The sequence below is a fragment of the Azotobacter beijerinckii genome, from assembly GCF_900110885.1.
In the GTDB taxonomy this organism is placed as follows: Bacteria; Pseudomonadota; Gammaproteobacteria; order Pseudomonadales; family Pseudomonadaceae; genus Azotobacter; species Azotobacter beijerinckii.
Map to the genome: position 1 here is coordinate 1 of NZ_FOFJ01000032.1, position 40,966 is coordinate 40,966.

The following is a 40,966-nucleotide window of genomic DNA, read 5'->3' on the forward strand; positions in this document are numbered from 1 at the left end:
TGCACCGTGCTCTGCGACGGACTGGCTTGCTTCACTGCGGTCACCGCGGCGGGATGCCTGCATCAACGAACCGTGATCGCTGGACGCAAGCCCAGGGACTTGCCCGAGTTCCAGTGGGTCAACACGGTCCTGGGCAATCTCAAGACCAGCCTGGCCGGGAGCTACCACGCCTTCAACTTCCGCAAGTAGGCGGCCCGCTACCTGGGCGCATTCGCCTACCGTTTCAACCGCCGACTCGATCTGCGCACGCTGCCTGCGCGACTCCTCGTGGCAGTCGCGCGTTGCCCGCCACACCCCCTGCGGGTGATTCGGGGTGGCTGAGCATCATTGCTAATCAGGAGCCTCCATGGATGATGCAAGACTCGGCATTGACAGTCTTCCACCTGCCCCCCTAACCTCGAAGAAAACAACAATGGCCACAGGAACATGGACGTGGGCAGCATTTATCTGATTCGACATGGCCAGGCCTCGTTCGGCGCTCTGGATTACGACGTGCTTTCGCCTCTTGGCAAGCGTCAGGCGGAAATACTGGGCACTCATCTGGTCCGCTCGGGTATCGGCTTCGACCGTTGCATCAGCGGCTCGCTCAGACGCCAACAACACACCGCTAGCGCAACACTGGAGCAACTGCACCTTGCCGGCATGAAGGCCCCGCCGATCGAAACCGATCCGGCTTTCGACGAGATCGATATCGATGCCGTGCTCCAGGCTCACCTTCCAGACCTGTTTCCCGCCCGACAGGACATGCAACTGGCCCTGCAGCAGGCGGCCGCTCAGCCAAGCAGTTTCCAGCGACTGTTCAGCCAGGTCATTGAGCAGTGGATTTCGAGCAGGCACGAGAAAGCCACGCTGGAGAGTTGGAACGGCTTCCGCGAACGGGTGCAAGGTGGTCTTGATCGCCTGCTGGCCGACGCTGACCCGCAAGCACGGATTGCCGTATTCACGTCCGGCGGCCCCATCATCACCCTGCTCCACCTGGTCGTCGGTGTGTCCGCCAACAGGGCATTCGAACTCGCCTGGCAGATCGCCAACACCTCGTTCAGCCAGTTAAGATTCCAAGGTAACGCAGTGACCTTGGCTTCCTTCAACAGCCATGCGCATCTGGAAATGATGCAGACACCGGAACTCATCACCTACCTATGAATTTCGGCGCTTTTGCGGCCCGCACACAGCCCCACTCTTGAAAAGGATCAATACATGACCTCTGCTGCCGACATCATCGAAACCATGAAATCCAGGTTCGACTCCAGCGCCGCCTCCGGCCTGGACTTGGTGTTTCAATTCACTATCAAGGATGCCGACAACCATTATCTGGTGGTCAAGGATGGCACTTGCGAGGTCCACCACGGCGATGCCGACGAGCCCAATGTCACCCTGATCATGGACAGCAAGACCTTCAAAGGCATCACCACCGGCGAAATCGGCGGCATGCAGGCCTTCATGTTCGGCAAACTGCGCGCCGAAGGCGACATGAAGCTGGCGATGAAGCTGAGCGAACTGTTCCCATTCTGAGTGTTGCCATTCTGAGTCCAGGTGCAGAGGTCTACTAAGGCCTGATCTTGCCCAGCACTTGTGGACACAGGTTTAAGCACTCGCCCGAGCCTCGAAGGCTTCCAGACTGATGTATCCCAGCGTGTTATGACGCCGCTGGCGGTTGTAGTCGGTCTCGATGTATTCGAACACGGTTCGACGCATCCGGGCACGCGTACCGAAGCATTCTCCGTGGATGCAGCTTTCGGCACAGGCGTTGTCGTAGCAATTGCCCTTCGCGCTCATGCTGCCGTGCAGCCGATGGGCATGGAGCAGTTCCTGATAGGTCGCCGAACAGTACTGACTGCACGATCACGCCCTGGGGCCGCTTGCGCCGCCACAGGGCCATGCGCAAGGCATCGCAGGCCAGCTCGGCCGTCATGCGCTCGCTCATGGCCCAGCCGATTACCCTGCGCGAGTACAAGTCGATGATCACCGCCAGATACAGCCAGCCCTCGAATGTTTGCACCGGCTTGTCGGCGAGATCCGGGGGCACTGCAACCCCATGGAACCGTGAGCCGATATCGATGCCTGCGGCATGATCGTCTATGACCGGCAGCGCTCCGCGCTCCGATGTCCGGTGCTCTTTCATCAGAAGCCCTCCCATCACGTAATGTGCTGGACGGGGACTCGGATCAAATCACATTCCTAAACAGAGTCACGAAACGCGCCACCACTATCGGGTCCGCAGCTTCCCCTGGGTCAGGTTTTTTGACGGGGACTGAGCCTCCAAAAAGCAGACGACCACTGTCCAGCGGGATCAGTGTAGTGGTCGTGTTTCTAATCCAGTGGGCCGCGGAGCGCCGGGGAGGCGGTTTTTTACGATGGCCAACTCCTCGGCCTGTTCGGCGAGCAGTCGCTTGAGCCGGGCATTCTCGTCGGCCAACAACTGTTCGCGCTCGCTGCCGGCTTGGTTCTGCTGTTGCTTGCTCCGCCAGCCATAGAGCTGGGAAGGCTGCAGGCCGAGTTGTTCGGCGGCCTGGCTGACGCCAATTCGCTCGGCCAGGGCCAGTGCTTCGTCCTTGTAGGCTTGGGAATGGCGGGTACGGGTTGGTTTCATCGGGCTTGCTTACCTTGCCATGATTCACCTCGTTGCAGTGTATCGCTTAACGGGGTGTCCACTGAGGCTGGGCAAGATCAGTCGCTGAACAGCCAGGTCTTGCGTCCGATGACGTCTCACAACCGGACAGCCGGCCTGTTCGTCGACATCCTTGCGCGTCTGTGGGATGGTAACCACCGCGCCAAGGATGCCCCCATGCTCAGCGCCTCCACCCGCAGCGGCTAGCGGGAATTGCTTCACACGCTTCCCCCCGCCTGACGGCGGGCGACCGCGGAACAGCTGACCCAGAAGCTCGCCGATGCTGATTTCAAGATCAGCAAGCGTACCGTCGGGCGCGACCTGAACGAGCTATCGGAGCATCGACTGATGCGCAATCGTGCAGGACAGCTAGCAGCAGTTGCTGCTGGTAGCTGCTGTCGCAAAGCGGCACCATCGCCGTGCGCGAAACCGGGGAAGCCGCGGAAGGCGTTGCTGGAGCGCCTGGAAACGGGCCTGGCGATGCACGGGGAAGGGGCGAGGCGACCGCCTGAAGAGCCGGACGCCCCGACGGGCTCTCCAGCCGCTGGCGAACCATCGAAAACAGGACGAGTAAGGCGATGCAAGGACACGAGCACACCGACTGGCACACCCAACCGGCCGAGGCCAGCCTGGCCGAGCTGAACAGCGGCCCGGACGGTCTCAGTGCCGACGAGGCTGAACGCCGCCTGCAGCAGCACGGCCCCAACCGCCTGCCGCAGCGTAGAAACGAGGGACCGCTGAAACGCTTCCTGCTGCAGTTCCACAACCTGCTGATCTACGTGCTGCTGGGCTCCTGCGGGGTCACTTTGATCCTCGGCGAGTGGCTGGACAGTGCGGTGATCTTCGGCGTGGTGCTGGTCAACGCGCTGGTCGGCTTCATCCAGGAAGGCAAGGCCGAACAGGCGATGCGCGCCATCCAGAAGATGCTCACCCAGGAAAGCCGGGTGCGCCGCGACGGCAAGGTCAGCGTGATCGCCGCCGAACATCTGGTGCCGGGCGATCTGGTTCTGCTCGAAGCCGGCGACCGCGTGCCGGCTGACCTGCGCTTGCTCGACACCCGCGACCTGCGCATCGAGGAGGCCGCGCTGACCGGCGAATCCCTGCCCAGCGACAAGCAGAGCGAGCCGGTCGGCGCCGCCGCCAGCCTGGGCGACCGCAGTAGCATGGCCTACTCCGGCACCCTGGTCAGCGCCGGCAGCGGCGTCGGCCTGGTAGTCGCCACCGCCGGGCATACCGAACTGGGCCGCATCAGCCACCTGCTCGGCAACGTGCAGCGCCTGCAGACCCCGCTGCTGGCCGACATGGCGCACTTCGCCCGGCAGCTCACCCTGATCATCCTCGCCCTGGCCTTGGCAACTTTCGCCTTCGGCGTGCTGCTGCGCGACTACAGCGTCGGCGACATGCTGATGGCCGCGGTCGGCCTGGCCGTGGCGGCCATCCCCGAAGGACTGCCGGCGGTGCTGACCATCATCCTCGCCCTCGGCGTGCAACGCATGGCCCGCCACCGGGCGATCATCCGCCGCCTGCCGGCAGTGGAAAGCCTGGGTGCAGTGACGGTGATCTGCTCGGACAAGACCGGCACCCTGACCCGCAACGAGATGACCGTACAGCGCGTCTTCACCCGCGAACACAGCTACGAGGTGGAGGGTGTCGGCTACGCGCCGAGCGGTACCATCCACTGCGACGACGGTCGACTCTGCGCTCTGGACAGTGCCGACGACCTGCGCGAACTGGCCCGCGCGGGCCTGCTCGCCAACAGCGCCAGCCTGCACCTGCTGGAGAACGGCTGGAGCATCGTCGGCGATCCCACCGAAGCCGCCCTGCTGACCCTCGCCGGCAAGGCCGGGCTGCATCTCTCGCAGGAAAGCAGGCGCCTGCCGCGGGTCGACGCCATCCCCTTCAGCGCCGACCGGCGCAGCCTGGCCAGCCTGCATCACGACCACGCCGGGCACGGCCTGATCTACCAGTTCGGCGCCCCGGAACGTCTGCTGGAAATCTGCCAGCGGCAATGGCGGGCAGGCAGCGACGAACCCCTCGAGCGCCGCTACTGGCACCAGCGCCTGAACGAGGGCGCCAGCCAGGGCCTGCGGATGATCGGCCTGGCCATGCGGCCCCTCGAGAAGGCCAGTCAGCAGCTCGACGAGGCCGATCTGAACGAAGGCTTCGTCCTCCTCGGTCTGGTCGGCATGATCGACCCGCCACGCGAGGAAGCCATCCGTGCCATCGCCGAATGCCGCAGCGCCGGCATCGCAGTGAAGATGATCACCGGCGACCATGCCGCTACCGCCGGCGTCATCGCCCGGCGCCTAGGGCTGGCGGAAGGCCAGGCGCTGACCGGCGCCGAGCTGGACCGGCTGAGCGACGCCGAACTGGATGCTCGTCTTGGCGAAACCAGCGTGTTCGCCCGTACCAGCCCGAGCCACAAGCTGCGCCTGGTCGAGCGCCTGCAGGCCGGCGGCGCCCGGGTGGCGATGACCGGCGACGGGGTCAACGACGCCCCGGCGCTCAAACGCGCCGACATCGGCATCGCCATGGGCATCAAGGGCACCGAGGCGGCCAAGGAGGCCGCGCAGATGGTGCTGGCCGACGACAACTTCGCCACCCTGGTGGACGCGGTGGCGGAGGGCCGCACAGTCTACGACAACCTCGTCAAGTCGATCCTTTTCATCCTCCCCACCAGCGGCGGCCAGGCGCTGGTGCTGCTGGCGGCCATCGCCCTCGGCCTGGCCCTGCCGATCACCCCGCTGCAGATTCTCTGGGTCAACATGATCACCGCCGTGACCCTCGCCCTGACCCTGGCCTTCGAGCCGGCCGAGCGGCGCCTCATGCAGCAGCCGCCGCGCGATCCGAAGGTTCCCCTGCTGAGCGGCTGGCTGCTCTGGCGGGTGCTCTGCGTGTCGCTGCTACTGACGGTGGCCAGCCTCGGCCTGTTCCTGCTCACCCAGCACCAGGGCTGGACGCTGGAGGAAAGCCGCACCCTGGCGCTCAACGTGCTGGTCGCCGGTGAGGCCGGCTACCTGTTCAGCTGCCGCCGCCTGCGCGAACCGGCCTACTTCGGCTTCCGACAGAACCCCATGGTCTGGGGCATGGTTCTCCTGCTGCTGCTGATGCAGCTCGCCTTCACTTACTGGACGCCGCTGCAGGAGCTGTTCGATACCGCCTCGCTGACCCTGAACGCCTGGGGCTGGTGCCTGCTCGGCGCGGTCGGCGTGTGCCTGGCGGTGGAGCTTGAGAAAACCTTCTACCGCTGGCGCCACCCGGTCCGGGACGAGCGGCAGGCGGACAGCGCCTGAACCGTCCGGGAGTGCCGTTCCCTGCCCGGCAGGCACTCCCGCTTCCCCAACCTCCCCCGAAAGCCCCCAACTCTGGGTGTTGCCCCCTTCGCTACCCCTCCGCCAACCGGCCTGCAGCCAGCATTCTGCGGGCATCCTGCCATCGGTCGGCCAACGGAAATCCTGGAATGAAATTTGCCCGAGGCTGAATTGCAGCCCACCTGTGGTGAAGAGGAAGTCCACACGTGGCACCGCTCACCAAGAGGGAAAGACCCCATGCTCAGAGGTTGTGAAAAAATCGAATAGCGCCGCGAGAACCTCTCCAACCACCTTCAGAACGGCGTGCTACGTGAAATGCAGGAGAGTTTGCGGACCAAATAGTCTCACTTTTCACGTAGCGCAACGTTTTAGCGGGGGTTTTGAAGGGGGCTCAGCAGCAGCTTGAATTTTTCACAGCCTCTCAGGAGATTCTCGAAAACCGCGACCGCGGTCATGCTCGGCCTCACGGCGAGCAACGGCGTCCAGGCCGCCCTTTTCAACGTGGACCCCGGTCCCTACACCCCCGTAAACGCCGGCTTCGCCGCCTGGTACCAGGACACCCACGGCCGCGTGCTCGACCTGTGCCTGTCCAAGGCGCTCAGCTCGCGGGCACCGGTCACCCCCTGGCGCCCCCGCCTACATGTGCTCGCTGCTCCCCGAGCCGGGAGTCTTCGACGACACCCTGGACATCGTCTTTCCCGGCAACTTCCCGAGCGAGGCCTTCTGGTTTACCGCTGACGCCTTCATCCAGCAAGGCGGCGTCAACCTCAGCTACGGCGCAGCCCTGGAAGCGGCCTTCAACGTCGAGCAGCCGGTCGACGGCGACCAGATCAGCTTTGCGCGCATCCGCATCCGCGTCGACCTGACCACTCCCGGCAGCTACACCATCACCCACCCCTATGGAGTCGAGGTGGTCGCCGTCACCACGGCGGACATCGGAACCAACGGCGTGGGGGCGATCAACCTGACCCGCGACATCGGCATCGGCGCGCCGGGCGTCTATACCGGCGCCCTCGGCGGCGACATCGGCCCGTTTCTGCGCAGCCTGAACGGCCCTTATACGGAGACCAACCCAACCACCGGCGCGAGCGAACGCTTCGTCGGCGACCCCAACCTGACGGAAGCCGTCACCGGCAGCCCCTTCGACACCAACTACGTGCGCATCCAAGGCCCCAACGGTATCGACCTGCGTACCGAACTGTTCGCCGTCTCCGGCAAGCTCTCCACCGTCCAGCTGTCGACCCCGCTGATCGTCGAGCGCAGTACCTACTCCCGCAGCACCGACGAGAACGGCGCGCCGGTGCAGAGCCAAGACGTGTTCGTCCAGGCCCCGCCGCCACCCGGCAGCGCTCACTTTGTGGACAGCGCCGCCGGCACCATCGAGATGACCGAAGCCAACCGCACCGGCAACTGGTACGGCCAGTCGGACGCCGGGCCGACGCCACTGGCCAATCTCGCCATCACCGCGGACAACAGCCTGGCCACGCCGCCCAATCCGCCGACCACCCTGAACTCGCCACTGGTAGATCAGGTGACCATCGGCCAGGCCCAATACAGCCTCGCCTCCGGCCAGTTGCTGGTCGTCGCCAGCACCAGCGACCAGACCGCCCCGCCCGGCCTGAGCGCCAGCGTCGCCACCAGCGGCGCAGCGCTCGGCCCGCTCTCCGGCACCGAAGCGCTCAAGACCCTGAATACCGTCGTCGGCCCCATTCCGCCGGCCCGGGTCACGGTGACCTCCGCCAACGGCGGCAGCGACACCGAAGAAGTGCTCATCCTTCCGTGAAAAGACCCAAAACATCCCGCCAGGAGGCACCATGAACAAGTGGTCAGGATTTCTTCTCAGTGCCCTGGGGCTGGCCGTCGCGGCCGGTACGGCCCAGGCCGATCTCGCGGCCGTCGACCCCGGCCCCTATACCCCGGCGACCGGCGGCTTTCCCCAGTGGTACCGGGACGAGAACAATCTGCCCCTGGAGCTGTGCCAGTCCAAGGCCGTCAGTCCGACGGTTGCCGGAGCGCCGGGCGCACCGGCCTACCTGTGCACCCTGCTCCCCGAGCCGGGCGTCTACGACGACACCCAGCCGATGGTCTTCCCGGACAACTGGCCCCCGGAACTCTTCTGGTTCCTCGCCGAAACCAGCATCCCCAACAACGCCAGCGGCTTCGGGCTGGAAGTCTACATCGCCGCCATCGAGGCGGCCTTCGCCCTAGAGCATCCGGTCGACGGCGACCAGCAGAGCTTCGCACGCATCCGCATCCGCATCCGCATCCGCATCCGCATCCGCATCCGCATCCGCGCTTCGGTGCCGGTAGCGGCGAATACACCATCACCCACCCCTACGGCGTGGAAAAGGTCAAGGTCGAAACAACCGGCCGGCGGGCGATCAACCTCGTCCGCGACATCGGTATCGGCGCGCCGGGCGACTTCAGCGGCGCCCTGACCGGCGACGTCGGCCCCTTCCTGACCCGCGCGAACGGCACGCGAGTCACGGCCGTCAACCCAGAAACCGGCCTGAGTGAAACCTTCATCGGCGATCCCAACGAAGCGGTCGCCGTGACCGGCGGCCTCTCCGGCAACAACCTGGTGCGCATCCAGGGTCCCGCCGGTACCATCGAGACCAGCCTGTTCAACCTCTCCGGCAAGGTTCTCGACTCCCGCCCGGCAACCCCGCTGACGATCGACCGCGCCACCTACGGCCGCACGGCCGAGGGCACCCGGATCGACCTGTTCGCCAACTCCAGCACCGATGCCGAGGTCTGCTATCGCGAAACCCTGGCACTGGTCGACAGCACGCCGCCCTCGCCCTGCCAGAGCGGACTGACCGGCGACAACAACGGCGCCTTCTTCGCCAGCGAGCCGGCCAGCCAAGGCCTGCCGCCCCTGGTGGTGCTCACTGCCAGCGACCCGAGCCAGACGCCCCGGCCAAGCTCGCTGTCGGCCCACCTCACGGATGTGGTGAAGATCGGCACCGCCCGCTACTCCTGGGCCGACAACCGCCTGACCATCGAGGCGAGATCCAGCGACGAAACGGCGATTCCCGACCTCGCCGCAGAGGGCTTCGGCCGCCTGGCCAAGTCGGGTACCCTGCAGACCCTCAGCGTGACCGGTCTGAGCCAGCCGCCGGCCAGCGTCACCGTGAAATCCGCTGCCGGCGGCGTGGACACCGAGCCGGTGACGGTGGTGGACCGCGCGCCGGTGGTCGCACCGAACGAGCCGCCGCGGGCCGTGGCCGACAGCGCCGCCACCAGCGAAGGCGTGCCGGTGACCATCGCCGTACTGGCCAACGACAGCGACCCGGACGGCGACACGCCGCTCAGCGTGATCGACCTGGCCATGACCGGCGGCTCCCCGGGCAACGTCGCGGCCAACGGCAGCACCCAGGCGATCTACACTCCGCCGAGCAGCGGGGTTCCCGCCGCAGGGCTGCAAGCCACCTTCACCTACCGGGTCCAGGACGCCCGTGGCGGCCGGTCGGAACCGGCGACCGTCACCGTCAACGTGGCCGCCAACCGGGCCCCGATCGCAGCGAACGACACCGCGAGCGCCATCGGCAACGGCACGCCAGTGACCCTCAACGTGCTGGCCAACGACAACGATCCGGAGGGCAACACGCCGCTGGCCATCGTCAACCTGACCCAACCGGCCGCTGGCCAGGGCAGCGTCTCCAGCAACGGCTCGACCCTCACCTACACGCCGCCGAGCGGCGTCACCGCGAACTTCAACACGACCTTCACCTACCAGGTCCGGGACAGCCTCGGCGCCGTCTCCGCCAGCGCCACCGTGACGGTCACGGTCACCGCGCCGGCCGTCCAGGAAAACCTGGTGGTGCAGAACGCCACCGTGCAAGCCAAGAACAACAACCGCTGGAACTGGGACATCCGGGGCACCACCAACGTGGTGAACGGCAACACGATCCGGGTGCTGGTCAACGGGGTCACCCTGGGGACGGCCACCCCCAACCCGAACGGCCGCTGGCAGATCAAGCTCAGCAACAGCAGCGTGGCGCCGCCGACCAGCAGGACGGTAACAGTGAACACCAGCCTGACCAGCAGGGTGATCGCCATAACCGTCCAGTGACCTCCACCCCATCCCCCCTCCGGGGGGATGGGGCGAAGCCGAACGCGGTCTTGGTGAGAGCGGCCTCGAAGACGGAATGCAGCACTCTGCCGCCAAGCCGTCTCGCGACGGGTCTACCCTGAAACAAGCTCCCAGCCACGGAACGCAGGCAACATGTACAACCCGTATTTCGGCTTTTCCGAGGCCCCCTTTTCCATCTCGCCCGACCCCCGCTACCTGTTCATGAGCGAGCGGCACCGAGAGGCGCTGGCCCACCTGCTCTACGGCCTGCAGATCGACGGCGGTTTCGTGCTGCTCACCGGCGAGGTCGGCACCGGCAAGACCACCCTCTGCCGCTGCCTGCTCGAACAGGTGCCGGAGCACTGCGACATCGCCTTCATCTTCAACCCCAAGCTGACCCGCCAGGAGCTGCTCAAAACCCTCTGCGAAGAACTGCACATCGTCCTGCCCGACGGCATCGGCGGCCTCAAGGCGCTGTTCGACCGGCTCAACGCCCACCTTCTGCAGAGCAACGCCAAAGGGCGCAAGACGGTGCTGATCGTCGACGAGGCGCAGAACCTCTCCGCCGAGGTGCTGGAGCTGCTGCGCCTCCTGACCAACCTGGAAACCCACCGGCACAAGCTGCTGCAGATCATCCTGCTCGGCCAGACCGAGCTGCGCGACATCGTTGCCCGTGAGGACATGCGCCAGCTCGCTCAGCGCATCGTCGCCCGCTACCACCTGGAACCGCTGTCGCGCCCGGAGGTCGGCGCCTACGTCCGGCATCGCCTGGCGGTCGCTGGAACCCGCGCCGTGCTCTTTCCGCCCCCCTTGCTGGAACGCCTCTATCGGCTGAGCGGCGGCACACCGCGGCTGATCAACGTGCTCTGCGACCGCGCACTGCTCGGCGCCTATGTGCAGGGCAAGGCCGCGGTGGACCGGCCCACCCTGGAAAGCGCCGCCCGCGAGGTGTTCGGCCCAGGCCACCGGAGCAGAGCGCCCGCCGCCGTGGCCGCGGCCCTCGGCGTCACCCTGCTCGCCGGCCTGGCAACGGTCGGCTGGCAACTGGTCCCCGCCCCGCTGTTCGCCGCGGGCCGCGGCGCCTTGGACAGCCGACTCGCCGCGGCGCCCCTCCCGGCCGACGCCACACCTCCGCCCTCGTCCGCCCCCTTGCCCGTACCGGCAACCGGCGTCCCTGGTCGCGACGAGAAACCTGTGCAGCCACCTCCTTCCACGCCACCGACCACCCCCCCGACGCAGGAGCACGAGCCACCCCCTGAGACGCCGCTGGAGCCGCCCGCCCCGGAACCCCTCGAACCACCGGTGGAGGACGTCGCCGGCCCTGCAACCGAGGATCACTGGCTGCACGAGGCGCAGGCGGTACGCGCCCTGTTCGGCCACTGGCAAGCCGCCATCCGCCAGCCGAGCGATCTCGACGGTGCCTGCCGGCAGGTCGAGGAAATGAGCCTGCGCTGCCTGCGCCAGCAGGTCGATCCGCAGTCCCTGGCCAGCCTGCCGCCCCCGCTGATCCTCGAACTTGCCCCGGCCGACGGCCCGCCCTTCCTCGCCACCCTGCTGGTGCGGGACAAAGGGCAGGCTCGGCTGGTCGTGGCCGGCGAAGTCCGCAAGGTCGCCCTCGCCGCACTGACGCGGCGCTGGAGCGGCCGCTACGTCCTGCTGCAGCAGGCGCCGCTGGCCCGCAGTCGGCGCCTGACCCTGGGCACCCGCGGCGCCGACGTGGCCTGGGTCGATCTGCAGCTCGCCCGCTGGGAAGGACAGCAGCCGCGCGCCGGCGATCCTCTGTTCGGCACGGAACTGGAACAGCGCGTGCGCAACTTCCAGCAAGCCCACGGGCTGCTCGCCGACGGCGTGGTCGGCACACAGACCCAGGAACGACTGGTCCGGCTAGGCACCACGGAGACGGCCGCACTGGCCCGCTAGAACTATTGATATGTCCTACATACTCGAAGCCCTGAAGCAATCGGAACACGCCCGCCAGCAAGGCAAGGCGCCGGACCTCAACAGCCTGCCGCCCCTGCTCGCGCCTCCCCGCCAGAGTGCCCGCCGCCCGCCGGCTTACCTGCTGCTGGCGCTCGGCCTGTCCCTGGCCGGCGCCGGCCTCGGCTGGTGGCGTCCCTGGCAGACTGCGGAGATCGTCGTACTCGCAGCCCAGGCGCCGCGCTCCGAAGCACCAAGCCCGCCGTCTGCTCCAGCCGCCCCCCCCAAGGCGGCAGCGCCTGTCGAACCAGCCGCTACGCCGGTCGCCCTCGCCCGGCCCCCGACCAGAGCCCCGCAAGCGCCGCTGATCCGTCTGGACCCGCAGCCCGCCGCACCAGGCCCCGCCCAGCCGCTCGTCTCCGCGCCACCGGCGGTGCAGCCCGAACCCACCCTGCCAGCTCCGTCCGGGCGGGTGCTCGGCTTCCACGAACTGCCCGACGAACTGCGCCAGAGCCTGCCGACCCTGGCCGTCTCGGGCTTTTCCTACGCCGACGAGCCGCAGCTGCGCATGGCGGTGATCAACGGACGCATCCTCCACCAGCGCGACCAGGTCGCTCCCGGCGTCGTCGTGGAACGGATCGCCAGCGACGGCGTGGTGCTGAACTACCGGGGCTTTCGCTTCCGTCCGCGCTGAGCATCCGTTCACGATCCGCTGCGCGCCGGCCATGCTGCACCGGAGTGCTCGCAGAGCGGACGCGCATCCGCCTTCTCTCAACCGTCACGTACAGACCCGGCTGCCTGCCGACAGAGGAATTGCCGAAAGAGTTTTTTCGGCTTCGGCCAAAGTTCGTCGCCGGGTATCGGTCGAAACATTGCCGACCGGCAGAGTTATCGGCCTGACAACTCTGCAAACCGACTCTTCTTCATCGCCAATCTTTGGCTCGAAAACTCTGCAGCACTTGGTTTGGAATGGACACCCCATGCTTTCCGGAAAGTGAACAACTGAATCCTGCAACCGCTTCGCTGGCTTTTGAAACATCAGCGTCTAGATTTGGCAGTCAACTATCACTGATTACAGGCTTGCAATGGAGTTCAATTGAGTGCATCCACACGATCCCAACCTGGAAACATCACTGCACACGCACGGTAGTTAATTTCCTTCATCAAATCATCGAGTGGATCGCGACATGAAATATTGGCACTTGCATGTTGCTCGCCAACCGATTGCATTCCTAACGCAGGGAGAGTGAGATGGAAAGAATCGACCATAAGAAAATATTCCTTTTGGGCAGGATGTCGTTTCTCATCCTGGTTGGTGGTGCAGGCTGGGTTGCAGGCAGTGCACAGGCGGGTGACGAAATGCCAGTGACCTCGGAGGAGGTCGGAAAGTCGAATGACAACGAACGGAGGAGTCAGCCGACCCAGCCACCCGAAGAACTGTCAACCTTGGTGGAAGAGTATCGCGCACACGACCCGAACGCCTCGTTTTCGTTTTTCAATGGCCACATCGACAGTTTTTCCACGACACCGAAAAACACTATTCCGGAGTACGCCGTCAAGGTTTTGAAAGCTCTCAAATTACCGACGCAAACCGCCGAACCATTGAAGATCCGGGAGCCGATTTTCTCGGGGACAGTGGAAAAGCAGAGCCATGATGTCGAAGCGAAACCCGACGAACAATTGCCTTATGTCGGCGAAGAGTCGCAGGAGCCGGAAAAGTCCAAAGGGAAAGCAAAAGAAGATTCCAGGGAAAGCTCCACCGATGAAGTGACGGAAGAGAACAGGACGGAAGCTACGTCCTCGCCCCACGAAATGCTGAAATGGGAGCGCCCGACAAAAGAGTTACTGGCAAAGGAAAAACAGGCTGCCTCAAAGATCCTGCAAGCCTTTCTCGAGCAGTATGGAAATCTCTTCGAGATCAGCGCGGAAGAACTCAATGAAAGCATGAAATTGATGGACTTCACGCATGGCGCCTACACAAGAAGGGCCATCTACAAACAGTTCTACTCGAAAAATGAGGCCATCCTGTATGGCAAAACCATCGTGCAGTTCGATGTCAACTGGAACGTGGTCGGTATCAGTCGAATGATCGTGACGCCACAGAAATTCCCCCTGGACAAGTTGAAAGCCGGGATACCGAGCGACAAGGCAATCAAGATCGCCTCGAACGCCATGGAGGGTTGCACGAGCGACGACGCAAAACCGCTCGTGGTAGAGCCATCGATCGACCTGATCCGCAAGAGACGGGTCTGGAACGTCGAACTGACTTCCAGGCGGGGAGCATGCCATTGGCGCGTCATCGTGGATCGCGCGGAAGGCACGGTATTGAACGTGAGTGACCTGGTCAGCCAGGCCTACAACGATGCGAAGGTGAATCGCTGGTATTTCTCGGGCGGCGACCTGTTCAGTCCGCAGCAAATCGTCTCGACGAATCAATATACGCGGAACGATCGGCGCCTGGAGCATGACTTCTTCTACATGATGAATGATCATCGTTGCGAAGGCAGTGCGGAAGCCGACTGCCCCCTCACGCCGCAGGTTGGCGATACCTGGTGTGCAAACGCATACGGTACCGATAATGGATCGTCCTATATCCGTGCCACCCGAAGGCTTGATCGGGATTTCGTCTCGTATTTTCCGGGCGGCGAATCGGAAACCTTCGGCGAGACCAATGCCTATTACTGGGGGCGCTGGTTCAGCCAGTGGCTGAAACCCTCTCTCGATGCCCTGGGAGTCCTGCCGAGTTCCGCAAGCGATTATCCGCGCGTGCTCATCATCAGCAACGCCTGCACGGAGGAGAATCGCTCCTGGTACAACGCTGCCTTTGCCGTCACGACCGATGACGACAAGGGTGAAGGAGGCGGCGTGATTCGCCTTGCCCACAAGGATCCTGCAGGCTCATCCGATAGCAATGCGGGCTGTCAAGGCGGCGGCTGCTTCGTCAATCCAAGTGAACTGCACCACGAACTCAATCATTTCTATTTGCGGCGCTACCATGCCGTGGATAGCGATCTGGACTGTGGTGGGTCGAACGAGTTGCAGTTGACGCACGAGGGAATACTGGGCACCGCAGTACCTCATGCCTTTTGGCATGATTACTACAATGTCGGCTATGCCCCGACCGATACGAACAAGCTGTATTTCTCAAACTCGAGCGTCGGCCGAGTTCATACGAATGATACCGATCTGTCGAAGTTGACAGACTTTTCCTGCGCCAATGCTGCCAGCACCAAAGCCCCTTATAGTGCAGGGCGCGTGGTCGGGCAGGCCCTGTGGAAGTTCTATCATGGAAAAAAAGTCGATGGCGCCACCATCACCAACACCTGGTATCCCAGTACCGATACGGACTTCAACACACTGGTGTACTGGGCTGCCGAGTTACAATCCGGTTCCACCCTCAAGGACAGGTATGAATTCGCCAATCGCATAATGGAAATTCTGGACAAGTACAGCAACTGGTCCAGCTCCGGAAAAAGCGATTACTGCGCCATTTTCGCCACTCACGAACTTGAAGACCGCATCAACCCAGAGTACTGCAATTGACCGGCCGTGGTTGGTCGTTCGCCACGCATGTCCGGCCGAAACATGAACAGGCGCATGCAGGTTGATGGTTCGTCGAGCCATCGAACGGGCCGGGCCCTCCTGCGGGGGCCCGGCCCGTCAGCCTCGTAGACGTGCCTCCGCACGCCTATCCAGCCGCGAATTGCGCCCCCCAGCAATGAGCAGGCGAAGCAGGGCCACGCTCAAAGCCGCCACTCCAACCCCGCGTAAACACTACGGCCGTCGCCGGGCAGGAACTGGGCGCTGTCCTGGTCGCGGGCATCGGCGATCACCCCGGTGGTGGCGGCATAGCGGCGGTCGGAGAGGTTGCGCCCCTCGATGAAGAAACCCAGCCCCTGCCCCGGCCGGTAGCCGGCCTTCAGGCCCCAGAGGGCGTAGCGGTCGGCGTACAAGGTTTCCGCATGGTCCACCGCATAGTGGGTCGGCACCCACTCGAAGGTCGGCCCGGCGTACCAGCCGGCGCGCTGCCAGAGCAGTTCGCCCTTGACGAAGTGGCGCGGCATGCCGGCCAGGCGGTTATCGCCGTAAACCTCGTCGTCGTCGAAGCGGAAGTCGTTGAACAGGTACTGCCCACGCAACACGAAGGTGCCGACCGACCAGGCGCCGCCCAGTTCGACGCCCTGGTGCAGGGTGCGGTCGGCGTTGACCGTGCCCAGCGGATCGCCGTTGGCGTCGTTGAGCGCCAGCAGCTCGTCGCGGATCTCGCTGCGGTAGACCGCCAGGTCGAGGTCCACGCCGTCACGGTTGTAGCGCAGGCCGGCCTCCCAGGCCCTGGCCCGCTGCGCGTCGTTCTTGCTCACGATCTGGCCGCCGGTCAGCTCGCTGAAGGTCGGTGGCTCGTAGCTCTGGCTGAAGTTGGCGAATAGCTGCACGCCCTCGGCCAAGTCGTGGCGCACCCCAAGGCGCGCGAGGCGGCCGACGTAGGTCGCCTCGAAGGATTCGTCCTGGAACACGCAACGGCTGGTGACCGAGGCGCTGCATTTGAAGCGGTCGTCGACCTCGCGCTCCTGGTGCAGCCAGGCCAGCCCGCCGATCAGCGCCCAGCGCTCGGCCAGCGGGATCTCCAGCTCGGCGAAGGCATTCAGGTTGCGCGCGGTCTGGCGCAGCTCGTTGAGCTTGCGCCCGGCGTGACCGCCGACGTTCTGGTGACGCACGTCATGGTTGCGCCCGTGGCTGGCCTCGATGCCGCCGGTCCAACGCCAGCCCTGGCGCTCCCACTTGTGAGTGAGGCGCAGACCGTAGTCCTCGCTGTCCACGTCAAGCACCTGATAGATCGGGTGCCAGAGATCCTTCTCGCTGTAGAAGCTCGCCAGTTCCAGGCTATGGCCGCCGTCCAGCTCCCAGACGGTGCGGTTGCCGATCCGGTCGAGGGTGAAGTCGCGGCGCTGGTCGTTGCGCAGGTTGCCCACTGCGGCCTGTTCATCGTCGTCCTGCATCTGCGCCTTGGTGAGGTTGCCCGGCAGTTCGGAGTCGGTTTCCACGTGGGTCAGGTAGAAGCGGGTGGACAGGCGCTCCGTGAGCCGCCCGCCGAGGTTGGCGAAATAGCGCTGGTTGTCCTGCTTGGCATGGTCGCGAAAGCCATCTTGGGAGGAGTCGCTCAGGCTCAGGTAGGCATCCCAATCGCCGAAATCCTCAGCTACCGCCATGAACAGCCGGTGATAGTCGAAGCTGCCGCCCTCGTAGCGCAGGTCCACCGGCGGTGCGCTCTTGCCGGTGGGCGCGACGAAGTTGACCGCCCCGCCGAGGGTCGCCGTCCCGTAGTGCCAGGCGTTGGCGCCGCGCAGTACCTCGATGTGGTCGGTGGCCAGCGGCTCGATGACCTGGAAGTCGAAACTGCCATCGGCCAGGTTGACCGGCGCGCCGTCCTGCATCAACAGCAGGCCGCGGCCGTGGAAGGTGCGCTGCAGGCCGGAGCCGCGGATCGACAGGCGCGACTCCTCGGAACCGAAGCGCGGCTGGACGAACACCCCGGTGGCCATCCCCAGGGCGTCCTGCAGGGTGCTGCTGCGGCCGGTCTTGTAGGTTTCCCCGTCGACCAGCGTGGCGCCGCCGGGAATCCGCGCGAACTCGGCGCGCTTCTCGGCCAGGGTCGGCGCGGTCGGGTCCGACGCACGGCGGCCGTCGATGGTCATGCTGTCCAGCTCGATCTGTTCGGCCAGGACAGGGGTTGCCAGGCCGGCGCTCAGCGCCAGCAGGCTCAGAATGGATGAAGGGCGCATCCCGTTCTCCTGAAGTTCTTCTTCGTTCCATGTCGGGCATGGCCCGGCCGTGGCCGGAACCACACCGAAGTCTCGGGAAAGGTCGGCGCGCATGCTCCCGATTCGGGCTAGCCCGAAGAGGAACGGCGGCGACGTCGCACAGGAATCAGGGGGCGCGGGGGTTGGCCGGCGGCCAGTGCTGGCGGGGCGGCGCCTTGCCACACGGCGCCAGGCGGCGGCACCACTGGCGCGGCGGGCGCAGCCAGGTGCCCAAGACGAACAGCAGGGCCAGGTCGACGAGGGCGAGGACGCTGCAGAGCGGGCAGCTGACGAAAGCCGGGGTACCGTCCGGAGCAGGATCGCCAAGGTCGCCATCCAGCGTCGGTCCGGCATGCCCCATCGCAGAACAGAACAGACCGCCCACCCCGGCCAGCGAGAACCCGGCCGACAGCCCATGGCCGATGCTGCAGTGCAACGAGCCCAACAGGACGCTGAAATACAGCATCCAGGCGATCAGCGAGCGGTGGTTACGCGCAGAGTCCATGGGGACGGGAGACGGGCCGAAGGTTCGAGGGACTGAGAATCTACCCGATGATCGCGCGCCAGACAGCACTTCGCAAGCGACGGAAGAACAGGCAACGCCGCGCAGGAACAGATAAAACCGTTGGAGCGATCCTGACCGCGACGCCGACGCCGCCTCCGGCAGCAACAGCGCTGCCCAACCGTCCGGCGCCGGGCAGTCCGTTCGGACCCATGCCCCGCCCCCGAGGTGATGTCCGAGGAACTCATCGGCGTGATGTATTTCACCCTGGCGCTATCGCGCTTGCTCGGCCTGGCGATCGCCCGACGTTAGACTCGGATCAGACCCGCTCCCTGCCTGCGAGGCCCCATGAACCAGTCACTGGAAATCCGCTCCCCCCTGGCCGCCGAGCTCGACCTGCGCGCCCACTGGATGCCCTTCACTGCCAACCGCAACTTCCAGCGCGATCCCCGGCTGGTCGTCGCGGCGCAGGGCAACTACCTGACCGACGACACCGGGCGGCAGATCTTCGACAGCCTCTCCGGCCTCTGGTGCTGCGGCGCCGGTCACGGCCGCCGGGAGATTGCCGAAGCCGTGACGCGCCAGCTCGGCATCCTCGACTATTCCCCAGGCTTCCAGTTCGGCCACCCGCTGTCCTTCCGTCTGGCGGAAAAGATCGCCAGCCTGACCCCGGCCGGCCTCGACCACGTGTTCTTCACCGACTCCGGCTCGGAATGCGCCGACACCGCGGTGAAGATGGCCCGCGCTTACTGGCGCCTGAAGGGCAAGGCCAGCAAGACCAAACTGATCGGCCGCGCTCGCGGCTACCACGGGGTGAACGTCGCCGGCACCGCCCTCGGCGGCCTCGGCGGCAACCGCAAGGCCTTCGGCCCGCTGATGGACGTCGACCACCTGCCGCACACCCTGCTCGCAGAAAACGCCTTCAGCCGCGGCCAGCCGCAGCACGGGGGCCCAGCGTTGGCCGACGAACTGCTCAAGCTGATCGAGCTGCACGACGCCTCGAACATCGCCGCGGTGATCGTCGAGCCGATGTCCGGCTCGGCCGGCGTCCTGGCCCCCCCCACGGGCTACCTGCAACGGCTGCGCGAGCTCTGCGACCGCCACGAAATCCTGCTGATCTTCGACGAAGTCATCACCGGCTTCGGCCGCACCGGCGCGCTGTTCGGCGCCGAGCGCTTCGGCGTGGTGCCGGACATTCTGAACCTCGCCAAGCAGCTCACCAACGGTGCCATTCCCATGGGCGCAGTGGTGGCGACCGGCGAGATCTACGACACGTTCATGCAGCAGGCGCTGCCCGAGCACGCGGTCGAGTTCGCCCACGGCTACACCTACTCCGCCCACCCGGTCGCCTGCGCCGCCGCCCTCGCCGCGCTGGAGCTGCTGGAGCGAGAAAGCCTGGTGCAGCGGGCAGCGGAACTCGCCCCGCACTTCGAGAACGCCCTGCACGACCTGCGCGGTACGCGACACCTCCTCGACATCCGCAACTGCGGCCTGGCCGGCGCCCTGCAGCTCGCCCCCCGCAACGGCGACACCACGGTGCGCCCCTTCGAAGCGGCCATGCGCCTCTGGCAAAAGGGCTTCTACGTGCGCTTCGGCGGCGACACCCTGCAGTTCGGACCGACCTTCACCAGCTCCAGCGCGGAACTCAACCTCCTGTTCGACGCCGTGGGCGAAGTGCTCGGTGGGATCGACTGAGAACTGGGCCAAGCTTGGCAGCCTCGCATTTCGAGTCGATCAGAGGGGTAACAGTGCGTGCCATAGGGATACGCTTCAAAAGCGAACCGGCGTATCCCTAAACGCCCCTGAAAGCGCGGGTAATCCAGATAAAAGGAAGAGAGTTCAGGGACGAAAAACCGCTACAAGGGCCGGTTTCTCTGGGGTTTCCGTCTCACTCGGGGGAACTCGGTAGTAAGCGGAGGAACGTATATGGTGCTTGGATGGGACTCGAATACACTACGCTAAAGCCGCATAATTACTTGAATTGACAGCTTTCAAATTGCTTTCGTATACCTAAACATATACCTAAAACCGAAAGTACCCCCCTTCCTGCCTGCTGGGATGACGCCATGCTGGCGCTGGTGATCGTCGTCACTCTCCGTCCTCGGGGTGGTGGTCGGCAGGTATTACGCCGATGGGTGGATCAGGCCGGCAGCCTCAACCCCAACTGGCGGGCGACTTCATCTGGCGACAGGCCGTCGCGCAGTCGGCGGTGGGCTGCTCGGGTCATTTCGTCCAGGGCGCGCTCCTCGAACTTCTCCGCCATCGCTGCGGCCTTCCTGACGATCAGCAGCGCCAGCTCAGGCGGGAACGGCACCGGCTGGCGCTGGCGGTCGTAGTCGTCCAGGTAGTTGCGTTGAATGGCGGCCATGGGTCGTGCCCTCTCTGGTGGTCTGGTCGGCATAGTGTGCCTTGCCGGTGGCCGCCTCGCGTGCGCGTGCGTACTGCTGCGAGAAGTCGGGCAAGCAGTCGGCCACCTGCTCGGCAGGAGGCCTCAGATCGGGGTATCCTTCCAGGCGATCATCCATCAGCAGCCGGCGCGGCGAACATCTCCCGCGTTTTAGGGCGATCACCACGCGCACGCGGGGCCTGCCGGGCTTCGTGCGAATTTCGGACGAAGCGGTCAGCTCCTCGCGCGCACTGGTCGGTAGATCAGCCGAGTTTTGGGCCGATGTCCGAAACCGCCACGGCGGCGGTTTGAGCATCCGAGCATGATCCAGTTCTGGATCATCCTCCCCATATGGGGGAATGAGGCGTGCTCAGTGAGACGTTTTGGTCTCAGTGAGACTGATCGATCTGTCTCGGCTCTGCTGGTCCGAATCGGACCTGTTGGTCTGTTTCGGCGCAGAGTGCCATTCCCGGCACAGTGTGTTGATTTCGACACGGTGGCGGCCCGGCCACAGTGTGGCGCTCTCGCCACTCAGGGCAGCACCAGGGCGAGAAATCCCGCTTCGCAGTGCGCGCCTCGGAGTGCGAACCAACCATGCGAACCAATCGTGCGTACCGGGTGCGTACCGGCCTGCGTGAGCGGATCGCCCCTTCCCGATCAGCGTCACGGAAAACGGGCATTTGGCTGTTAACCGCCGCTGGTAACCAGGGCTGCAAACCTGCTTGCCCGTGGATACCTCGATGGATACCAGCGTCTGGATACCGGCGATGGGGCCACCTCCCGAAATACCCCCAAAGCGGGGGATTTTCTCGGTGGTCGGGCAAAGGCCGCAATTCCGGCCTTTCTGCGCGCGTAGGAGTGGTGACTTTCCGGTTACCACTGGTGACTCGTGCGCTCACACCCCTTAAGGTGCGTCCATCGGCGGAAACAATATCCCCCACCCGGTACGCTTTCTGGCTATCTCAACAGGCAGAGAACGGCCAAAAGCAGACAAGCTTTGAGGCTGGCTGCCGGCTTCACCGCAGGCCAGGGAAAGAGCAACCACCAGCATCAGGGACTTCTTCATTTGGCAACATCGCACATGAAGAGACATGAGGAGCCCTGAGTGTTCAGTTATAGCGTTTTCTCGCTCAATCCCTACAGGGAGGCTACCATCGCGCCAGGAACTGTACTGAGGGATCGCGATGAGCGTTGACGGAATACGGCTCGGAGAATTCCAGCTAATCGAGTCGGGGATAGCCGGCGCAGGACATAAGCGCTACATCGGGGAACGATTCATCTGCCGCTTCTGCGGCCGTAGCCGTGAATCCGTGGACTTCAAAAAGAAGGCCCATGCTATTCCTGAGTTTCTCGGAAACCATCAACTCATCCTCAACTCGGAATGCGATAGCTGTAACGAGTACTTTGGCAACACGATCGAACCGCACCTGGAGAAGTACACACACCCCTTCAGGACTCTGACTGGGGTCACGAACAAGGCTAGGAAAACCCCTAAGCACTGTGACGAAAAAATCGATGCCCTTCAGTTTGATCGCCACACAAACCATATGACCGTCGTCCTGAACGACGACGTAGCGTTCAGGCATCACGATAATCACGTTTCCTGGGTTATGCAGAGGAAGCCGTTTGTACCCTACATGGCTTACAAGGCACTCTGTAAAATTGCCGCCTCGGTCGCCAATGACAGGTATCTTCCCCTCTTCAAGCCCACTCTCGAATGGCTGAACCCGCTCTCTACTCGCGAGCTCAGCATTAGCCCGACCGTCGTAATCGAGACTCTGACACCAGGGACAAGATATACCTCGTGCGTCTACAGGCTCTATTTTCGGAACACCAACACGTTCCCACACTGCCTCTTCTGGATTGCCTTTGGAAGCTATGCCCTGATGACCTTCGTGCCTACTTGGCTGGACTTTGGCGCTGGGGTAGCCCTCCAGTCCAAACTGCCTTACGTCCCCGACATCCGGTCGGAAGAAGAAATCGCCAGGTTCGGGCAGCAATTGCATACTGAACGTGATTTTTCGTCTAGAGAGCTCACCAGCTTCTCGCATGAAGTCCACATGCGGTTCGAGTCTATTGAAGAGGAAGCTATACCACCAGAATAAGGCTCAAGTCCCAACATTACACTACTGACGCCACAACTGGTCCAGAACCACCGTGCGCGCCTTGGGGTGTTTCCACCGATGGAAACGGTGTTTCCTCCCGCGTGGGGGGTGTTTCCATCGGCGTTAACGGTGTTTCCTGCGGCGTAGCCGCGTCACCTTGCCTGCCGTTCCTCCTGCGCCTTCCGAATAGCGCGCTGAGCGACTGCCGGGATAACTCCCATCTCGCGTGCCAGCGCCTTGGCATCCAACTGCTCGCCGGCGGCCAGGCGCTCACGAACAGCCGGCAGAATGCCCGGCACCGTCTTCGGGCCGGGGGCGCGCTCGGTACCCTGCTGGGCCGATCCGATGGCCAGGGCTTGCCCCGCGGTGGTGGCCATGGGACCAACGCTCGGGGCCTGCTGCCGTACGGCCCCACGCAGGGCATCGAGCCCGCCCTGCTTGGTCAGCACGTCGGCGATGGCGGCGTCGGACTTTGAGCCGAGAGTGTCACGCACGTTCTTTCCGGCGCGCCGCACGACCTGCGCGAACAGGCCGCCGACAGGCGTTCCGGTGAAGGCGCTGACCGCCAGGTCTCCGAAGATGCCTTCCGCGCCATCCATTTCGGCCATCCTGCGAGCCGTCGCACTGTTGCCGAGCGAGCGGCGGGTGGAGGTCAAGACGCCTTCCTCGAAGTTGATCGTGTCGTCCCATCGTTGCCGGGCGGCGTCGTCCGGTAGCATGGCGTCGACCTTGGCGCGCATCGCCGGGCTTCGCAGATCCCGCAACAGGTCCGGGAGCCTGGCCTTCTTCTCTCGCATATTGTTGATGATGCTCGATACGGCGCCGATCCGATAAGCCTCCAGCTCTGACGGGTTCATCTTCGACAACTCGTCTGCCAGCTCTTCGGCACTCACGTTGCCATTCATGATGGTCTTGCCCTTGTTTATGGCTTCGATGTACTGGGAGTGCCCAGCCCACGAGGCTCTGGCCTGGCGATAGGTCGGGCTGGCGTCGTCCATCAGGCCAATGAGTTTGGTGCGAATGCCCTTGATGACACGGGCCTCGTCAAGGTCGCCGGACTTCTCCAGGGTGCCCACCTTGGAGTCGAGGTACTTCTTCACGAAGTCCAGATCCCCGGTGGATGGCACGCTGGCCACGGTGAAGGTCCCATCGTCCTTGAGGTCGATGAACTTGCCGTAGAAGTCGCGGCCCTCATTGGCGGCGCGGCGCTCGGCGCCCTTGTACGCCTCCTGCATGATCGGGCGTTTGAACAGGTCTTCCAGTTCCTTTGTCCACGGCACCGGCTCGCGATAGGCCTGCTCGTACAGTGGCCCGGCTTCCCTTGCCCGCTGCTTCATCGTTTCCTCGATGGCTCTGAACGAATGGCGTCGCTCGCTGCCCGATGCTTTGCCGATCCCATCGGCTGCGTTGCGCACGGTGTCGCGCTCATTGCGTGTCCAGGACAGCGGCGGGCCTACGGAGGGCGCCATCCCGGTCGAGCTTGAAACGGCTCCCGGCTGGGCGGTACCAAAGGTCACGTCCTCCAACGTGTCGCCGAGGCGTTGCCCCTGTCCTTGCTGGCGTTCGGTCAGCGCGGGAATGACCTGTGTGCGGCCAGCACCAGGCGTCTGCGCCACTCGCTCGAGCAGACCCTGCACGTTCTCGCCGCCGGCATCGGCTGGCATGGCAGAGCCAGGGTAGCGCTGCTGCAGATCCTCGGCCTTCTGCGCGAACTGCTGGCCGGTCATACCGTCGCGCTGGATCGCCCGGTCTACCTGATGCAGGGCGGAGCGCTCGGGCGAGGTGGCTGCGCTGTAGGCGCCCTTGGCGCCACCGACCACGGCCGGCACGGCCCCGCCCACGGCTCCACCGATCAATGCGCCATCGGCCGCCCCCGGCATGCGCTCCAGCGGGTTGCCCTCGGCGGACCCGGCCCCGTACAGGCCGCCATAGGCCGCGCCTTGCAACGCGCCTTCGGCAACGGACTGCGCGACGGTCGGCTTCGGCAGTTGGCTGGCTGCGCGGGTCAGTGCTCCGCCGGCGCTCGGCAAGGCGCTGGTCCCGCCAGTGGCCAGCGCCGGGAGCAGCCCGCCGACCGCACCGCCCGCCCCGCTGACAACCGGATGCTGCTCGCGTGCGACCTGATTGAGCGCGCGCTCGCCGGCGACGTTCTTGTCGTAGCGCTCCTTCCAGGTGTCGCCGTCATTCTTGGGGACTGCCGGCCTCTTCGGCTTCCGGGTAATCATTGAGCCAGCTGTGTTGATCCTCGGCCATCACGGCTTCCTCCGCACAACGCCATCGGGTCCAGTGAAGAGCGACCCGGAGGGCAAGGCCTCCACGTCAGCCCGAGACGCGACACGCACCGGTGCGGTAGCCGCCGCCGGGGCGCTCTCGTCGGACTGGCGGCGTCCATCGGCTACAGGAGCCGCAAGCTGCTGAGCACTGCCCATGCCGTTACGGATCGACTCCAGGGCGCGCGTTCTCGCCTCGGCCTTCTGATTCAGAACCTCTTCGCTGTCGCCCGGCTGGGGCAGGTACATCCGGCCGTAGATCGCCATTTCCTGATCGGTGATGGCTGCGCCGGTGTCCTTGCGCAGGATGCTGGCCAGCAGCTCGCGGCCAGACTGTTCGGCCTGCTGCCGCTCGGTAGAGACAAGGGTGTTGGCAACAGACGAATCCCCGACCCAAGGCGCCCCGCGAATCATGGTGTCCACCACGCCGCGCACGGCACCTCGCTCACCGGAGGATCGCGCGGTCAGGGCATCCCCCTGCTGAGCCAGCTGCGCATTGGCCTCGTTGCCACGGCTGTAATAGACAAGATCCTTGCTCTGCTGCTCGGTCAGCTTGGTATTCGGACCGGCGGCAGCCTGTGCCTTCGCATAGGCACCAGGGTCTCGCGCCAGCAGGTACTGCCGCTCGATAGCGGTGCGCTCCGCTTGGGGAAGGTTCGGGTCTTGCAGCTTGGTCAGCAGCGCTCCGGCGTTGACCTTGTTCTGTAGATCGAGGCGGGCAGCCTGCCGCTCCAGGGCAGGGATACCGCTATCGACGGTCTGTCGCTTGACCTGACGCTCCAGGGCGCTGTCAGCCTCGACATTCGCCAACTCCCGAGCGCGCAGCTGGCGATCCAGGTAGGAGTTGATACCGCTCTGGCGCAGCTGCTGCCCCTCCAGCCGGTTGCGCTCCATGGCCACGTCGGTGCCGTACTTGAGCCGGCGGCGGGCCTCCATGTCGCGGTCTTCCAGGCTCCCGCGGGTGCTGTCGGCCACGACGGTGAAGTTGCCGGTATCACCGATGCCGCCCCTGTTCGCTTTAACCATTCCTGCCCGCTCGGCATTGGCGCGCTCGAAGCGGTCGAGAGCGAGGCGGCTATCGCCGTCCTGTCCCTGGGAGAAAGAGCCGAAGCCGTCGCCGATGTTGGCCAGCGATCCACGCGGCAAGGCGTTCGGATCGTTGCTCCCCGATGCCAGCACGCGCGCACCGTCCGGCGCCGACATCGAAGCAAGACGAGAGGTTGGGCCGATGCCAAGCTGCTGCGTGCTAAAGCGCCCCTGCGCGGCCTGCTGGTTGCCGGGTGCGTTGGAGAACTCGGCAATGCCGCCGACGCCGCGCGCGACAATCTCGCCGCCCTGGGCGCCCTTGCCTATCCCGGTGAAGCCCCAGCCCCCCGGTTGCGACGGCACATCGATTGCGCTGCGCTGGCCAGGCGGCTGCATGGGAGAACCGTCCGGGGCGGAAAGCTGCCTTGGTACCGCTCCGCCAGCTTTAACGCCGAGCGGGACAGAGATGCCAGGTAGCGGAGCGCCAGCAGCTGGGCGGTCAGGAAGCCCGGCAGCCCGGCGGGTAGCGCTCTGGATGTTCTGGGAGGTCAATCCGCCGACCCCCAAGCCTGCTGGCGAGCCAGCTACCGCTGTGCCCGCGCCTGGATAGCTCGTGAGGGGGGCGGGCTTGCCCATTTCAGTCTGGCGGGATCTGGCTCGAGGGATATCGCCGGCAGTACCGCCGGCGGCGTCGTATTCTGGTGCGATCATGGATGGCGTTCCGGTGTGGTGTTGGAGCTTTCAGCAGATGTGACCCCCGCAAAGCACGCAATCACTGGAACGCCAGTCGGAGAAGAAACTACCCGTTCGCCATCGTGAAGCTGTCCATCCACCTACGGCCGCGCAACTGCGGGCACAACGCCTCCGCCCAGCCAGCACCTCGCATCCGGCGCATCTTCACCGTCTGCCACTTCAAGCCCCGCTCGGCGGCCCACTCGGGGGCCTCCTTGGTTTCTCCGTCGAGCGTCACCAGCGTTGAAGCCGCGCATATACAGGTGTTCTTTCGAGCCCTCTGCACTGCGTCTTCACGCGGCTCAGGATTCAGCGCATCGGCCCACGTCTCTCCCCGGTTGCGCCGCGTCCAGACAGCTGCCCAGCTAAGCTCGCGTTCTTCTGCCCACACCTTTGCCTGCTTGGTCACCCCTTCTAGCGTAACCATCTCGGCAGTCGAACAAAGAATGACTCTGCGCATTTCACCCCCCCACCGTGTCCAGGTGCGGGCGACGCTATGTGACTGGGGCCAATGCAACAGAGGACGGCAGCAGCTCGCGGGCGAAGGTGACAGGCATCGGTTGAGCGAATGCTCAGCAGACGTTCAATGAACGCTGAACGTGGGAGCGCCGAGTGTGGCCCGGCCAGCAGGGATCTGCACTCTGGCGCGCAATGGTGGAGAAACGGTCGTGTAACGGTGAAGTAACGTTACAAGCCAGTGCCGAGCACCGCCTTGGCGATGCCTGGCCCAGTGCCTGTCTGGTGCTGACCACTGCCCAGGCAGGCTGGGCCGTCGATGTGACGGCTCAGGTTGGGCCGGTGACTGTGCGTGACCGATCATGACAGCGCGTGACACGCTGCTGGCAGTGCTCGGCCCAGTGCCAGGTGCGGCCTTGGCGATGCTGTTCAGTCAACTCGGCAGGGCTTGCGCAACAGATCGGACAGCGGCAAACCAGATGCCCGCCCCGGATTGGCCGGCGATCATTCCCGGCTTTCCGGGTATGTAGAAAGACCGGATCTGGTAATGCCGAAATCCCGGTAATTCCCCCTGATTTGGGGTATTTGGCCTGCGCCATCAGGCCCACGGTTGCTGCTAGGTGATGCCGGATTTTCCGACATCAAAGCCGCCAGGGCTGGACCTCGATGCCAGGTGCGAACCGATGCCGCGAACCAGTGCGATGCGCTCAGCGACCGGCGCAGGGCTTTCGTCGGTGCGGAAACTTTCACTGCGGACATCCGTGCGGACACTTTCCGAAATGTCCGCACCATTGTCCGCACCCTGCTGAGCTTCCTTTTCACGCCCGCGCCGGTTCGTTTTTCGCCACCCGTTGCCAACCTGTGAGGTATCCAGCAAACCCGCGTCATTCCTGAATAGAAGCCCCTTTTCAAGGGCGCAGCGAATCTGCTTCTCGTCGCAGCCTTAGCGCTTGGTGAGCTCGCGGATGGCGATGAACTCTTGGCATGGTGCGGACAACTTTTTGAACCTCATAGCCGGGGATGAATCGCGGCGCGCAATGCCCTCGATGCGAAAACGCCCAGGAGGGACCCATGAAGGGGGGGGCCTGTCACTGCCCTGGCGATGCTCGGCCCGGTGCTGGTCTGGTGCTGCTCACCCCCAGGAGAGTGCTTGTCGCCATCCTTGGCGAGTGGGCCAGTCCTTCATCTGTGCCAGCAGTTGCCGGGCGTTGGGCGGCGCTCCGCTGAGGGCTTGGGCGAGCTGTGCGGCCTTGCTGGCGGTAGCATCGCGTACTGGGGGCAGCGTGTGGCATTTCGCGCATGAGCGTCTACATTCAATAATCAATCGGCACAAGTCGATAGGCCATGGCTGACATGTCCTTCAGAGTAGGTGAACTAAACGAAACAAGGATGTAGAAGTGTTATCGGGCGTATAGTGCTCAATAAATAGCCAGGCACACAAATGGAACGTATTCTTCGATATGACAGTCGCGAATTGGCTGCCGCTGCGTCAGAGCAAATGTATGACGAAGAGTGTTCGCTCAAGGGTTGTCTAACATCAAAAATCGAGCGCACTACAAAGTACAAATTTAGTGTGCGGGAGAATATTTTGAGCGGGCAGTTTGGCTTGCATGTTCCAGAAATCTATTGGGCAGAACTAAGCCAAAAGTATCATAATGGGATCTCCCTTAATAACCCGCTATGGATTGATGAACAATTTATAAATGGCGAGCCACACTTAGCCATAGGAAGTGGTGTGTTTGGGTTTGAAATAGTTGACCCTAAGGAAAAGCGAAAGATTCTAGAGGGTAATTTCTCTCCAGAGTTGCTTGCCGAGACACGCAGCACGGTACGGCGTTACGACTCTATCGTTCGAGAAAAAGCGGCAGACCATATCAATGCAATATTAAAAGCAGACGATGCGAGTCGACGTCGCCAGCTGGAAACGATAGATCCTTTTGCCTTCGAAGAGTTGACCGCTGAGCTTCTAAATGACAATGGGTTTGATGTGTTTTTAACGCCACGGTCAAACGATGGTGGCAAGGATATCATCGCGGCATATCCCGATAATGGCGGCATTGTGCTAGTGATCGTTGAATGCAAGCGCCGAAAGGTAGAAAAAACGCTTGGTCCGCCTGAAGTCCGTGCTCTGCTGGGAACGTATTCAGTCGAAAGTGCTAAGGGGAAGGGGTTTACTTTTGCCATGATGGTAACGACCGCTAGGAAACTTGGGCCTGCCGGTTTGGAGTGCGTCGATGTGGTTACCCACTTATCGGTGAAGACGTATGACAAACTAATGGAGTGGATAGAGTCCTACGGCAAAATCCGAAATGATCTTTGGGTGCCACAGCAGTTCAAGAACGTCATGTAAGAGTGCGCTTGGCCAAGTAATATTGTCGAAACTACCAGTTCCGGCAGTCTCGACTGAAACAGGTAGTTTCGCCGGTGCCGACCACCAAGGCATTGAGCCCTGACAACCGGCGGGAGAGCTACTTGCCGACCACCCGCAGCTTGGGCGCCAGCTTCGGCCCGAATGGCGCCCCCGGGGCGAATGGATCGGGCAGCAGGTGCCTGGGGGTTTCCTTGATGAACTCCATCATGGCCGCATGGCAGGCGCTGAACAGCGGCCCGTCTTTCCAGTCGGGGTCGTGACGGTCGGCGCTGTCCTCCAGGCCGGCGACGAATATCAGGTCGCTGATGGTCGTGTGTCCAGCGCGACAGGCCATTTCCCGGTGAGCCGGGTTGATGTTCAGCAGGTCGCACAGCCTCTCGAAGCCAATCGACTCGTCCAGTTGCTCGCTGTCGTGCAGCAGGGTGCGGCCGAGGCCCGTCAGTGCATGGCGCAGGATGTCCAGCTCGGTGGCCATGTGCTCGTCGGCCTGCCGCTCCAGCTCGGCCACGCGGGTGGCGGTGAACGGCAGGAAGGCGCGCAGCTTCCCGGCCTCACGGCGCAGGGCCCGGCGCTCGTCGTGGATGGCCTCGCGCTCCCGGACGAACAGCCGGCAGAGGCGCCGAGTGGCGATCAGCCGGGCGCGAGGGGTGGAGTCGGGATTGCCGGCGATGTCGGCGAGGATGCGGGTACGGGTGCGGGGTTCTTTCATCGGGGCGGTTCCAGATGTCGGGGTGTGGGCGAAACCGGCATGGCGCCGGCTTCGATCAGGGTCGGAAAAAAATCCGGGGCGGTGTGCGGGGTTCAGCCGATCAGGTTTTCCAGGATGGCGTCACCATCGGCGCCATCGATCTGCTGGTGCTCGATCAGGTAGCGCAGCACGGCCTTGGCCTCGTCTCGGTTTCGGGGACGCATCTCGGCCAGCAGGCCGAACACGAACCGCTCGCGGGCATACGCTTGGGGTGGGCCTTCGCTGCAATCCCGGTCGACGGCATTGCGCAGCCAGTAGAGCTGGCGCCAGTAGTCCAGTTCGTGCAGGCAGTCGCCCATGGTATGCGGCAGCAGCTCGGGATGAGCCTGGAAGCGCTGGGCCGCCTTGTCCTTGTCGTAGTCGCCAAGCATTCCGCCACGCTTCAGGCCGCGCAGCGCTTGGATGCAGAACGCTTCGGCCTCGGTATCGGCCAGCACGTTGTCGAAGCGCGCTACCGCCTCCACGCGCCGCCGCTCCCGCTCGATGGCGCCAGCCGCCAGCCCTTCCAGGTCGGCGAAGCCGAAGGAGGACAGCGCGGCGAACAGGTTGCCCGGGTGGGCCGCGGCCAGGTGGTCCCGATAGCGCCTCTCCAGCACGGCGAGCGGCGTCTCGATCTTCTTGGCGGCCTCCATGGCCCGCTCGATCAGCGCGGCCTGGCCGGTGCCGATCACGCTGCGCAGCCACAGCACCGCATCCACTTCCTTGTCGCCGGTGACGACTTCCTGCGGCGGCAGCTCCGGCACGGCCGGCAGCGTCTCGGCGCTCTCGCGGATCGGCGGCAGGCTGAACAGGGCGCGGTGCTGTTCGTTGTCGCGGAAGGCGCCGGAACGTGAAACCAGGGTCTTCACCGTGCCCAGCGGCAGGCCGGTGGCGGTGGCCACCTCGCGCAGCGATAACCGGCGGCGCAGCTCGAGCACCTGCCGGCGCTGCTGCTCTGAAACCCGCTGTTTCGTGGTCGTGGTCATGGATCAGCTCTCCAGAATGTCGGCATCCGGCCAGCGCCAGCGCGCTTCGGCCAAGGCTTCGGTACGGGTGGACAGCTCGCCGACCATGGTGCAGATCGGCTTGCCGCCCCGGGTGATCGTCCAGGCGTTGCGGCGGGCCTCTGCCGGGCGCTCCGCTGCTGGTGTTGGGATGGGTACTGCTGGCTCCTCTGCCGTGGCCCGTAGCGGCTCCGGGGCGGTCTGGTGGTCGTTGATGGCCGGCGCCAGCGCAGCGACCTTCACCGCGTTCGCCGAAGCGATGGGTTTGCCGGTCATTTCGTTGCAGATACCCGATTTTTCCGGCTCGCTTTCCAGCAGTTCGAACAGTTCCGCCAGTAGGGTCATTGGGCCTCTCTTGCGTTACTCATCAAATGTTTCTCTAAAAGCGAAAAATCCTGGGGAACTGGGGAACAAAACGCTGTAGACCTAGTGCCACGCGGGTTACAGCGTTCCCCAAGGGTCAGGGAACACGTTCCCCGCCCTGAGAGCCGGGGAACAGGAACAAGCACCAGGACGAAGCGGCTCGGGAATGGAAAGCTCGCCTCTTCTCACAATGTGGTGTGTTCCCCCGTTCCCCATCCCTCTCTCTCTTGGGGAACAGACGAAAGCCGCGTCATTGCTGGGCTTTAGCCATCTTGTTCCCCTGTTCCCCACGTTCCCCGGATTTCTAGGTTCCTGTGTGTTTGTTGTCGTCGGTGCCTGCCATCTCCAGTCGGTCGGGGTCGATGACATACAGCCCTTTCGGGGAGCCGCCTCCGGGTAGCCGGTACTTCTTGGTGTTGCGCGTGCGGTCCTTCTCGATATCCCGCTTGACGATGGCGCCTGCCGTATCCAGCGCCGTGACGATCCGCGCCAGCCCGAACCCGTGGGCGGCTTCCTGCAAGCCGGACGTGTTGAACAGGAACAGCCGGCGGTTCGGCTCGTCCTCCCAATAGCCGGCCCGATTGGTGACGCGGTTGTCCGTCTCGCCGGCATGCACGTCGGAGAATCGGCTGTCGCCATGGCGCTCGATGAAGCGGGCGAGGCTGGCCAGAATCTGCCGGTCCTCCGCGCTGCCGCTGCCCACCCGCTCCAGCCACTCGCGATAGAGCAACAGGCTGTCGGCCAGGCTGGTGCCCACCGGCCAGGGCAACAGGCCGTAGGCGATGGCCATCTCGCCGGCCAGGGCGACGACGGCGAAGCGATCCGCCACCCGCCCGGCCTGCGCGCTGTCCGACTGGAACTCGGCGCGCACCTTGGCGAAGGCCTCGAGCAGCCCGTCACGGTCGTTGCCGGCAGTCAGCTTCTCGACGAAGACCGGTCCAAGGTGCCCGTAGTGCTCCCCCACGGCGCCGGTCATGAGCCGGTGAAAGCCCGCTCCGTCCAGGCCGTGGCAGTCGTCGAAGGCGCCGTGCGTCCGGGTGCCGGCGTTCACGTCCACCATGCGCAGCTCGGCGCCAGCGTGGGCCGGATCGCCCGACAGCGCGGCATGCTCGGAGAGCGAGCGCTCGCCGCTGGAGAGGGTGAGGAGGGTCCAACTGAGCTTGGCGCGCCCTTCCCGCTCGCGGTTCATGGTGCCCTTGCCGCAACCGTTGGCCAGCGAGTAGGCCATCTCCTGAATGTCCTTGGGGTTGGCGCGCTTGATCTCGTCCAGCGACAGCAGGGTGTCGTTGCGCGAGGCCGCCTCGATCTCCAGGCCGTTCTTGGTCATGCACCAGGAGGCGCCGAAGCCCGCCGGCCCCGGATCGCCCCACACCGACGCGCCGACCAGTTGCGCCAGCGACTTGCCCTTGGAGCTGTCGCCCACCAGGTGGACCCCTCCGCCGTTCACCTTGACCAGGTTCAGCAGCGGTCCGGCCAGCGCGCAGCCCACGGCCAGGGTCAGCACCGGATTGCCCACGCAACGGGCGCCCACCAGGGCCTGCCACTGCGCCAGCTCGCCACGCACTCGGAACAGGTCCGGCGCACGCCCGGACGACTGGAAGCGCACCCCCTCGCCGCCGATAGTGCGGTGGGGCAGGACGAAGACGCCCGACGCATGCCAGCCCGGCCGGCTGGTGGTGGCCAGAGTCTGGCGCGGCTGCTGGTCGAGCAGGTACTCCATGAAGCGGCCGCGCTGGCGTGGGGCGATCACCGCCCCCATGGCGAACAGGGCGCGCCTGATTTCCTCGCCGCTGCCGCCCAGCGTCTCCATGGGCATGGCCCACTCCTTGTCCCCGCCATGCGTCACCAGGCGCAGCAGGCGGCCCTCCGTGCCGTCGTCGCTGTTGAGGGTGCGGGCCACGACGAACACCGGCGTGGCGATCCAGTCGTCGCGCAGGGGGCGCTCGCTGTCCTCGCTCAGCTCCGCCTCCTCGTCCTCCTTGGTGCGCCGGTAGCCGTGCCAGTAAACGCCCGGCTTGAGCCTGGCGCCCTTCTCGTTCCGTACCCAGCCCTCATAGACGCCCCAGCAGGGGCGCTCCGGTTCCACCCTGGGCGGCTCGGGCTCGGCCGGTTCGGCGAGTTGCCGGTCGAGCCGCTCGATCCGTTCCTGCGCCAGCGCCATCCGGGCGACGTCCTCGTCGGACAGATCCGCACCTTTGGCCAGCGAGCCGTTGCCGGCCTCGATCACCAGACGCTCGAAGTGGCGCTCCTTCTCCAGTTGCTCGCGACGGTACTGCTGGCGCTGCTCCCGGCTCAGGTTGTCGGGGAACAGGTCTTTCAGCTCCAGGCCGACCGCCGCCAGCACGTCGCGGGTCTCGCAGCCGGCGTGGCAATGGAGCAGGACGCGGCCGCCCTGGCCGCGCGACAGGCTCAGGGAGGGCGACTGGTCTTGGTGGGCCGGACAGCGGGCGACATAACGCTCGCCGTGCTGCCTGACGCCTTGCAGCCGCGCCAGCAGCAGCTCCAGCGGGTCGCAGTGATTGTTCATGACGGTCATGCGGCCCCCTTCGGCGGCTGGGTGGGACGGGTGAACGGCTGGAGCGTGTTGCCCAGCCGGTTGGCGATGCCGTACAGCTCGATGCGTTTGTGCAGGTCGGGCTCGCGCTTGAGGTAGTCGGACAGGTCCAGGAACAGTCGCAGCAGCTCCACCAGGGTTTCGCGGTCGATGTGCGGTGCCTCGCGGGGCGGCTCGCCCCCGCCGCGCTTGAACGGGACGACGGTCATGGGTGGACCTCCTCGATGCTCTCTAAGCTGGCGATCAGTGCCACGGCCAGCCGCTCGGCGGCGGTGCTCCAGGCCGGCAGCGCGGCGATGCGCTCGGCACGGGTGACGGTCTGGTCGGTGGTGCGGTGGAGCGCCTGCTGCGCGGCGCGGATCAGCTCCAGGTGGCGCGTGGTCAGTTGCAGGACCGGGCCTTTCTCCGGGCAAGCCGATCCCGTCGCCGCCGGCTGGCAGCGTTGAAAATCACGCATGGGTCAGTCCTCGCGCTTGATCGCTTGGCGGCGTTCTTGGATGCCGTAGCCGGTATCGGTCAGCTTGGCGGACAGATCACCCAGGCTTTGCAGCAGCCAGCCGAGGTCGGCGATGGCTTCATGGTCAAGGCCGTGGTCTTCGTTCAGCGCCGCGCCGGCCAGCAGGCTGCCGATGGCTGCGATGCCGAAGCCGATGGTCTTGACACTGCTTTCGGTGAAAGCGTCGGCCGCAGCCAGCTTCTCCGGGGGCATGGCTTCGATTTGCTCGAAGCTCGGCAGCAGGGCATTCCAGTTCGGGACGTTCATGCCTCACCCCCTACGGCATCGAGCTGGCCTTTCAGCTGCTCGGTCTGCTGCTCCAGGTACTCGGACCACTCCACGGCCGACTGCTCGCCCAGGCCGGCGAGGTGCTGGGCGTCGAGCGCGCCGCTGCGAGAGTTATTGCCCAGGGCGACGAGCACGGCCGGAGTTGCCCGGTAGATGGCGCGCAGTAGAGAGGCCAGCATGTCGAGCCGCTCGCGGGTGGACTCCAGCAGTTCCAGCGCCTCGTCGGCGATGTCGGCGGCAGCGGTGTTGACGGCGGCGTGGGTAGTGCTCTTGCTCACTGGATCACCTCCACGGCTTCCGGGGCCTTGGTGGCAGTGCGGTCCTCAATGTGCCCGGGCAGGGGCTGGTGGCCGGCGGCGAGCGCCAGTTGCTCCAGGTCGGCCAGACGCACGCCGGCGGGCAAGCGCATGTTTCCGAGGATGCGGCCGGTGCTGTCGATCAGTTGAACGGCGATCACAGGGCCACATCCTGCGATTCCAGGGAGCGGGCGATGGCCATGTGCCGATTGAAGCGGCGCAGGCGGACGGACAGGGAAGAGTCGGCGTGCAGGGCGGCGAGTGCCATGGCGCGGTGGGCGCTGGCGCGTTGCCGGAGTGCGGACAGATTGAGGGCGGGGTCGTGCTTCATGGGGTATAGCTCCAATTTCGGTTTTGGAGCTGCCACGAATCGCCGCGACGCGATTTAGGGTGGCAGCTGTGCGCGGGTTCGCGGACCGGGGAAATTGGAACCCGGCAGGGCCGAAGCCCTCCCACGCACAGCCGCCATAGAGCGTCATTGCGGGCACAAAAAAAGCGCCTGCAATGGTCTTGGGGCGCTGTTGCGCCAATTTCATTCCCGGGCCGCGACGCCCGGCCACGGGATTGACCGTGACGGGCGCAGAATAGTGCCGGTCGATGGCCAGTGCAACCCCCGGTTTCAGGATTGAGCCTCTGCAAACGCGACTCCGCCCTTTCCACCTCGTCGGATTGACCGTCGATTTTATTGTTATTACATTAAAATAATGATCATCTACGACGAAGCCAAACGGCAAACCAACCTCGCCAAGCATGGGCTGGACTTGGCCGATGCCACACTGGTGTACGACGCGCCCGACAAGATCACGCTGCAATCGCCCAGGCAGGGCGAGGAGCGTCTGATGGACATTGCCATGGTCGAAGTCATGGGCGTGGTGTTGGTGCTGGTGTACGTGGAGCGGGGCGCCGATGTGCGCGCCATCTCGCTGCGCCGTGCCTCCAAACAGGAGAGGAAACTCTATGCGAACCTCAAAGACTGACTGGGATCGGGTGAAGCGTGAGGCCGAAGCCGACGCCAAGATCCCGTACAGCTCTGACGACGAGCTGTACGACCCGAACGACCCCGAGGCCGTCGATGCCTTCTGGCGGAAAGCGACCGTCCGCCGACGTGGCGAGCGTGGACCGCAGAAAAAGCCGGTAAAGGTCTCCACCACCATCAGGTTGTCGCCCGAGGTGCTGGAGGGCTTCCGCGCCATGGGCCCCGGCTGGCAGACCCGCATGGATGCCGTGCTGGCGGACTGGCTCAGGACGCATTCGCCGGAGTAGGTCGGCAAATCCAGGAGGGCGGCATGACTATCAGGCTCACCAGGTGGGACGTTGTCGACTATCTCAAAACCGAGGAGGACATCGCGCTCTACCTTGAGGCTTGCATCGAAGAGGCCGGCGACGACGCGGAGTTCATCGCCAAGGCGCATGAGTCTGTTGCTCGAGCACGGGTTATCCACCGCATTGGGGCAGGAGTAGATTCCCAGCCTGTCACCGGCGCCAGCCGGCAGGAATCTGGCTCCCGTCAAGGTTAAGCCAGTAGCGCGGGAGCGGCGATCTGCCGTGGCCCCGCGTTTTTCATTCCCCAGGCGCTGCCGGGTTCCCTCGGTTCCCCCGCAAAAATGCAAAGTCTGAGTCGTCATGCGGCACGTCCCCCCAGCAGCAGAGCCCCGGCGCTCGTCATGTAGGCCAGTACCGCCGCCTTCGCTTTGCGCCCAGCCTCGCGGTGATCGTCGCCATGCTCAAGGCTGGCATGCAGCTGGTTCCGGTAGACCGCCTGAAGCGTCGTCAGCAACAGCCGCTGCTCGATGGTCAGCGTGCCGCGCTCGCCGCTGGCAATCCCCATGACGGCGTTCAGCGCCTTATTGGCGTTGATGTGAAACATGCGCTCCGGCGTGTTGCTGCCGCACTCCCTGGCGCGCTGGGACAGGGCGGCCACCTCGTCATGCATGGCGTGGTAGAGCGGCAGGTACTGCGCATCCGTCACTCTGGCGTGGTCGCGGGCCTCGCGGAAGGCGGCGATCAGGTCAGCCTTCAAGTCCACCACGATGTCGGTATTCCGCGACAGCGACAGCAGGAAATAGCACTGGTCCTCGTTCAGCAGGGCGAATCGCTCAGCTTTGCCGCCGCCCTGTACGCGCTTACCAACCTCCGTTTGAAACGGAAGATGGCCAAAGCGCTTGAACTTGGCGGCATAGCGCTCGATCAGGTCCATGGAGTTCTTGTGCTGGTTGCCCAACTGCTTGGCCAGCAGACGGCTATCCGCCCGCGCCTCGCCCTTGAATTGGACCAGGGTAATGGCGTTGCTCATGCCGCCACCCCCTTGCGGCCCTTGGCCGGCTTGCTCAGCAGCGCCAGCACGGCACGGGTGCGAAGGGCATAGCCCTCTTCAACCTCTGCAATGAACTTCTCCACCCTGTTCTCTCTCGATTCAGACTGGGAACGCTTGATCTGCTCGCGCAGGGCCTTCCAGCGGCGTTTCTGCTCTTGGTCGGGGAGGATCATCAGAAGCCCCTCCCGAACTTGCCGCGGCCAATCTCAAGATCCTCTTGGCTGACCTCTCGCTGGCCGGCGAAGCTGACGAAGCGGGAGAACTGGCCTTGGTGCTGGACGAGGCACGAGCCGACCTTTGCGTGCCGGCACTTGCCCACGATCAGCTCGGTGACCCCGTTCTGGCCTTGCTCGGTATCGTTATCGCGGTGGACGAGGATTACTGTGTCGGCGTCGGCCTCGATCTGGCCGGAGTCGCGCAGATCCTGCGGAACGGGTCGCTTGCCGGGGCGCTTAGTTGAGTCGCGGTTGAGCTGGGCCAGCACGATGACCGGCAATTTCAGCTCCTTGGCCAAGGTCTTCATGGCCGTGGATATGCGGCCGAGCTCCACGGTGCGGTTCTGGCTACGGCCTTCGGATGCGATCAGGCCGATGTAATCGACCACCACCACGTCCAGCCCGTGGGTGCGCTGCGCGTGCCGGGCGATGCTGCGGATACGCGGGGCGGTCAGCCCGGGGGCATCGCACAGGTACAGGCCGGAGTTCTGCAGCTTATCTACCGCGGCAGTGATGCCGGTCCAGTCCCCATCCTCGAGCGAATGGCCTTCGTCGATCCGGCTCAGTTGGACGCTTCCGAGCGAGGCAATGCCGCGGTTGATCAGCTCCTTCTTCGACATCTCCATGCTGAACACCAAGCCCTTGCCGGCACCGCCGGTGGCGATGTGCTGGGCGATCTGCAGGCCGAGCGTCGTCTTTCCGCTGCCTGGCAGGCCGGCAATCACGATCATGCTGCCCGGGCGGGCGCCTTGGATGATGCCGTCCAGATCCGGAAGACCGGTGCTGTGCCCGCGGTCGACGCGACGGTGGAACTTGGCGTCGAGCTCGTCGATAACCTCCGGCAGCGCCTCGCTGACGTGGCAGTAGTCCTGCCCGCCGCCGCCCAGGTCATGAAGGTCGGCAACCGCCTGCTGTGCGCTGGCGATGATCTCGGCCACGGGGCGGTCCTCCCCGACGAGCTCGCGAATGGAGTCGGCCGCCTCAACCACCCGGCGAAGCACGGCACGCTCCTTCACGACGTTGGCATAGGTCTCCCAGTTGGCTGCCGACGGCACGTTCTTGGCAATATCGCCGGCATAGGCCAGTGCCCGGTCACCGCTCGGCAGGAACTGGTGCGTGGCGCCAACGGTCACGGCGTCGACCGGCATGCCGTCGGCGTGGCAGTCCATGATGGCCACGAACAGGGCGGCATTGTCCGGCTCGTAGAAATCGCCGGCCGCCAGTTTTGCGGCGATCAGGTCGATCTTCTCTGCGTCGAGCATCATCGCCCCAAGGACGCCGTGCTCTGCCTCAATGCTGAACAGGGCGCGGCTCATTGGTCACCCCCGCGGGCGGAATCCCAGTCGAATGCCACGGCCTGCCCGCCGTTCTCGCGCAGGCGATCCAGGGCCCGGTCGCCGATGTAGGCCGCCAGCTCAGTCGACGGCAGGTTGGACGTGATGATGGTCGGCAGCATGTTCCGGTACCGGGTGTCGATGATCTGGTGCAGGGATTGGCGTTCGAACTCCGTTCCGCCCTGGGCGCCGAGCTCATCGATCAGCAGCAGGTCGACGCCGGCCAGCTCGGCGAAGATCTCGCGCTCGCTGCTCGCGACATCACGGCCGAAGCTGGCCTTGAGCGCGCCGATGATGTCGGCGGCCGGGACGTACAGCGCTGTGGCTCCGTAGCGGGTCACCACGGCCTTGAGGATCGAGCAGCCGAGGTGGGTCTTGCCGGTACCGAAGTTGCCCATCAGCAGCAGGCAGCGGCCGGCGGCGAAGCTCTCCTCGAACTGATCGACGTAGGCGCGGCAGGTATCCAGGGCGAGCTTCTGGCCATCCAGCGGCGTCCGGTAGTTCTCCAGCGAGCAGCCGCGGAACCTCGGGGCAATTCCCGTTGCGAACAGAGCGGCGTTCCGGGTCTCCCAGCGCTTAGACTCGACCGCCTCGGTGCGCTCTGCGCTGTCCTGGCCGTGGATCGCGTCGAAGCGGCAGCGCTGGCAGCCGATCACCCGGTTGTCACCCTCGAAGGCCTCGACCAGCGTCCGGTCGAACTCGCCGTGGACAGAGCAGCGATCAGCGCGGATCTTGGTACGCGACACAGCGCCGAAGTTAGAAATTCGCACGGCGCACCCCCAAGCGTTCGTTCTCGGCGGTACGGGCGCGGATCTCCTCGGCGTTCACCGGCGGCAGGTTCGTGAAGCGAGATTGCTGGGGTTGCGGGAAGGCGCGGACGTTCTGCGGCAGGCGGGCATTGCGAACCCAGTTCCGCCAGGTGGCGAGCCAGTCCAGTTTCGCCGCGTTCTTGCCGGAGGCGGCATGCCAGTGATCAGCGAACTTCTCGCCCTCGCGGACCATCGCAGCCTCGGGGAACGCAGGGCGATCAGCAAGAGCCCAGGCCAGCCACTTAGCCGGCAGCGTCCAGTCAGCAGGCAGGCGCTTGGCACGCTGCGCTTTCGGCTGGGCAGGTTCGCCAGCATCATCGGCCTGAGCCTGAGCCTGAGCCTGAGCAGCGGTCGGCGCGTCAGCGGCGACATGCTCTTGCTCTTCTGGTTCTTGGTTCTTGGTTCTTGGTTCTTGGTTCTTGGTTCTTGGTTCTTGGTTCTTGGTTCTTGGTTAGCTTTCGATCCGGTTTCCTCTGGGTTAGCGGAAAAAACCGGCTGGGTTTCTGCTGGGTTATTTCCGCTTCCGTTTTGCTCGGGCGTCGGTTCGTTCTGCTTTGCTTCCGGTTTCTTCGGGCGACCGCCGCGCTTACCGTTCTCGGCCGCCTGCTTAGTCTTACTGTGTCAGAAGGAATCGGGGAGAATACGCCGTTTTAACAGCCGACTGGATTCACGAGAGAACGGATGGAACAACGCTTCGAAGCCTACCTCGATCATCTGTGCGACTCCCTGGGCCACGTGGACCGGCATGAAGGCCTGCGTGGGTATTGCCAGGGGCTGATGCTGCCGCTGGCACGAAAGAGCGTCGAACCGCTGGCTGCCGGAATCGATCCCCATGCCGTGCGGGCACGCCACCAGTCACTGCATCACTTCGTGGCCAAGTCCGACTGGTCGGATGAACGATTGCTCGAGCGTGTGCGGGCCTGGGTGGAACCGGCGCTGCTGCGCGAGAAAGGCACCGAATGCTACTGGATCATCGACGACACGGGCTTTCCGAAGAAGGGCAAGCATT

37 protein-coding genes and 4 pseudogenes are annotated in these 40,966 nt (G+C 64.6%); 16 read left to right on the forward strand and 25 right to left on the reverse strand.

The window, feature by feature from the left end; all coding sequences use genetic code 11:
* The 3 genes and pseudogenes from BMY22_RS15195 to BMY22_RS15205 all read left to right on the forward strand — a co-directional run.
* Positions 1–334, forward strand: a pseudogene (locus tag BMY22_RS15195) (transposase); the annotation flags it as partial.
* Between the two features lie 98 nt (positions 335–432).
* Positions 433–1,143, forward strand: coding sequence for a histidine phosphatase family protein (locus tag BMY22_RS15200; protein WP_208599297.1), 711 nt, complete (start codon positions 433–435; stop codon positions 1,141–1,143).
* Between the two features lie 54 nt (positions 1,144–1,197).
* Positions 1,198–1,512, forward strand: coding sequence for an SCP2 sterol-binding domain-containing protein (locus BMY22_RS15205; RefSeq protein ID WP_090623519.1), 315 nt, complete (start codon positions 1,198–1,200; stop codon positions 1,510–1,512).
* A gap of 72 nt (positions 1,513–1,584) precedes the next feature.
* Here the strand turns inward: BMY22_RS15205 and BMY22_RS25385 are convergent.
* Positions 1,585–2,590, reverse strand: a pseudogene (locus BMY22_RS25385) (IS3 family transposase).
* 596 nt (positions 2,591–3,186) lie between these two features.
* On the opposite strand from BMY22_RS25385, the gene BMY22_RS15220 reads away from it, so the two are divergent.
* From BMY22_RS15220 to BMY22_RS15240, 5 genes and pseudogenes are all read left to right on the forward strand, one after another.
* Entirely contained in the window at positions 3,187–5,901 is a 2,715-nt protein-coding gene (locus BMY22_RS15220) for a cation-transporting P-type ATPase (RefSeq protein ID WP_090623521.1), read from the forward strand.
* A gap of 471 nt (positions 5,902–6,372) precedes the next feature.
* Positions 6,373–7,702 (forward strand): annotated as a pseudogene (locus BMY22_RS15225) (hypothetical protein).
* A 31-nt stretch (positions 7,703–7,733) separates the two neighbouring features.
* Positions 7,734–9,994, forward strand: a pseudogene (locus BMY22_RS15230) (Ig-like domain-containing protein).
* Between the two features lie 153 nt (positions 9,995–10,147).
* Positions 10,148–11,914 carry an ExeA family protein gene (locus tag BMY22_RS15235; RefSeq protein WP_090623524.1) on the forward strand — a complete coding sequence of 589 codons (1,767 nt, stop codon included), beginning with the start codon at positions 10,148–10,150 and terminating at the stop codon, positions 11,912–11,914.
* A 10-nt stretch (positions 11,915–11,924) separates the two neighbouring features.
* Positions 11,925–12,605, forward strand: coding sequence for a general secretion pathway protein GspB (locus tag BMY22_RS15240; RefSeq protein ID WP_090623526.1), 681 nt, complete (start codon positions 11,925–11,927; stop codon positions 12,603–12,605).
* Positions 12,606–13,003: 398 nt separating this feature from the next.
* Here BMY22_RS15240 and BMY22_RS24405 read toward each other — a convergent pair whose 3' ends face one another.
* The gene (locus BMY22_RS24405) at positions 13,004–13,180 is read right to left on the reverse strand and encodes a hypothetical protein (RefSeq protein WP_167363746.1); all 177 of its coding nucleotides are present in this window, start codon (positions 13,178–13,180) and stop codon (positions 13,004–13,006) included.
* Here BMY22_RS24405 and BMY22_RS15245 point away from each other — a divergent pair.
* The gene (locus BMY22_RS15245) at positions 13,163–15,454 is read left to right on the forward strand and encodes a hypothetical protein (RefSeq protein WP_090623528.1); all 2,292 of its coding nucleotides are present in this window, start codon (positions 13,163–13,165) and stop codon (positions 15,452–15,454) included. The two genes, BMY22_RS24405 and BMY22_RS15245, sit on opposite strands and share 18 nt — an antisense overlap.
* Before the next feature lie 200 nt (positions 15,455–15,654).
* On the opposite strand, the gene BMY22_RS15250 is transcribed toward BMY22_RS15245, so the two are convergent.
* Complete coding sequence (locus BMY22_RS15250; protein WP_090623530.1) at positions 15,655–17,691, reverse strand: TonB-dependent receptor family protein; 2,037 nt, start codon at positions 17,689–17,691, stop codon at positions 15,655–15,657.
* A gap of 145 nt (positions 17,692–17,836) precedes the next feature.
* Complete coding sequence (locus BMY22_RS15255) at positions 17,837–18,214, reverse strand: DUF2946 family protein (RefSeq protein ID WP_090623532.1); 378 nt, start codon at positions 18,212–18,214, stop codon at positions 17,837–17,839.
* Positions 18,215–18,559: 345 nt separating this feature from the next.
* Between BMY22_RS15255 and aptA the strand changes: the two genes are divergently transcribed.
* Positions 18,560–19,906 carry an omega-aminotransferase AptA gene (gene aptA, locus BMY22_RS15260; RefSeq protein WP_090623535.1) on the forward strand — a complete coding sequence of 449 codons (1,347 nt, stop codon included), beginning with the start codon at positions 18,560–18,562 and terminating at the stop codon, positions 19,904–19,906.
* Positions 19,907–20,351: 445 nt separating this feature from the next.
* On the opposite strand, the gene BMY22_RS15265 is transcribed toward aptA, so the two are convergent.
* Together BMY22_RS15265 and BMY22_RS24410 are read right to left on the reverse strand one after the other, a co-directional pair.
* Positions 20,352–20,579 (reverse strand): hypothetical protein, encoded by a 228-nt coding sequence (locus BMY22_RS15265; RefSeq protein WP_090623537.1) that lies wholly within the window; start codon positions 20,577–20,579, stop codon positions 20,352–20,354.
* A 922-nt stretch (positions 20,580–21,501) separates the two neighbouring features.
* Positions 21,502–21,663, reverse strand: coding sequence for a hypothetical protein (locus tag BMY22_RS24410; protein ID WP_167363747.1), 162 nt, complete (start codon positions 21,661–21,663; stop codon positions 21,502–21,504).
* A gap of 118 nt (positions 21,664–21,781) precedes the next feature.
* Between BMY22_RS24410 and BMY22_RS15270 the strand changes: the two genes are divergently transcribed.
* Positions 21,782–22,702 (forward strand): HNH endonuclease, encoded by a 921-nt coding sequence (locus tag BMY22_RS15270; protein WP_090623539.1) that lies wholly within the window; start codon positions 21,782–21,784, stop codon positions 22,700–22,702.
* Between the two features lie 152 nt (positions 22,703–22,854).
* On the opposite strand, the gene BMY22_RS15275 is transcribed toward BMY22_RS15270, so the two are convergent.
* The 4 genes from BMY22_RS15275 to BMY22_RS23850 form a co-directional block, all read right to left on the reverse strand.
* A complete protein-coding gene (locus tag BMY22_RS15275; protein WP_090623540.1) occupies positions 22,855–24,927 on the reverse strand; it encodes a hypothetical protein in 2,073 nt (690 codons plus the stop codon).
* A 27-nt stretch (positions 24,928–24,954) separates the two neighbouring features.
* The gene (locus BMY22_RS15280) at positions 24,955–26,394 is read right to left on the reverse strand and encodes a hypothetical protein (RefSeq protein ID WP_090623541.1); all 1,440 of its coding nucleotides are present in this window, start codon (positions 26,392–26,394) and stop codon (positions 24,955–24,957) included.
* A gap of 403 nt (positions 26,395–26,797) precedes the next feature.
* Positions 26,798–27,190 (reverse strand): hypothetical protein, encoded by a 393-nt coding sequence (locus tag BMY22_RS24925; RefSeq protein ID WP_244158881.1) that lies wholly within the window; start codon positions 27,188–27,190, stop codon positions 26,798–26,800.
* A gap of 612 nt (positions 27,191–27,802) precedes the next feature.
* Positions 27,803–28,063, reverse strand: coding sequence for a hypothetical protein (locus BMY22_RS23850; protein WP_143068505.1), 261 nt, complete (start codon positions 28,061–28,063; stop codon positions 27,803–27,805).
* 564 nt (positions 28,064–28,627) lie between these two features.
* On the opposite strand from BMY22_RS23850, the gene BMY22_RS15290 reads away from it, so the two are divergent.
* Entirely contained in the window at positions 28,628–29,536 is a 909-nt protein-coding gene (locus tag BMY22_RS15290; protein ID WP_090623543.1) for a restriction endonuclease, read from the forward strand.
* 118 nt (positions 29,537–29,654) lie between these two features.
* Here BMY22_RS15290 and BMY22_RS15295 read toward each other — a convergent pair whose 3' ends face one another.
* The 10 genes from BMY22_RS15295 to BMY22_RS24415 form a co-directional block, all read right to left on the reverse strand.
* Positions 29,655–30,266, reverse strand: a complete 612-nt coding sequence (locus tag BMY22_RS15295; RefSeq protein ID WP_090623544.1) for a hypothetical protein — start codon at positions 30,264–30,266, stop codon at positions 29,655–29,657.
* Between the two features lie 92 nt (positions 30,267–30,358).
* Positions 30,359–31,270, reverse strand: a complete 912-nt coding sequence (locus tag BMY22_RS24930; RefSeq protein WP_090623547.1) for a hypothetical protein — start codon at positions 31,268–31,270, stop codon at positions 30,359–30,361.
* 3 nt (positions 31,271–31,273) lie between these two features.
* Complete coding sequence (locus BMY22_RS15305) at positions 31,274–31,633, reverse strand: hypothetical protein (RefSeq protein ID WP_090623549.1); 360 nt, start codon at positions 31,631–31,633, stop codon at positions 31,274–31,276.
* Between the two features lie 322 nt (positions 31,634–31,955).
* On the reverse strand, positions 31,956–34,187 hold the full coding sequence (locus tag BMY22_RS15310) for a DUF927 domain-containing protein (protein WP_244158882.1): 2,232 nt from the start codon (positions 34,185–34,187) through the stop codon (positions 31,956–31,958).
* On the reverse strand, positions 34,184–34,414 hold the full coding sequence (locus tag BMY22_RS15315) for a hypothetical protein (protein WP_090623550.1): 231 nt from the start codon (positions 34,412–34,414) through the stop codon (positions 34,184–34,186). Before BMY22_RS15315 ends, BMY22_RS15310 begins: the two co-directional genes overlap by 4 nt.
* Positions 34,411–34,662, reverse strand: coding sequence for a hypothetical protein (locus BMY22_RS15320; RefSeq protein WP_090623553.1), 252 nt, complete (start codon positions 34,660–34,662; stop codon positions 34,411–34,413). The genes BMY22_RS15315 and BMY22_RS15320 overlap by 4 nt, the downstream gene beginning before the upstream one ends.
* Positions 34,663–34,665: 3 nt before the next feature.
* Positions 34,666–34,968, reverse strand: a complete 303-nt coding sequence (locus BMY22_RS15325) for a hypothetical protein (RefSeq protein WP_090623555.1) — start codon at positions 34,966–34,968, stop codon at positions 34,666–34,668.
* Entirely contained in the window at positions 34,965–35,267 is a 303-nt protein-coding gene (locus tag BMY22_RS15330; RefSeq protein WP_090623558.1) for a hypothetical protein, read from the reverse strand. The genes BMY22_RS15325 and BMY22_RS15330 overlap by 4 nt, the downstream gene beginning before the upstream one ends.
* A complete protein-coding gene (locus tag BMY22_RS15335) occupies positions 35,264–35,446 on the reverse strand; it encodes a hypothetical protein (protein WP_090623559.1) in 183 nt (60 codons plus the stop codon). The genes BMY22_RS15330 and BMY22_RS15335 overlap by 4 nt, the downstream gene beginning before the upstream one ends.
* Entirely contained in the window at positions 35,443–35,616 is a 174-nt protein-coding gene (locus BMY22_RS24415; protein ID WP_167363748.1) for a hypothetical protein, read from the reverse strand. The genes BMY22_RS15335 and BMY22_RS24415 overlap by 4 nt, the downstream gene beginning before the upstream one ends.
* Positions 35,617–35,989: 373 nt before the next feature.
* Between BMY22_RS24415 and BMY22_RS15340 the strand changes: the two genes are divergently transcribed.
* The 3 genes from BMY22_RS15340 to BMY22_RS24675 are packed head-to-tail and all read left to right on the forward strand — an operon-like array spanning position 35,990 to position 36,802.
* Positions 35,990–36,262: a BrnT family toxin gene (locus BMY22_RS15340; RefSeq protein WP_090623562.1), complete on the forward strand. Its 273-nt coding sequence runs from the start codon at positions 35,990–35,992 to the stop codon at positions 36,260–36,262.
* Entirely contained in the window at positions 36,243–36,548 is a 306-nt protein-coding gene (locus BMY22_RS15345) for a BrnA antitoxin family protein (protein WP_090623563.1), read from the forward strand. The genes BMY22_RS15340 and BMY22_RS15345 overlap by 20 nt, the downstream gene beginning before the upstream one ends.
* A gap of 23 nt (positions 36,549–36,571) precedes the next feature.
* Positions 36,572–36,802: a helix-turn-helix domain-containing transcriptional regulator gene (locus BMY22_RS24675; RefSeq protein WP_208599298.1), complete on the forward strand. Its 231-nt coding sequence runs from the start codon at positions 36,572–36,574 to the stop codon at positions 36,800–36,802.
* A gap of 104 nt (positions 36,803–36,906) precedes the next feature.
* On the opposite strand, the gene BMY22_RS15355 is transcribed toward BMY22_RS24675, so the two are convergent.
* Genes BMY22_RS15355 through BMY22_RS15375 form a run of 5 tightly spaced genes read right to left on the reverse strand, consistent with a single transcriptional unit; the run spans position 36,907 to position 40,150 of the window.
* Positions 36,907–37,578, reverse strand: coding sequence for a Rha family transcriptional regulator (locus BMY22_RS15355; RefSeq protein WP_090623564.1), 672 nt, complete (start codon positions 37,576–37,578; stop codon positions 36,907–36,909).
* On the reverse strand, positions 37,575–37,772 hold the full coding sequence (locus BMY22_RS15360; RefSeq protein WP_090623566.1) for a hypothetical protein: 198 nt from the start codon (positions 37,770–37,772) through the stop codon (positions 37,575–37,577). Before BMY22_RS15360 ends, BMY22_RS15355 begins: the two co-directional genes overlap by 4 nt.
* Positions 37,772–39,130: a replicative DNA helicase gene (locus tag BMY22_RS15365; protein WP_090623568.1), complete on the reverse strand. Its 1,359-nt coding sequence runs from the start codon at positions 39,128–39,130 to the stop codon at positions 37,772–37,774. The genes BMY22_RS15360 and BMY22_RS15365 overlap by 1 nt, the downstream gene beginning before the upstream one ends.
* The gene (locus BMY22_RS15370; protein ID WP_143068506.1) at positions 39,127–39,918 is read right to left on the reverse strand and encodes an ATP-binding protein; all 792 of its coding nucleotides are present in this window, start codon (positions 39,916–39,918) and stop codon (positions 39,127–39,129) included. Before BMY22_RS15370 ends, BMY22_RS15365 begins: the two co-directional genes overlap by 4 nt.
* On the reverse strand, positions 39,905–40,150 hold the full coding sequence (locus BMY22_RS15375) for a hypothetical protein (RefSeq protein ID WP_090623572.1): 246 nt from the start codon (positions 40,148–40,150) through the stop codon (positions 39,905–39,907). Before BMY22_RS15375 ends, BMY22_RS15370 begins: the two co-directional genes overlap by 14 nt.
* A gap of 488 nt (positions 40,151–40,638) precedes the next feature.
* Between BMY22_RS15375 and BMY22_RS15385 the strand changes: the two genes are divergently transcribed.
* A partial coding sequence (locus BMY22_RS15385) for a transposase (protein ID WP_143068507.1) occupies positions 40,639–40,966 on the forward strand: 328 nt, incomplete at its 3' end.

What these genes read in the sequence shown, in the direction of transcription:
- BMY22_RS15375 (WP_090623572.1), bottom strand. Translation starts at nt 40,150, where the DNA reads ATGGTCCGCGAGGGCGAGAAGTTCGCTGATCACTGGCATGCCGCCTCC.
- BMY22_RS24675 (WP_208599298.1), top strand. Translation starts at nt 36,572, where the DNA reads ATGACTATCAGGCTCACCAGGTGGGACGTTGTCGACTATCTCAAAACC.
- BMY22_RS15245 (WP_090623528.1), top strand. Translation starts at nt 13,163, where the DNA reads ATGGAAAGAATCGACCATAAGAAAATATTCCTTTTGGGCAGGATGTCG.
- BMY22_RS15345 (WP_090623563.1), top strand. Translation starts at nt 36,243, where the DNA reads ATGCGAACCTCAAAGACTGACTGGGATCGGGTGAAGCGTGAGGCCGAA.
- BMY22_RS15290 (WP_090623543.1), top strand. Translation starts at nt 28,628, where the DNA reads ATGGAACGTATTCTTCGATATGACAGTCGCGAATTGGCTGCCGCTGCG.
- BMY22_RS15265 (WP_090623537.1), bottom strand. Translation starts at nt 20,579, where the DNA reads ATGGCCGCCATTCAACGCAACTACCTGGACGACTACGACCGCCAGCGC.
- BMY22_RS15365 (WP_090623568.1), bottom strand. Translation starts at nt 39,130, where the DNA reads ATGAGCCGCGCCCTGTTCAGCATTGAGGCAGAGCACGGCGTCCTTGGG.
- BMY22_RS15240 (WP_090623526.1), top strand. Translation starts at nt 11,925, where the DNA reads ATGTCCTACATACTCGAAGCCCTGAAGCAATCGGAACACGCCCGCCAG.
- BMY22_RS15280 (WP_090623541.1), bottom strand. Translation starts at nt 26,394, where the DNA reads ATGCAGCCGCCTGGCCAGCGCAGCGCAATCGATGTGCCGTCGCAACCG.
- BMY22_RS24410 (WP_167363747.1), bottom strand. Translation starts at nt 21,663, where the DNA reads ATGAAGAAGTCCCTGATGCTGGTGGTTGCTCTTTCCCTGGCCTGCGGT.
- BMY22_RS24930 (WP_090623547.1), bottom strand. Translation starts at nt 31,270, where the DNA reads ATGACCACGACCACGAAACAGCGGGTTTCAGAGCAGCAGCGCCGGCAG.
- aptA (WP_090623535.1), top strand. Translation starts at nt 18,560, where the DNA reads ATGAACCAGTCACTGGAAATCCGCTCCCCCCTGGCCGCCGAGCTCGAC.
- BMY22_RS15355 (WP_090623564.1), bottom strand. Translation starts at nt 37,578, where the DNA reads ATGAGCAACGCCATTACCCTGGTCCAATTCAAGGGCGAGGCGCGGGCG.
- BMY22_RS15295 (WP_090623544.1), bottom strand. Translation starts at nt 30,266, where the DNA reads ATGAAAGAACCCCGCACCCGTACCCGCATCCTCGCCGACATCGCCGGC.
- BMY22_RS24405 (WP_167363746.1), bottom strand. Translation starts at nt 13,180, where the DNA reads ATGGTCGATTCTTTCCATCTCACTCTCCCTGCGTTAGGAATGCAATCG.
- BMY22_RS15255 (WP_090623532.1), bottom strand. Translation starts at nt 18,214, where the DNA reads ATGGACTCTGCGCGTAACCACCGCTCGCTGATCGCCTGGATGCTGTAT.
- BMY22_RS24415 (WP_167363748.1), bottom strand. Translation starts at nt 35,616, where the DNA reads ATGAAGCACGACCCCGCCCTCAATCTGTCCGCACTCCGGCAACGCGCC.
- BMY22_RS15310 (WP_244158882.1), bottom strand. Translation starts at nt 34,187, where the DNA reads ATGACCGTCATGAACAATCACTGCGACCCGCTGGAGCTGCTGCTGGCG.
- BMY22_RS15325 (WP_090623555.1), bottom strand. Translation starts at nt 34,968, where the DNA reads ATGAACGTCCCGAACTGGAATGCCCTGCTGCCGAGCTTCGAGCAAATC.
- BMY22_RS15235 (WP_090623524.1), top strand. Translation starts at nt 10,148, where the DNA reads ATGTACAACCCGTATTTCGGCTTTTCCGAGGCCCCCTTTTCCATCTCG.
- BMY22_RS24925 (WP_244158881.1), bottom strand. Translation starts at nt 27,190, where the DNA reads ATGCGCAGAGTCATTCTTTGTTCGACTGCCGAGATGGTTACGCTAGAA.
- BMY22_RS15340 (WP_090623562.1), top strand. Translation starts at nt 35,990, where the DNA reads ATGATCATCTACGACGAAGCCAAACGGCAAACCAACCTCGCCAAGCAT.
- BMY22_RS15205 (WP_090623519.1), top strand. Translation starts at nt 1,198, where the DNA reads ATGACCTCTGCTGCCGACATCATCGAAACCATGAAATCCAGGTTCGAC.
- BMY22_RS15220 (WP_090623521.1), top strand. Translation starts at nt 3,187, where the DNA reads ATGCAAGGACACGAGCACACCGACTGGCACACCCAACCGGCCGAGGCC.
- BMY22_RS15250 (WP_090623530.1), bottom strand. Translation starts at nt 17,691, where the DNA reads ATGCGCCCTTCATCCATTCTGAGCCTGCTGGCGCTGAGCGCCGGCCTG.
- BMY22_RS15270 (WP_090623539.1), top strand. Translation starts at nt 21,782, where the DNA reads ATGAGCGTTGACGGAATACGGCTCGGAGAATTCCAGCTAATCGAGTCG.
- BMY22_RS15305 (WP_090623549.1), bottom strand. Translation starts at nt 31,633, where the DNA reads ATGACCCTACTGGCGGAACTGTTCGAACTGCTGGAAAGCGAGCCGGAA.
- BMY22_RS15275 (WP_090623540.1), bottom strand. Translation starts at nt 24,927, where the DNA reads ATGATTACCCGGAAGCCGAAGAGGCCGGCAGTCCCCAAGAATGACGGC.
- BMY22_RS15315 (WP_090623550.1), bottom strand. Translation starts at nt 34,414, where the DNA reads ATGACCGTCGTCCCGTTCAAGCGCGGCGGGGGCGAGCCGCCCCGCGAG.
- BMY22_RS15320 (WP_090623553.1), bottom strand. Translation starts at nt 34,662, where the DNA reads ATGCGTGATTTTCAACGCTGCCAGCCGGCGGCGACGGGATCGGCTTGC.
- BMY22_RS15360 (WP_090623566.1), bottom strand. Translation starts at nt 37,772, where the DNA reads ATGATCCTCCCCGACCAAGAGCAGAAACGCCGCTGGAAGGCCCTGCGC.